This window comes from Mucilaginibacter sp. UR6-1 (genome assembly GCF_020880975.1).
Taxonomy (GTDB): domain Bacteria; phylum Bacteroidota; class Bacteroidia; order Sphingobacteriales; family Sphingobacteriaceae; genus Mucilaginibacter.
The window spans coordinates 519,045-576,715 of sequence record NZ_JAJIWP010000001.1; the positions used below are offsets into that span (position 1 = coordinate 519,045).

Consider the following 57,671-nt stretch of genomic DNA (forward strand, 5'->3'; position numbering starts at 1 on the left):
CGCTTTTTGCAAAACTGATGACACTTTCCGCAAGCATCCTGAAGGCACCCGTCCCGATCAGCCGGTTAGGTATGTGGGTATATATCAAATTGATGGTATCCATATTTTCCTGATATTCTACAAAGACATGCTGTTCGCTGACTTCCATTTCAAAATGCCTTTCCGGAATATTGTTGTTTAAGGTGCTTTCCATTTTCGTTATCTTATCTGTTCCTATTGATATCCAAAATTACAGGTAAGGAACCGCCCGGATTTTGACCTGTCTTAAAAAATCATCTTGATAAATGTCAAGAAAGAACGCTGGCTGCAGGGGGAAAGCCGGGTTCGGCGGTTACAGCCGGCTATTTGGAAATCGCAGAAATTCCTAACTTTACCCTATGATTGTCCGCTTGCCTGACCTGCGGTGGCCAGGCAGGGACGGCATCAGTAAATCGTACTTTCGGTATACCTGTTCAAAGCGTACCGGAAGAACTGTTAAAATATGACCTGAATAATGGAGCACCTCTTTAGATATGCCGAAAAACTTTCTGACATGACTTTGTCTGAAAAAGAGAAGGAAATGATCAGCAGCGCGTTCAAACCGAAGAAACTCAGAAAGAGACAGTATTTTCTTCAGGAGGGCGATGTTTGTAAGTTTGTAGGATTTATCATAAAAGGAGCTACACGGATGTATTCCGTAGATCAGAAAGGCAATGAACATATTCTCCGGTTTTCCATTGAAGAATGGTGGGTAGGCGATTCCGAGAGTTACACGGACCTGGTACCGTCAAAGTATAATATCGACGCTGTAGAAGATACGGAAATGCTCGTGACCACCTTTGCGCTGATGCAGCCGCTGATGGCTGAGATACCTGCCATAGCTAAAATGATCCGGACAATGGACCAGCGTTCCTACATCGCCAGCCAGCGAAGAATGCACGCTTCTATTACGATGACCGCGGAAGAACGGTATGATGATTTCTACGGTAGCTATCCGCAGCTTCTGCAAAGGTTTCCCCAGGGCATGATCGCCTCTTATTTAGGGATCTCGCCGGAGACACTCAGCCGGATTCGAAAGAATGCGGGCGTGAAGCCTTAGCCTGTTTTCTTGATATTTATCAACAGCATTATTTAATTTACATCAAATTCCTTTCCGGGTATTCTCACCACTATTGTAAAACAGACAATAATCGTGATGAATAAACAAATGCTGCACCGCTATGGCGGTAAAAATGCCGGTGTCGGAGAATTGCTGGTAAACCGTTTGCTGCCCGGTCTGGAAGCCCTGTCAGCCGGCCCTTTCTTCTTACTCGACCACCTGTATCCGACTGCCTTCAGCGCGTGTGAACCGCAATGCTATAACGGAAGACAGGCACATCCGCACCGGGGTATCGCCACTTTCAGCTATGTGCTGAGCGGTGCACTGGAGCACGTGGACAGCGCGGGTAATTACGGTATAATCGGGGCAGGGGAGGCGCAATGGTTAAATGCCGGTAACGGTATTCTGCATAATGAAAGCCCGGCACCGGACTTCCGGCGCTCAGGCGGCTTACTTCATTGCCTGCAGTTCTGGATCAACCTCCCCGCGGCCGCAAAGTCAGGCCAGCCGGAATATCACCTGCTCAGGGCATCAGCTATTCCGGAGGCAGAACTTCCTGAGCTGGCCGGAAGCATCCGCATATTGATCGGGAGCTGTGGTTCACTGGATTCACCGGTCAGGACATTCCATGGTGAATTTATCTATCACCTGAAGCTGAACCCCAAATCCGGCTATTCATTAAATACAAAATCCGGCATTGAATATGCCCTGTTCGTGCCTTCGGCCGAAGTGAGGATCAACGGCGAACCTGCAGGGAACAGCGAACTGCTTATACCTGCATCCGGGACTGCAGCTATTGTTTTTGATAACCCGGGGATCATGCCGGCTGACGTGATCATATTTGGCGGTAAGCCTTATGATGAACCAATTTTTGCGCAAGGGCCATTTGTGATGAATTCTCCGGAAGAAGTTGCCGAAGCCTACAAAGATTTTTTCGAAGGGGTTTACGGCGAGATCAGCGTCAGCAAATGAACTGACCCGCTCAGCCGGTGGCTTTTGACCGTTGTATGTATGTTCGAAGGAAAAAGTTGGTTGGACACTTGATTATCCGTCTACTATAAAAAGCTTATCGCTGCTTCAGGGGATGACCTGCAGGTCAGTATAACAACCTGTCGCCGGCGGTTCTCGGTTATAGCCCGGAATTCACAGCAACCTGCTGTTGACGAAATGCGGGGTCCATACCTGTACAGCCGGACGGGCTGACCCCGAAACCTATAGATCTTTACCGGAACCCCGGCATATTCCGTCCTCGTTTGTGACTATCGCCCCACCCATCACCGGCATTCGCAAATCTTATGATGATGGTATCATCAATGTAGCCGGTATTGTCGATGTAACCTGCGCGGTAAGCCATTGCTCCGGGTGTTATCTTGGTCTGTGAAATAATATACTAGCAGTAAAAACTGCCTGATTTACAGGAAATCCAACCGGTCAGACTGGAAAACAACCATAAATGTATATGGATAATGAATTTGAGGATTGTTCTCATACGAACGAAATGGTGCAGGAAACACTTAATGTGATCGGCGGAAAATGGAAAACGGTACTGATCACCATCTTACTGCTGAGAGGCAGCCGGCAGTTCCGGCAGCTGTCGAGGGAAAGCGGTATTTCCCCCGTATCTTGTCAAAGGAACTCAGCGAACTGAAGGCGAATAAACTGGTATCCCGTAAAGTCAGAGATACACGTCCGGTTACAGTAGAATATGCAGCAACTGCTTATTGTGAATCGCTCAGGGAGGTAATTGTCGTGATCAGTAACTGGGGTCTGCTGCACCGGGAGGTTATCGCAGGCCGCCTTCGCGCCGGTGACAGCGAACAGGCACTTTAAACCGGTACCCTAATAAGCATAGAGGTGATGAATAAAAAAAAGGTTGTGGTATGCGGAGGGACCGGGCATCAGGGAGGTGCGGTAGTCAATGCGCTGATTAATCAGGGCACCTATGAGGTATCTGTTGTATCAAGAGACCCGGGCGGTTCAGCATCTGCCGCCCTGGAAAATTCAGGGGCAAGGGTTTTACAGGGAGATTTCCATCATTTAGGCTCCCTGCAGGCCGCGTTCCGGGGAGCGTTTGCTGTTTTCGGGGTCACGCAGCCCTGGTCAGGCAATACATTAAGTTATGATGCCGATAAGGAGATCATACAGGGCAAAAACATCATTTGGGCATGTAAAACCGAAAAAGTAAGCCACCTCGTATTCAGCAGTTTCTTTCGTTACAATGAAAAAGAATCGGGTGTCAGTTTTATTGACAGCAAGTTCGTCCTGGAAGCCATTATTGGGCGGGAGCAGGTCCCATATACCATCCTGAGGCCGGGACTTTATTTTGATCAGCTTGAAGCGCAGTTCCGCCCCGGCCATGCGAATTTATTATGCGGAAATTACCAGGCCGATACCCTGGTGCCGTATGTTGCGCTGTCTGATATCGGCCGGTATTGTGCGTCGGTCATTGCTGACCCTGGCCGTTACAGCAGTATGACCATCCCGCTGGTAAGCGAATTTATCCCGGGTAAGGATATTGCCGGATCGATGACAGCTGCCTTCGAAAAGGAGGTCAGCTACCGTTCAAAAAACAAAATTTTACTCCGGCTATTTCAACCCGAAATCTATAACCTGCGCCGGTATTTTGAAAGGATGAACAGCGAAATATCACCCGCTTCGCTGTTGGCTCTTACCCGGGATGAAAAGCACCCGTTCCTGCTTCAGACGCTCGCTGATTTCTTAAAGTCCAGGGTGCCCGTTCGCATCGCCGACCTGATGTCAGCCCACTTAACCCAGCAGCGCATTTAACCTGTTTCAAACCAGAAATCATTATACGATATGTCTATAACAACAAAAAAGGTGGCCCTGGTTACCGGGGCAGCAACCGGGATCGGCCGCGCCATTGCCATCCGCCTGGCAAAAGACGGTATTGCAGTAGCCGTTAATTATATCGGCAGTCCCGAACAGGCTAACGGGGTGGTTGATCTAATCAATCAATCCGGCGGGACAGCTAAAGCTTTTTTAGCCGACGTCGGATCCGTCCCCGGGATCATAGGGCTTTATAACGAGGTGATCGGGGAATTCGGAGGCATTGATATTGTCGTCGCAAATGCAGGAATCGCCAAAATGGGTATACCTCTTGCAGAAGTTACCGAAGAAGACTTCGACCGGATCAACGCCGTCAATTACAAAGGAACCTATTTCGTTTTGCAGCAGGCGGCAAAGCATGTCAGGAACGGCGGGCGCATTATCCAGATCTCTTCATCCAGTTCACTTTATCCCGCTGCCGGCCTGGGTATTTACGCGCCGAGCAAAGCAGCCGGTAAAGTGCTTACCGAAATCCTTGCACAGGAACTGGGTCCGCGGCAGATTTCGGTGAACAGCGTTTTTCCTGGTCCGACGAAGACCCCTTTGATGGAAAAGGAAGCTTCAGCGGAGGAAATGTCAAGAATAGCGCAAAACATGAATCTGGGAAGAATGGGCGAGCCGGAGGACATTGCAGGTGTGGTTGCGTTCCTGGCAGGACCGGAAGGCGCATGGATAAATGGTCAGCAGATAATCGCCAACGGCGGCGGGCGCATCTGATGCGCAAAACGGAAATGTTAAATGAAATCAAAGTCTTATATGGAAATCGGCGTAGACAGTTTTGCAGGAAGTAACCAAAGCGCGCTGAAGGGGGCCGTGGTGCTGGAAGAACTCCTGGCGAGGATCGAGCTCGCAGACCAGGCCGGCCTGGCAACGTTCGGGATCGGAGAACACCGCCGGCGGGAATTCTTCGATGCCGCGCCTGCAGTGATCCTCGCGGCGGCGGCCCGGACGTGCTTGACCTGTTACACGAAGACGCGGAAATTTATTTCCCGAAGTTCGGATTCGTTTACGGCAGGGGATCGCTTTTCGAAATGGTAAAAGGTTCTGAAGGTACACTTGAATTATAAAACACGATTACGATAACCTGAATATGATGCCTTCCGGCGATTATGTGATCGTGGAAGGAACCTCTAAGGGAACACTCGCCGGCAAAACCCGGGAAGGTGGCAAAATGCCCGGCGGACGTTTATGCAATGTATTCAGGTTCAGGGACGACCTGATCGCAAGCGTTCATATCTATCTCGATCCGGATTATACCGGGGAGATGAAGCGCGTTTCCGCTGGTAAAAACCGGGCCTGGTAATCAGTATCTTCCCGCAAGCCGGACATTCAGATGACCATTTTTATTGATAAATGTCAATGTTTTTTCTTGCGCTACCTCATCGTCGCAGGGTCCGGGTTTGCCGCAACTTTGCTATATCAAAAGACAAATATCAATTCTTAAAAAAATGAGCAATAACAATCAAAACATCCCGGCAACTCAGTTATTACGTAAAAGTTTGGACACCTTTCTGGCTAAAGATATGAAAGGCTGGTCAGAGCTTTGTGCGGCGGATGTCGTTGCAGAATTTCCTTTTGCGCCGGAAGGTTCACAATCGAGGTTTGAAGGCCGTGAAGCACTGTATGCCTACCTGAAGGATTACCCGAGTTACATCGATGTAAAATCACTCCCGACCCTGAAAATATATGGCACTGATGATGAAAATGTTGCCATTGCGGAATGGAGCGCGTCCGGAGTTGTGATCGGCAGCGGTAACCCATACGAGATGAGCTATGCTACTTTCGTGACCTTCCGCGACGGGCAGATCGTTAATTACCGGGAATACTGGAACCCGCAGGCTTTCCAGAAAGCAATGGGCGGAGGTAGTTTCTAAGAAACTGAAGCACCGCAGAAAGAGCCGCTGACAGCGGTCAGCGGCTCTTTGTAGCAAAGATGAGCGTAGTGCTTTCCCTGAACCTGTATGAAAGCATCGGAGATAAGGCGATTGAAGTTGAGTTTGAACTGTAAATGGCTTAATAGCTTTAAATCAGAATTTTAGCTATAGTACGCGACCAACTCCTCAGGCCATTTTATAAAACCACGCCATAACAGGGACGCAGAAACCATCAAAATAATCAAGCATGAAAAAGCAAATCAATTTTTCCACGGAAGGCAGCCTGACCAGCGTCGGCCCGCTGACGATCAGCAGGGTGCTGCCTAACAGGTATGCAGAGAAAGTCGGCCCTTTTGTTTTCCTTGACTATGTTGCACCGGCCCTGAAGCCGCATATAGACAAAAGGGGAATGGGGGCGCACCCGCACCGGGGAATTGCGACCTTAACCTATATCCTGCAGGGCGAAGTAGAACATTTCGACAGCCGGGGCCATCGCGCCAAGATCCATTCAGGCGGGGCACAATGGATGAAAGCCGGTAACGGCATCGTACATGATGAAAATTTCAATTATGACAGAGAGATGGACAGTAGATATATCCAGGGTTTCCAGTTTTGGATAAACCTGCCGGCAAAAAACAAAGCGGAAGAACCGGCCCACGTGGCGGTACAGGCTGAGGAAGTACCCAGGAAAACCCTGCAGTCTGAGCGCGGCTGGATTAAAGTAGTGGTAGGGCAGTATGAGGGACTCAGCTCCAAAATCCCCGATTATGCTGAACAGTTCCTTTATCATATCCACCTGGAAGCGGGTAAATATTTTTCCCTCAGCCTGGCGGAAGGGATGGAAGTTGCCGCATTTTTAACGGAAGGAACTGTAAACCTGAACGGAGCTGATGCCAAAGCCGGGGAACTGGTGGTGTTTGACCGGCATGCGGGCGATATCGATATCAGCAACACCTCCGGTACGGCTATCGATCTGTTATTGTTCGGCGGGGAGGAATACAAAGAACCTGTGGTCGCCCGGGGACCTTTCGTGCTGAATTCAGCAAAGGAAATTGATCTGGCCTACCAGGATTATCATTCCGGTAAATACGGCAGTATTGAACAGGGGTCATATAATTATTAAAACCAAAAAAAATCAGCGCATGAAAATATTAGCATTTGCGGGCAGCAACAGCGCTGCTTCTATTAACAAAAAACTGGTCACTTACGTCGCGTCATTCTTTCGTGAACACACCATAGAGGTCCTTGATCTGAATGATTACGAGATGCCCTTATTCGGCGTCGATAAAATCGCAAAGACGGGCATTCCGCAGCAGGCGCTGGACTTCGCGGAAAAAATCGACGAAAGTCATCTGCTGCTGATTTCGCTTGCCGAGAATAACGGCGCATACACGACCGCATTTAAAAATATTTTTGACTGGATCTCGGTAATCCCGGAACGCAAAGCTTTCTGGGGTGATAAGCCGACTTTTGTCATGGCCACCTCGCCGGGGCCGAGGGGCGGGGCTTCCGTGCTGAACATCGCAAGCACCACACTGCCTTATTACGGTGCAAAAATTATCGATACCTTTTCACTTCCCGGTTTCCACGAGAATTTCGACAGCGAAAAAGGCATTACACACGCGGGGGCGGCAGCTGAACTTCAAAGTAAGATTGAAAAAATAAAAGCCGATTTCCTGGTATAGCGCACACTTAGGCATACCTTGGAAAAAGTCTATCTTTCATTATAGGACCGGCAGCGGATTGAGCTCTGGAGTTGCCATTAAGGTAGGCAAAGAGGGGCATTAGGCCCGGATGGTCAATGCATTCGGAACATTAACGAGACGTCTGGTCATGGACCTGTTTAAGGATCTCAGTGCTGGGGATGACTTTGATCGCTGCCGTCCGGTCTGATAGGCCAAATTTGGTAAAATCGCAAAATATTTTGAAGTGATGATCTATCAGAAGCCCGATCCTACGGGAAAGGCTTCTTCACGGCGATATCTCACTTAAGCTGCGCACGCGGCCATCTGATGTCTTCCTGCCGATCCTGATCTGTTCATTCTATGTTATTGCATACAGCCATCTGCCGGCAACTTCCCTGAATCAGCATTTTCCCTGGTCGTACTGATACGCAGCTGCGGCACGTGGACGGTCGTTTCGGTAAATGGCTCATTGCTTTATGCATGCTGCACCAGGCCACTTGGTTCTGCCGCCATCCAACCTGTTGCCTCAATACTGAACAATGTGCTGAATAGAATTATGAGGTTATTTCATTGCATAAGTTGATCAGTGCCGATCATACTTACGTATTGATGGGGTCAGCTCATCGATAGTGCGGCAAAGATCAAAGCCATGATAATTGTAATACTTAAAATCTTGAAAAATGTACTCTCAAGATGGCGATCCCGCTTGGCCAGCGCCTCTTGTGTATCTTTGCGGCGGCTCAGGACGGCTAAACCAACTGAGATTGCCAAGAGCGAACAGATCAGCCAACTGAACTCTCCGCTAGCGTCCTGAAAGATTCCCTTGATGGATTGAACGGACAAGGTCCGGAGCCGATCGCGCGCGGTTATTCCGGCGCTCCATGCGGCTATCCCGGTTATGATCAGGCCACACCGGGATAATTTATGCATGGGGGTACTTCTCCGTTTTAACAGATCTGCATCCGGTGTCTCCTCCACACCAGCTGGGTAATTTGTTGCAGCCGATAACGGCTCGGTAAGTAAACACATAGATAAGGTCATGCATAGGAACAGGCATAACCCGTTTTGAACGATCGTTCTGATCTCTACGTAAATCATTTTTTCAAGGCTTTGATCTATACCGGACTTCCAACAGAGTTTTCAAAAATGTCGTTGCCCGAATTTCGTATGAGGTGAGCTTTGCCGGTCCGAATCTTATTTCAACACCTTTCTGGTCACTTTTGTAAACAATTGAAACCTGCGGCTGATCGGCATTTACGGATGTCCTGAAGATCAAATCTTCACCTTTAGCAATGCTGCATTGATCGCGACAACAACCGTACTCACCGTCATTAATACAGCCCCTGCGGCAGGACTTAATACAATACCCTGATCATAAAGCACACCGGCAGCCAGCGGCAAGGCAACGACATTGTAGCCGGTTGCCCAGACCAGGTTCTGGATCATCTTCCGATAAGTTGCTTTTCCGAATAAAATTAAGGCAACGACATCTTTCGGATTGCTGTTGACCAAAACAATGCCCGCGGTTTCTGCGGCGATATCGCTGCCCGACCCGACGGCAATTCCGATATCCGCCTGTGCCAATGCCGGTGCATCGTTTACACCATCCCCGGTCATAGCTACGAATTCGCCTTTATTTTGCAAAGCTCTTATCTCTTTCAATTTTTGGTCAGGCAACACTTCGGCAATAAAACTGTCCATGCCCAAAGTTTTGCTTACACTTGCCGCTACTTTACGATTGGCTCCTGTAAGCAATATGGACTTGATCTTTTGCTGATTTAAAATACTGATCGCCGCTGCCGACTCAGGCCGTATTCTGTCAGACAAGGCAATATATCCGGCTATTTTTGCATCAATGATGACAAATACAACAGTTTCGGTATCATCAGCCTTAAAGCCCTCAGGAATGGTTAGGTTATTTTCCTTCAAATAGCCGGGGCTGACGACCATTATTTTTTTCCCTTCGACCGTTGCTTGCACACCTTTTGCTGTTATGGAAATAAAATTTTCAGTTGCCGGTATTTTGATAGCCAGGTCTTTTACTTTCTGGAGGATGCCTGTCGCGATCGGGTGTTCTGATTTTTGTTCCAGCGCGGATGCTAACCGAAGGATCTCATTTTCTTTTAGCTCTCTGTTGAGGGAAATTATTTTAGTAACCTCGAACTTTCCTACAGTTAATGTGCCCGTCTTATCAAACACAACCGTGGTTATCTTTCTTGAATTCTCAAATGCATTCCTGTTTTTGATCAGTAATCCATTCTTTGCCGACAGGGCTGTTGATTTGGCAACTACCAAAGGGACGGCCAGACCCAAAGCGTGAGGGCAGCAGATCACGATCACCGTAACCATTCTTTCCATAGCGAAGGCCAAGGTTTGCCCGGTCAGATACCAATATGAAAATGTGGCGATGCCACTGCACAAAGCAATAATGGTCAACCATCTGGCGGCTTTATCTGCCAGCAATTGTGTTTTTGATCTTGATCTTTGTGCATCATCGACCAGCTTCACCACCTGCGAGAGGTAGGAATCTTTCGCCGCGTGGGATACCTTAACTTGAAAAGAGCCGCTTCCATTAAGAGAACCGGCGATAACTTTGTCCCCTTTTATTTTCCTTACTGGTTTTGACTCTCCGGTAAGCATACTTTCGTTCAGATAACTTTCCCCTTCGAGTATCATCCCATCTGCAGCAACCTTTTCTCCCGGTTTGACCAGGATAATATCATCTTCTTTTAATGTGTCAGTTTTGACATCGTGGACCACATCGGCCATAACCAGGTGGGCCTCTGAGGGCATCAATAGTACCAGTAACTCCAGTTCTTTCGACGCCCCTGCAATAGATCTCATTTCAATCCAGTGCCCTAATAACATGATCCCGATCAGTGTTGTCAGTTCCCAAAAGAAATTCATACCCTTTAACCCCAATACGATGGCCACGCTGTAGATATAGGCAACCGTTATAGCGAAGCCGATCAGGAACATCATCCCCGGATTACGCGCTTTTATCTCGTTGCGCCATCCCGTTAAAAAAGGCCAGCCGCCGTAAAAAAACACTACCGTTGACAGTGCAAATAATAGATAGGAAGATCCGGCAAATTGCCAGTTTAAACCGATGATCTGCTGTATCATGGCCGATAGCAGCATGATCGGTAATGTTAGGGCCAGAACCACTAAGAACCGCTTCCTGAAGTCGGCGATCATCATCGCGTGATCATGCCCCGCCATCCCCATGGATGGATCGGGGTCATGATGCCTGGTGTTATGGTCTGTTTTTGAGTGAGCCGTTACCGGCGTTTCAATGTGATGTTGATGTTTCATTTTCACGTTCTCTAATTTATGTAAATTGCCCAACGGTCATTTTTTAAACCTTTCTTAAACAGTGCCACTTCAAAGCATGCTTTGAAGTGGCACATCATCATAAAAGCTGCATCATTAAATGATCCTGCAAGCTGCTTTTTTTCGAAAGGGTTGACACCTTCATTTCCCTGATCGATGCGCGTTCAATAGTTTATTCGGTCATTGTGAGCCCTATAAATGTCCATCAAACCTCATCTTATATTATCAATAGGTCAGGGTCAATCCGGCACCAAGCCCCATGTCGCTGTCATAATGAGATGATATCGAGAAGTATTTAGCCACGATATACCGAAGACCTGCTGCATACTCCTTATCGGTATTGACCATCACGGTAAACCGCAAACGCCGGGTAAGCGGCATATCCTCGCGGCCCAGCTGGAAACGCAGCTTACCATTACCATCGATACGCGCATCAGCAATAAACAGCATTGGCAGTGTATAGGCAATACCGGCAACGACGGTTTTCCGGTCCTCTTTATTACTGACCTGCCCGAACATGTTTTTAGCATCACTGCCAAAGATATTTTTCTCATCCGGGTTGAACTTCTTGTAGTGATAGTCAAAGCCGATATAGGGATAGAGCCACTGGTTCCGCCCGATATACCGGCCGATCATGGTTTCGCTTTCATAACCCATTTTCGCGTCCGTACCCAAATGCCACAGGGTGCTGGCTTTCCAGCGCGTGCTGCCCAGCATAATCAGCCCGTCGCTCCCGTTGCTTTCCAGGCCGATCTTGCCCATCAGGTGGGGCATCCGGTCATCGCGGTACAATTGACGCTGTGCCAGTTCAGGGTCCGGCACGTCAGGGTTCGGCGGGGAGTTTTCATAAGAAAATACCCTGCCCATCCCGCTCATCATGTGGTATAAGATATGGCAGTGAAAGAACCAGTCACCGCCCGGCTCGGTCGCCGCAAACTCGATGGTATCCCTTTCCATCGGCATGATGTCGATCACATTCTTCATCGGGGCGTTGTCGCCTTGTCCGTTGAGCACGCGGAAGTCGTGGCCATGCAGGTGCATCGGATGCCGCATCATGCTGTTATTGTACAGGATGATGCGCAGGTTTTCACCCTTTTTGATCAGGATCTTATCCGATTCGGAAACGGTTTTATTGTCCAGCGTCCAGACATAGCGGTTCATGTTCCCGGTCAGGTCAAATTTCAGTTCCCTGATCGGACCTTTGGGCAGGGTAGTCCGGTTCGGGTCACGGAGCATCGTGTAATTAAGGGTAACGATATCACTGCCACCGGGGGGCATGCTCATTCCGGCCATACCAGGATTGCCCGAACCCTGCATCCCCGGCATACTATTTTTTTTATCGCCTGCTTTTGGCTTTTCCTCACCGGTGATCTCCGGATACATCACCGTGTTCATGTCCATGACCTGGTTTTGCATGTTCATGCCCTCCATTTGAACCAGGTTGCCGTTCATGTCCATCATGTCGTTCATCATCTTCATGCCTGCGAAATATTTTAGTTTAGGCATTTTACCGGCCGGTACCGCAGGGCCGCTCCCCAGCCACAGGGATGCCGACCGGGTACGGTCTTCCGGTGTTACCAGGAATTCGTAGCGCTTGTTCTCCGGAATGGTCACTACCACATCGTAAGTTTCTGAAACGGCGATGATGAGGCGGTCGACCTCTACGGGTTCTACATCATTGCCGTCAGTGGCCACAACCGTCATTTTACCACCGGCATACTTCAGCCAGAAATAGGAAGATGCACCGCCGTTGGCGATCCTTAAACGCACTTTATCCCCGGCTTTGAACTGCGGCTGCTCAGCCTGGTTTTGGCCATTGATCAAAAAACTGTCATAGTAAACATCACTCACGTCCATGGCGTTCATGCGTTTCCATTCATTGACCACTTTCGTTTTAAAGTGCCCTGACCGGATAGCCTCCAGGTAACTTTGCGTCGACCCTTTCCTGAGGGCAAACCAGTCCGAGGCCGCATGAAGGCTGCGTTGTACCTCTTCCGGTTTCATATTTGTCCAGTCACTCAAAACCACGGGCAAGGTAGGTATGTCCCATTCCTGCCTTTTGTTGATAATAAATGACCCGTACATACCGATCTGCTCCTGCAGTCCTGAATGGCTGTGGTACCAATGCGTGCCGTGCTGCCTGATCGGGAACTTATACAGATGGGTCGCGCCCGGCTTGATCGGCATTTGCGTCATATTGGGTACACCATCATAGCGGTTAGGCAGGAAAAGTCCATGCCAGTGCAGGGAGCTTTCTTCTTTCAGGTTGTTGTGCACATAGATCTCTGCGGTATCGCCTTCAGTAAAGGTTAAGGTCGGCATAGGGATGCTCCCGTTCACCGCAATGGCGCGTTTGGGTTTTCCGCCAAAACTGACGACGGTATCCGCCAGGTAAAGGTCATAGCGGACGGTACGGGGCGGGGTATGGTTGGCCAGGGTTTTTACCGGCCCCAGTTTTGCCCTCGCATTTTGATAGGGATTATCCGCAGCGGGCTTGTCCGCCATCGTCATACCGCTCATATTGTCCGTTTTTGCTGCGGAATCTTTCGCCGGTATGCCGCTTCCCATTTTTGGGGAAATGCTTTTCGGTTTTTCGCTGACCAGTTTCATCCCGCACCGCGGACAGTTACCAGGCCCGGAGGCGTGAATATCCGGATGCATAGGGCACGTATAGGTAACAGGCGTTTGCTGTTGCGTCGCTGTCTTGTCGCCTTGGGCAAAAGCCGGCAGCCAGAGGCAGAGCATCAGGGCCATGATCATATGTTTTTTCATTTTTGTTGTTTTAATAAAAGGCGTTCCGCCGATCGTTTGACCCAGTTTTGCAACAGGGCTTTTTCCTTTACTGAAAGGATGGCGTTCCGGTGTATCAGCGTATAAGATGCTAAAGGCATCGTGCCTTCATCCAGGCTTTCCGCGATCGCCCTTAGTTTACTGTTTTGCTTCCTGGCGCTGTAAGTCGCGAAATCGTTGAAATTCAAGTTTTTTTTACCTTCCGCTACATGCCTGTCCAGCATCATCCGCACCGGCTGGATCATGGCATATGCGGGATAACGGGTATTATTGCTGTGGCAATCATAGCAGGCGGTCTTTAAGACCACCTGCACATTACCCGGTACATCCAGCACCCCATTGATATCATTTGCCGGTACTATCCTGCCTTCGTTGTGTGCGCGGGGCAGGAATTGGATCACGACAAGAATGACAGCCGCCATGGACAATATCATTTTAACTGCGCTGTTCATGGGATATATTTCAGTTCCTCTTTCACAGCGCCGCAGGTTGGCATCGCAGATCCCAGGTAGGGGTTTTTGATCGCTTTGGTTTCGCTCAACCAAAGCGCGCCTTTCTGATCGTTGTACATCGGGCAACGGTCGATATACAGGTTCCGCGTTGTGCCGAAAGCTTTGACCAGATCGATCATGTCCTTGCTCAGCATATCAAAATGCTCGCGCTGATGCGGTAGCTTCCCGGCGCTTTTACCGATGTGTTCAGCCATTTCCTCAGCATCACCGGCGATATCGTCGAAGTACCTTTTTTGGCTAGCTGATAAAGGTGACCGGTCAAATTTGGCGAATCCCTCCGCCAGTATGGTCCCGGCGGCCGCGGCTTCATTACTGTTGTCCGCTGCCAGCCCATCCTTTATTTTCAGGTAGTTAACGAGCAGTCCGCTGAGGGGTGTGGGTACTTTCCCATCAACACCGGGTTTGGCAGCTGTATGCTTTACATGGCTTGCCTTGTGGGCTGAGTCTTTTGCTGCGTTTGACTTTTTAGGGTGCTTACAGGCACCAAGGAAAAGTGAAGCTACTGCTAAAGCAGTAACATATACTAAGGTTTTCATGATAATGGATTGATAATGATATCCATCATGAGCGGGATGACCGCTCAAGATGGATGACTTCTGTTAAAAACTTATGCGTTATTTTTTCAGGGTTTCAGCAATCTTGCCGCAGGTCAGCATCTGATTTCCGAAATAGGGATTCCGGATCGCCGCGTCAGCGGAAAGCCAGTAAATCTTTTTCATCGGGCAGTAATCATAGTAAACCGTTTGCCCGGCCAGGTTAACCGCCTTGGCTAATTTGAAGAAATTGGCAGAAAAATTTGCGAAGTGTTCCCGTTGATGAGCGATGTCCTTGCTTTCTGATATATGCCTTGCGTCAAATGCTAATTTTTCGTGGATTGAATTAAAAGCATTTCTGTCAGCTTCAGATAGGGATTTTATATCCAGGTCATTGGCCGCTTTTAGAAAATTACCTGCTTTTAAGGCAGTGGCCGCCGCATCACCGTTGACCAGCGCATCTTTGATGCTATAATAAAAAGGTAACAGGGAGGCGGGTGTGGAAGATTTGGTTTCCTGTGCAAATAGAAGTTGCGTAAACATAGTTGCGATGAGCGCAACCAATAGAAATATCTTTTTCATGATTTGAATGAATTAATGTGACGGAAAAAATTAAACATGGCAAGCCCATGTAGTTCTAATTACCTGTCAATTCATCAAATCTGAAAACTCTGTATAGTAATGCGGATGGGGTGATTGGGGGGCCTTCGCCGTTTATTCAGCGCTACTGACCATCGTTGCCGTACATCCCAAACTGGGTTTAAAAAGAACAGATAAAATGCGGCGACGAAAAATAAAGGAGAAAGTAAGTCAAAGTGATGAGACAGCGGAGGAACCTTGGCTAAGGTGTTGAAACTGTTGACTAGTCCCTGGCAGCAGGAATCATCCTTAGCGGTGATGCCTGGTTGGCCGGGATGATGCTGCGCGCTGAGAGGGTGGACCCTCTTTTGCCCGTCGTGATGATGTACAGCAGCTTCAGCGACATTATGGTGATGGCCGGCTTCATGATGGCTGGCAGTTTCTTCCTGTCCGTGACCGGACATCAATAAAGCGCAGGCAAATCCGGTAGCCGAATTCAGCAGGAATATAAACAATAATAAAAGCGCTTTATTTCTCATCCTCAGGTACAAATCTAATCATTAAACAGATAAGTTGTTTACTGTCAGGTGATACTCTGCTTAACTTTTTTACCTTTTGGGGTGAAATTTTTGTCCCTTACCTGATTTTATGATGTTTCCCCTTTGTTTTCTGATCCCATAGTTTTGCTGAAAATCTATTTCGATCTGCGTGGTTCAGGCATGCCGTTTACCGGGAGGATGAATAAAAACGTTGATTCGCGCTCAATTTGAGGGTTTATCGGGCGCCTCGACTTTATTTTCCGGGTAGTTCAGCAGGATTTGGGTTTCTGACACTTCTCCGGTTTTTAAAGGCCTCACTGTTGAATAGATGGTATACAAGTGGATACCGGTAACCACTTGTATACCATAGGATTTCGGGCATCAGCAATCAGCTAAATCAGCCAAACCAGGTTACTGCCATTCATTCTGAAAACGTGGTAACAAGAGGGGAGGTCAGAAATCGGGTTGAAGTTACGTACTGGCTATACCTGATCTGCCCGGATTAATCAATCAACATCAATAGGAGCAATACTTTAAATATAACAGTCTTACTGACAGGCGGAAGCCGCTGTTCGGGCAGAAATTCCGCAATTCGACTGGCCAAAAGCGGGTTTGATGGGATCATCACCTATCAAACCAATAGGGCGGATGTCGGTAGGGTCGTAACCGAAATCGAATCCTCAGGCAGTAAACCTGCAGGCCTGCAACAGGATCTTCAAAAATCAGTTCCTTCGATGCACTGTGGCCGCCCTGGAAGAAAAACCGGAAAAGGATTTTGGAAGAACATCAATCGATGCGCTGATCAATAATGCCGGAGCAGGCTGTTATGCCGCCATCGCTGAAACTGCTCAAGAGGCTTTCCATGCGATCAACCATTCATTTAAAAGCGCCCGTCTCCCTTACCCAAAAACATTTGCCGCTGATGGACGAGGGCGGACGTATTATCAATACATCCTCCGGTTTGGCCTGTTTCAGCTTACCTGATCATGGCGCCGGTGCTGTATGGAAGCGGGATGGATGCGTTGACCCGTTACCAAGTGTTGAATGGATAGACTATCAATTTAACCCCGGAGGATCAAGTGGCCGCTGATGATGATAAGGTGGTAGTTACGGAACTGATGCTGCGCGTTTTGGCCTGATGAAATCGATCTTTCGTTGAAATAATTTGTCCCATCAGGCATAGTAAGCTGAGTGGCGTTGCAACAGGGCAATTATTGACCCCTGGCATCAGATTCTGCCGGTCTTGCTTAGGTCCGGCAAGGGGAATTTGCCGGTTTCCTGAATCCACCAGGGGCGTCAGATTTGATTTTTACCGGATGGCGCAGTAAAACGGCAGATTCGTAATCATCCACCGGGCGGCGACGTTAAATTATTCCTGGTCACCCACTGCGGATAGACGGACATAAAATATTGTTCCTTCCAGCTCCCGGCTTTCTAACCATATCTTTCCCTCGTGGCTTTCTATGATTTGCCGGGTGATGTACATGCCAAGTCCCGTGGAGCTTTCGCCATCGGTTCCGGTTCGCCTGAAAGCTGTAAATTTGTGGTAAATGCCGGATTGCTTTTCCGCTGGGATGCCTATACCGTTGTCTTTGAATATCACGAGCAGATGACCATCATCTTTTTGCAACGTGACAGTGACCTCACCTCCGGATGGCGTAAATTTGATCGCATTGGAAAGCAGGTTGCTAAAAGCACGTTTGATCTTGATCTGGTCTGCCTGAATGTAACTGGCTTCAGGTGGCAAATATTCCTTGAGCTTTATCTTTTTCTGCTGGACAGCCGTTTTGAAAGAGGCTATGCATTCCCGGATCAGTTCATTTAAATTCAAACGCCTCGCTTTTAACAGGTTTTGACTTTCCGCAACTAACATATCATTAATGATCTCGGTCGCATAACGGCAGGATTCCTGAGCAATCGTAATGAGTTCACTGTTCTCTTCATTTTTCCCGGCATGTTCTAATAAATAGGTAACGCTTAGTACGTTTGATATCGGGTTTTTGAGATCATGGGCAATGCTTTGGATGAGGTTTTGCTGTTCCTCTATAAAGTTGCACAAGTGGTCGATGATGTCCTGCTTGTTGATGACCCCTAAAAGCGTTTCTCCCTCATATACCATCAGGATATCCGAATGCGTGTCGCGCATAACAGATAGGGCATCGGATATCGTGTAATCAGGTGACAGTACCGGCTTTTCGGTCAGGCAGTCTACGATAAGGTTGTGCTGCTTTTTAAACAGATCATACGCCGTAATCACCCCTAGTATTTCGGAACCATCAACTGTCACCAGCGCACCTGCGTATCCCGAAACAATGGGCTTAACCTGTTTGACTCCCTGATAGGCATCCACCTTCGGATAGTTATTTTTGATCAGTGAGGAAATAGTCATTCGTTTTCTAATTCTATGTTGGTTATGGAGATCTTGACGTTGAAATCAACTTTGATTAACTCGCCTTCCGAGATAAAAGGAAAAACATTAGTCCTTAGGATTCCTATCACCTTCTCGGCGGACACTTTATGTAAAATTGCCTTTTGCACAAAAACCGCCTCGATTAAGTCATCTTCTACGTCGATCAATGTAAATCCATTGGGAATCAACAATTCAAAAGATTTACTCAGGCCGATCTTACCCTGGGGAGAGTTTTTGGCCAGGATCAGAATATCTTCAAACGGAGGTAATTTGATCTGCTCGAAATTAATGTTGATGGAATACTTCACGATTTAGGCGTACACGTTATTTTTTTTAATAGAGTTCGTCGGATATGTGTCCGAAATCAGTCATCTTACTTGTTGAGCATGGCATTGATAGCAAATTTCAATTCTTTGGTATCCCCGCCCTTGACTTTGAAAAGGTCGGCTCCGGAAAACAAAATTTCTGCAATGGTACGCTGGTCGTCCATGGAGGAATGTCCGAGAATTTTAGTTTCAGGCCACGCTGCTTTCAGCTGCTTCGCAGTTTCAAACCCGTTCATCACGGGCATTTCGATGTCCAGGATAATCAGATCCGGTACCATTTTGGCTTCTTTCATTCGTGTGATGCACTCCTGTCCGTCACCTGCCTCAAAAGCAAGTCTGTAATCACCACTTCGCAGTATCTTTCGCAAGATCCAACGGTAAACAATGTCGTCATCAACTATTGCGATCAGCGCATTTTTGGAATTTATCATGGCCTTGTTTTAAAGATTATGAATATAAGCTCGTGCGTGTCCGGTTATGTTACCGGAACCGGAACCAAGGATGGAATAGCGGCATACATAACCACCTGAATGTCTGCTCCGGTGTCCCGCAATCCCGTCTGTTTAGTCGACACGAACATCCGTGTCGCCTTCAGGTTACCTAAGTAGAAGCTTCATGGCATTGCCGGCATATTGCTTTCGCAGCGCATTTTCAGCACCGGTTGAAATAAATTCAATTTTGAACAAACGATTTCCAGCCATCCCCGGAAAACTGCCTTTTCTTTTGCCAAGGGTTAAAGTCCCGTTCCGGTCATCCCAATGAATCGGAATAACAGAATAGGCCCCTTTTTCATAATGGTATGATTCCCCGTCGTCCTCGTATAAATTGAAATCAGCGTCCGCACCGGGATATATGCGCAGGGTGATCACCGGGTTTTTTACCTGCTGGGTATATTGCTGATCCGGGCCAAACGGTATGATTGAACCCGCCTTGACAAATAGCGGAATCGTAGATACGTCCGCAGCCGCGTTGACACGGGTTTTGGAATTTAACCTGCGGCCTGTCCAGAAATCGAACCACCCGCCTGCGTTCTCCGGCAAATATACCTTACGAGTGGTAACAGACGGCTGCATCACGGGGGCGACCAGCAGCGAAGGCCCGAACATATACTGATCCTCTGCTTCGAGAGCCTGCTGATCTTCCGGGAAATCCATGACTAAGGGTCTCATCAACGTTCCGCCCTTAAAGCTTACCGCCGCGTTCTGTGTATAGATGTACGGGAGCAGGCGGTAGCGCAGCCGGAGATACTTCAAAGACTGCTGTACAACTTCGGGGCCATAGTTCCAGAATTCAGTATTGGTCTGATAGCCGTGCACACGCTGGAGCGGGCTGAAGGTGGCGAGCTGCATCCACCTGGCAAACCGTTCATGATATCTGGGATCGGTATACTGATCTGCCGGTCTGAAAAAGCCGCCCGCATCAAATGTCCACCAGGGCATCCCTGATGCCATATAATTCAGTCCGGCCGCTAATTGCCTGCGTAATGTTTCCCAATCATTGCCGACATCGCCGGACCAGACGGAGACCCCATAACGCTGAATCCCGCTGAATCCGCTTCTGGATAAAATTAGCACCCGTTTATCTGATGTCTCCGCGCGCGAACCCTCGTATACCGTCTTACTGACCAAAAGCGGAAATATATTCCTGACCCGTTCCCCGCTCACCGTTCCGTTATTTACTTTACGGTCCAGCAGATCGTCATTTTCAGGCTCTGTTGCGTCCTGCCACCAGGCATCGATGCCAAGCTTGTACATCCGTTCCCGGTAGTATTTCCAATATAGTGAAGCGGCCTCCGGATTGAAGAAGTCAACCCAGTCTGTTCCGGAAACATAAAAATTACGATCGGAAAAATCTTTGCCGATCTCTGACTTTTTATCAATTCGGGACCATACCGATACCATTAGCCTGGTATTCATGGCATGCAGGCTGTCAACCATTTTTTTTGGATCAGGATAATCGGTTTCATCAAACCGCATTGCATTCCATCCGTATTTTCCCCAATATTCCCAATCCTGGACGATGAGATCCATCGGTATATTTCTTTTCCGGAACTCCGAGGCCACACCAAGGATTTCCTGTTGAGAATGAAAACGTTCGCGGCAATGGATATAACCCAAGGCCCAAACGGGCATTAATGGCGCGTTGCCCGAAAGCCGCCTGAACTCACCGATAGCGGCATCAGCCTTGCCGGCAAAAAATACATAATCTACCGCTTCGGCCACCGGCGAACGGAACACCGTTTCATCTTGATATTTCCGGTAATATAACCTCGGCTTGTCACCTTCAGACGCTATGACCTTAAAGGTATGAACACCGGGGGACAGGGTTTGAAACCAGCTTGTAGTAGGGGGGAGCCAGTGGTTCTTGAAATCCACCGCTCTTTTGCCGTCAATTTCCACATAGTACCCTCCGGCCATCTTGACCCCCGAATCATACAAAAACGAATAGCGGTCACCATTCGTTATGGTGAGCGTACCGCTGTAGCTTTTGTCCCTGCGTGTTTCCTTATGTGATCCGTTGGTAGTCGTAACGTCGACAGTTTGCGCTTTTGATGGATTTGCTGAGGTTACGGGCTGCAGTGTAATTTCGGAATCGGCAGGATTGAAATCTGTCAGCCCGTAGTTATGCCAGAGTAAAGAGTATCCTTTGCTGGATGTGATAAACGGGATGGAGATTTGCGTGTTTACCTGTGTTTGTCTCCTTGGCAAATTCTTGATATTCAATATGCCGTCCTGGAACTGCCCCATCCCGTACAGGTATTCATCCTTAGGTGAAATGAATTTTTGTTCAGCGATCATACAGTCCTCACCCTGTACCTTTCCGGCAGTATATTTCCGAGCCCCGGGCATTTCCCGCAGCATAATCTTTCCCTTTAAGTCGGTGAAGGTGATTGCGCCGTCCTTTCGGCTGACGTTGATAACCAGTTTCGATGTTTTGATCGTCAGCGCACCGGAAGATGACGTTAAGGAATAAGCGACTTTTACTGCTTTTGCAGGAAATATCATGCTTGCCGGCGTCATCGCTGAATTTTTGGTAAAGCGGATTCTCACTGCAGAAGGCGACATGGGTGCAACAACCAGATAACCGCCATTTACGGCGATAGTGACTTGATGGGTTCCTTTTGACCAGGACCGGATTTGCTGCGCGCTGCCTAAGGAGCTGGTAAGGGCCAGGAACAGGATAGAAAACATATAACTACGTAACATCTGATGGTATTTAATTTTGAATGGTGAATCTGTTGTCAATAACCGCTTCCGGATCATTTTCAGGCCGGATGGATTCTCCGGTACGTGTTTTTATTCCCCTTTATTTCAGTTTGTTCAAAACCGGAACATTGGCTGATAAGCGATATATTTTCCCTTTAACAGTCGGGAAGGTGGTGATATAATAGCTGCTCTCCCTGACCGATTTTACCCCGAAAAGGGATACCGGTGAACCCGTGCGCACCCTGCAGCGTGCCCCGGTCAGCGATCTGATGCTGGCCGCCTGCAAATGCCCGCTTTTCCACCGCAGACTGACCTCAAAGCCGCCGCGCCCTTTCAATCCGGTGATCTCACCATCCGGCCAGGCATCGGGTAATGCAGGCAGCAGGTGAACTTCACCGTCGCTGCTTTGTAAAAGCATTTCCGCTATTCCGGCCGTCGCACCGAAATTGCCGTCAATCTGAAAAGGCGGGTGTCCGCAAAATAAGTTCGGATAGGTGCCACCGCCATCCGACATATTGACACGGTAATTCGTGGTTGGATTCAGCAGGCGTTGCAGCAGCGAATAGGCGCGGTTCCCGTCTTCCAGCCGTGACCAGAAACTTATTTTCCAGGCCAGTGACCAGCCTGTGCCCGCATCCGTACGCGCCTCCAGCGTCTTTCGCGCCGCTAAAGCCAGATCAGGCGTATTTTGAGGACTGATCTGTGTCCCCGGATACAAGGCAAAAAGATGGGAAACATGACGGTGCGCAGGTTCTGTCTCTTTGAAATCTTCAGGCCATTCCATTAATCTGCCGTCAGGCGCAATTTTGGGCCTGGCAAGTTCAGACAAGGCTTGTTTAATCCGTTTCTGTAAATCGGAGTTGTCGTTCAGTAACCTGCCGGCCTGTATAACTGCTGTAAACAGCCCGCTGATAATTTCCTGGTCGTGTGAAGGTCCCATCGTCACCGAGGCTACTGAACCATCCGGTGCATGGAATGAGTTTTCGGGGGAAGTAGATGGCCCGGACACCAGCTCACCTGTTGCAGGATTTTTAACCAGCCAGGAGAGATAAAATTCGGCCGAACCCAGCAAAATAGGGTAGATACGTTTCAAATAGGCCGGGTCTTTGGTAAAGGTATAATGGTCCCAAAGCTGCTGCGCTATCCAGCCGCCACCGGCCGTGTACATTCCCCAGCTGGTTCCCTCACCGGGCGACGTAAAACCCCAGACGTTTGTAATGGTCTGACTGCACCAGCCATTTGCACCGTATTGAATGCGTGCTGTTTGTTTCCCCGGTTTCACGAGCGATTCCACCAGATCCGTAAAAGGACTGAAGCAATCGGAAAGATTTGCCACATCAGCCGACCAGTAGTTCATTTGCAGGTTGATATTGGTATGGTAGTCGCAATTCCAGGGGTTCTTAATTTTATTGCTCCACATTCCCTGAAGATTGGCAGGCAGGGTGCCATTCCGCGAGGATGCGATCAGCAGGTACCTGCCGAACTGGAAGTAAGTCTGCTGCAGTCTCAGGTCGTTCCTGTTTTCCAGACGCACATCGGTAGGGATGGTATCCCTTCCTCCAATGGCGAGATTAAACTGAACACGCCCGAAAAGCGCTTGGTAATCCTGCGTGTGCCTTTGATAAAGCTTGTCGTATCCCTTTGCCGCAGCGCTTTGCAGCTGGCTTAACGAGGTTAACAAAGGATTCCCCTTTTTGTAGACCGGATAATCCAGGGCATAATCTGTGGCAGCGGTGAGGATGAGTGTTACGGCATCCCCATGCTGCACCATGATCGCATTGTCAGTTAAGCTGATCTTCCCGCTTCCGGCAACAGCTTTCAGCCGTGCGGCATAAGCCATTCCGATGCCACCCTTACCGTCATCGAGCGTGCCGCTCATGAGCAGGTGGCCGTTTGCTGCCCGGGTGTTGAAGCGTTCAGGGCGGGTCATGCTTACTTTGAAATTTATGGCTGAATGCCTGTCAGCGGTAAAACGGATTACAATCGCGCGGTCGGGGTAACTGGCAAAGATCTCCCGCTTAAAACGTATGCCCGCCTGTAAATAGGAAATGATCACCTTGCCGTTATCTAAATCGAGTTCCTTCCGGTAATCGGTGTACGGCGCATCAGTCTGAAAGTCAAACAGGAGATCACCAAGTGTTTGATAACTGCCATATTGTTTGCCTGATGATCCCGGACCCTTACAAACCTGCGTTTTTTCGGTCAGCGCGCTCGCCTCCCTATATTTCCCCTGGAACAATAATTCACGAATTTTTTCGAGGGATAAGGCTGCAGCCGGATTATTGCTGTCCTGGTAGCTGCCCGACCAAAGTGATTTTTCGTTGAGCTGAATACGTTCCCTGTTCACGTCGCCATATATCATTGCTCCCAGATAACCGTTGCCGACGGGCAGTGCTTTCAGCCATTCCGGGTCGCTCTCAAAAACATTGTCAACATCCCGCGTTCCGGAATTGGCAGGCTTATCATACCAGAGCTTAAGCTGGGGAAATTTTTTTTCAGCGGTTTGTGCGCTGCAACAGGGTCCGGTCAGGAACAGGAGCAGCACTGGCAGCATGAGGTATTTCTGGAAGGCTTTATTCATCGTTTGCGTATCTCTTTATCAGGGAGACACACGATTCACAGGATTTTACTCACTTGGCGAAGTTATTTATGGTAAACGGTCAAAATTTGTCGATAACATTTCTTAATGTCTCAAATTTACATCATTTGATGTCACACTTACTTTAGCGTAACATAACCAGTATGCTGCCCTGATCGCGTTAGCACGTAGTTTAGGCGGCAGGCGTCTCATCTCCAAACGCTCATCTTTAAAGCGTTCGATGGGTAAGCCGTTCATCCCGTAAACCTGACCAGCAAAGCATCTGATCTTTTGCACGGAGTATTTTGCAGTGATCATCAGGCTGGAAACATGGTGCAGCAGCCGGAAGTAAGATTCGGTGTAAGCCATCTGGGCATGGAATCCATGATCAATAATATCATAAAGTGGCTGTTGCAGTTTAACAAAGGCGGGCGGCTTTGAACTTAGGTGCCAGCAGCGCTTGTTTTTCGATCATTTCAGCGGTGTATTTGATCTCGACCAGCAGCGGTTTGCGTTTGATTTCCGACAGGTAGTAACCGCTGCATCGGGCGTATATGTTGCAGGCTTATTTCCGTTAAGGTCATGGATGGTAACCGGCTGCGCCGTGTAAGATTCGTCGCTGGTATCATATTCCAGCAGGGTCAGGTAATTGCGTTCGAGCGCAGACTCGAAGTGCTGGCTCTTGTTATTTTTCAGGCTCGACCGCTTTCCGTTAATGGAACGGTTGCTCTGCCTGATCTTTCAGACAGGTGTAAAGACATGTAGTAACAGGTAGAAATGGTGCCGCGAAGTTGTTAAGCCGCGACCGATTCCCATACCGATATTTTTAACATCGTGTTAACAAATATGCCCCTATAAGGGAGTAAAGGTTCATTTTGCATTAATAAGCTTTGCGGAGTCTATCGGCCAATTCATCGGGCAAGTCGCTGTTTTCTATCGCCTCGGCAGCTTTTTCGATATCGTATTCGAAGCGAATAAACTCGGGCTGTATTTCGCCGCTGTCTCCAATATTAATGACGACATAGCAACCCTGCGGATTGCCATCCTTAGGTTTGCCGACCGAGCCAATATTTATTACATGCTTAGTGCCGATAACACGGTGATATGGCAAATGCGAGTGGCCGACACAAAGCACATCGGCTTTGGCTTCTGCCATCATTTCCGACATATAGTTTTCGTCGGTATCTTCCAGCACATATTCGTTGATGCTACGGGTGCTGCCGTGCGCCAGTACAATATTTAAGTGGTCATGGTTAAGCTGGTATTCCAGTTTAATATGTGCCGGTAAGGTGTTCAGATAGGCCCGATTATCAGTAGTTACCAGTTCATAGGCATAGCCCTTGGTTTTTTGATCATGGTTGCCGGCCAGTGTACCTATACCACGTTTGCGTATTTCAGCGATGACCTCATTGGGCCAGATATTATAACCGATCATATCGCCTAAGCAATAAACGGCATCTATCTTGCGGCTGTCCAAGTCAGCTAAGAATGCTTCGAATGCCGGTAAGTTGGCATGTATATCAGAAAAAAGTGCGATCTTCATTATTCCACGGCGGTTAAAGATTTAGCGGTATAATATTTCTTACGGAAGTAAAAGGCCAGGTTTACCAAAGCGATCAAGGCGGGCACTTCCACCAGCGGGCCGATCACCCCGGCAAAAGCTTCACCGGAGTTGATACCGAAAACACCGATGGCGACCGCGATGGCCAGTTCAAAGTTATTGCCGCTTGCTGTAAAGGCAATGGAAGTTGACCTCGAATAATCGGCACCAAAGGATTTGCCGACAAAGAAGCTGAGCACAAACATGATGGTAAAGTAGATCACCAGCGGGATCGCGATACGCAGCACATCGAAAGGTATCTGCACGATCAGGTTGCCTTTTAGACTGAACATCACCACTATGGTAAAGAGTAAAGCGATCAAAGTGATCGGTGAGATGAACGGCACATATTTAGTCTGGAACCATTCTTCACCCTTTAATTTTATTAAAGCATAACGGCTGACGACACCGGCAGCGAATGGAATACCCAGGTAGATACCTACGCTTTTGGCGATCTCGCCAATGGTGATATTTACCGCCAAACCCTTCATTCCGAATAAGGGCGGGAGTACGGTAATGAACAGGTAAGCGTAAACGCTGTAAAGTAACACCTGGAAGATACTGTTTAGGGCAATTAATCCTGCTGCATATTCGCGGTTGCCTTCCGCCAGTTCATTCCAAACCACCACCATAGCGATACAACGTGCCAGCCCGATCAGGATCAAACCAACCATGTAAGCGGGATGGTCGCGCAGAAAGATTATAGCCAAAATGAACATCAGCACCGGCCCCATGATCCAATTCAGGATAAGCGAAGCGCTCAATACTTTGGTATCTTTAAATACCTCGCCCATATTCTCGTATTTTACTTTGGCCAGCGGCGGGTACATCATCAAGATCAAGCCGATAGCCATTGGAATATTGGTCGTACCGCTGGAAAAGGAATTGATAAAGGCAGCCGATGATGGTATAAAGTACCCGGTTCCCACACCAATAGCCATCGCCAGGAATATCCAAAGCGTAAGGTAACGGTCTATAAATCCTAATCTTCTTCTATTTGCTGCCGGGGCACAGTCATTTGCGCTCATGTGTCTAATTTCTTTTTTGGTTTTGAACTGTATACTAATTCTTCCAGTAATGTTTTATTGCGATTTTGCGATTGATTTGTTAAAAAAAAGGCTTAACCCTTTACGTGCTCATTCACGAAGTCAGCTGCGTAGACTTTAATCATATCCCGCACCCGTCTGAACTCATCCATTATTTCTTCGGGCGTACCCGTGGCTTTGGCCGGATCAGGAAAGTTCTCATGAAGACGCTCTACCTTCCCCGGAAAGAAAGGACAAGCTTCGTTAGCATTATCACAAACGGTAATGACGATATCGAAAGGGATACCTATATATTCATCTACATGGTTGGACGTATGTTTGCTCATGTCGATATGATCTTCAGCCATTACCGCGATGGCTTTGGGGTTTACCCCATGCGTTTCAATGCCTGCGCTATAAAAATTGGCTTGATCACCCGCGAAGTGGCGCAGGTACCCTTCGGCGATCTGGCTGCGGCAACTGTTGCCGGTACACAGGACTAGTATATTTTTTTGGCTCATAATTTCTTTTTCATGACAATAGCTGATACCGGGCAAACATGGCTGAACTTCGATGACTGTTGTACTTCAGCAGGCACTTCTTCCCTGGTTATTTGATCATAATGATGCCGCTCAAAATAAGCCGGTGCGGTTTCGGTCAGCAAATACAATTCTGATAAGCCTTTCAGCCTGCTCATATTCGTCAAGCGTGCCAGCAGTTTACCGGCGATACCCACACTGCGGTGTGCCGGATGTACAGCCAAAGAGCGAAGCAAACCGTATCGGCCGTAAACTTCAACTCCGGCTACACCGACAACCGCACCATCTTGAATGGCAACGATAAAGTTATCCAGCGTTTCCGGCAGATCGGCCACCGGCAGCTTTTCAGCCACCAGCAGCTCATGCAACGCATCTTTATAGGGTTGGGCCTGGTCGATGATCATTTTTGTAATATTTAGCAGCAACCACCGCCAGGTGTGCAGCAGGCTTCAGCGGGTGCAGCAGCCAGGTTCACTAATTGTACTTTTGGTTTTTCTGCCACAGCTGGTGTGCAGCATTCCTCGCCTTTATCGTTAGTACCGCAGCTACCGCCACGGCCTATGGCTTTACATTGTACTGCATCAGGGCGCAGGTCAACTGTTAAAGCGCCATCACTTACGATCATTTCATTCGGGAACATCTGGCGGGTATCAAATTCGGAATTGCCAAACTCGATCTTCACCGTACTTTTCGGGTTCAACGGCAGCATTTTTTCTACGATGTCCACGATAGATAAAGCTTTACCTACTTTCATTGAACGTTCCTGATTTTCGCCTTCAGGTACCCAAAGCTGCACGATGATCTCTGTCCAGGCATTCATCACGCCGCCGCAATCCACCGAAGTTATCGGCGCTTGTTTGATCTCGGTGATATGGTAAGCCGCATCTACCATTTTGCCTTCCGCATATTGGAATTGCAGGTCAAGGTCGGGATGCTGTAACAAGGTATCCTTAAAGGTTTTCCAGTTGATCGCTTCTACTTTATTCATGGCTATTTATTTTATATTTATTGTAATATTGCGATTGATTTGATCAAAAAATTTTAACAGCAGTTATCCTTCTTTTCTTTGTAAGAACCGAACAGCACATTCAATTCCAGTTGCAGCGCTTTCCAGGCTTCCGGCTCAATGCAATAACAAACGCTCACACCTTCAATGGTGCCCTGGATCAAGCCCGCATTTTTTAGTTCTTTCAAATGCTGGGAAATGGTCGCCTGTGCCAAGCCCAATTCTTCTACCAAATCGCCGCAAATACAGGCATTGGCCTTGATGATTTGTTGCAGGATAGCGATACGAGCCGGGTGTGCTATTGCTTTCAGTTGCACTGCCAGCTTATTTTGCTGCTCGTTGAAGATATCTGTTTTAGTTAAGCCCATAAGTATATTGCAATATTACGATTAATATTTTAATCCTTCCAAAAGAAAAGGAAATAATCTTCTTGCCTTGTAAGTGTGACATCATAAGATGTTATTGACAAGATTTTTACGCCTGCATCATTGATATCAGACGGGGCAGCCTGATTTACAGGCCATAACCCGGCTTTACTGAGAAACGCTGGATTAATTAATCATCATAAAGGGTAAAATCCGGGGCAACAGCTGTCTATATAATGAATACATCCATACAACGCTTTGACGCGTTGTTATAACACGCTTATTACTTTTGATATGACTAAAAAACTCCTAATTTATTTATTCCTGATTTTTTGGATACCGGTATTTGCCCAGTCACCCCGTCAGCATATCAATTTTAACAGGGAATGGAAATTTAAGCTTGGTGACCATCAGGGTGCGGATGCTGTCAGGTACGATGACAGCAGCTGGGAGGCTGTAGGACTTCCGCATTCGTTCAGCATGCCTTATTTTTTATCGAGTGAATTTTACGTAGGATTTGGCTGGTACCGTAAACAATTCAGCATGCCATTTTCCAAAACAGGTAAAAGAATCAGCCTGGACTTTGAAGGTGCTTTTCAATATACCGAGGTTTTTGTGAACGGTCATAGAGCAGGTGAACACCAGGGCGGCTACACCGGGTTTTCCATCGATATTACCCGTTTCGTTAGAGCCGGAAACAACACCTTTGCGGTACGGGTAAATAATCACTGGAACGCCCGCCTTGCTCCAAGGGCAGGGGAGCATGTGTTTTCCGGCGGCATTTACCGCGACGTCAACCTGGTCATCACCGATGAAGTACATATGGGCTGGTACGGCACTCATATTACCACACCGGAGGTTAGTGAAACATCGGCCATCGTGCAAATTAAATCGGAATTGCATAATGACGGATCGCGGGCGGTGAAGTCATTATTAACAACCCGGATTTTTGATCCGGCCGGCAAACTGGTTGCCCGCTTATCCTCAACCCAAATTATGCCGGCAAAATCTGCTTTAATTATCAGCCAGAAATCCGGCCATCTGGTCGATCCCCGGCTTTGGGGTCCCGGCCATCCTGATATGTACCGGGCCGTTTCCACCATCAGTACAGGCGGAAAGATCAAAGACATCTATACCACAAACTTTGGGATACGTTCGATCCGCTGGACAGCAGATCAGGGTTTTTTTCTGAACGGCAAGCATATTTATTTAAGGGGGGCGAATGTTCACCAGGATCATGCCGGCTGGGGTGATGCAGTCACCAATGCCGGGTTTTACAGGGACATTAGAATGATCAGTGATGCCGGATTTAATTTCATCAGAGGGTCTCATTACCCGCACGATCCGTCGTTTGCCGAAAGCTGCGATCAACAGGGAATGCTGTTCTGGTCTGAAAATGCTTTTTGGGGCATTGGGGGAAGCGAAAATAATCCGGAAGGTAACTGGAATACCAATGCATACCCGGTTTTAGAGGCGGATAGAAAAGCTTTTGACGCCAGTGTGTTACAACAGCTGAAAGACATGATCCGGATAAACCGTAATCACCCTTCCATTATTGCCTGGAGCATGTCTAACGAACCTTTCTTTACAAAACCGGCTACTATCGCACCGATGAGAAAGTTACTGGAAAAAGAAGTGGCGCTCTCCAGGCTGCTCGATCCGGGCAGGCCTGCAGCGATCGGGGGAGCACAGCGCCCGCTCGATGAATCCCGTATTGATCAATTAGGGGATGTTGCAGGTTACAACGGAGATGGCAGTACGATCCCGGAATTTCAGCATCCCGGATTCCCGACAATCGTTTCGGAGTACGGTAGCACAACTGCCGACCGGCCCGGAAACTATGAGCCCGGCTGGGGGGATCTTACCGGCGACAAAGGCCTGGAAACCTACGCGTGGAGAAGCGGGCAGGCCATTTGGTGCGGCTTTGACCATGGCAGTATTGCCGGGTCCCGATTGGGTAAAATGGGTATTGTAGATTACTTCAGGATTCCGAAGCGCGCTTGGTACTGGTATCGTAATGAGTACGTACATATTGCCCCGCCGGTTTGGCCCATGCAGGGCAAGCCTGCAAAACTTGTACTCCAGGCATCACAAACTTCGGGGATAAAAACGGATGGAACCGACGATGTGTATCTGTTGATTAAAGTAACGGATGAAACAGGGAGGGCTATCTCTAATTCGCCCCCGGTCACATTTACAGTTATTTCCGGGCCTGGGGAGTTTCCTACAGGCAGGTCCATTAATTTTGAAGAAGCCAGCGACATCAGGATAATGGACGGGCAGGCGGCAATAGAGTTCCGCTCTTACTATTCGGGTAAGACGCTTATTCGTGCCACGTCACCAGGTTTACAGCCGTCGGAGGTGCTCCTTGATTTTACCGGCCCTGTATCCTACGTGAACGGTAAGTCTCCCCAAGTAACCAGCCGGCCATACGTTCGCTTCAGGAGCGTTAGCCATAAAAATACGCCGCAGCAATTTGGCCGTAACAATCCGACCTTTGCGAGTACATCCGGGCAGAACCACTCCGCCGGGCTGGCTGCCGACGGGGATTTATCGACCTTTTGGCAGGCATTGAGCAGCGACCGTGATCCGTCATGGGTTTTGGATATGGAACGTGGTGTAACGGTATCGGATGTGAAGATAATTTTTCCGTACGCAGGTCTTTATCATTATCGCATTGAATTATCGGATGACCGGGTGAACTGGAAAACGATTGCAGACCTTTTACACAATACACTCAACGAACAATCCAGGCATTTAGTGATCGAAAAAAAGATGGCCGGCCGGTATTTGAGAATCCGGTTCGAAGATCAAAAGGATGCAAGGCTTAGCGAAGTTGTCGTTACGGGTATTCAGGATGCCCGTTAGCACACCGACCGGCATGCGGGCAATTTGGACCAGGTGCTTCAGCTTCCTGTACGCACTGGAGTAGCTGCACTTTGCGGGACTGCTGAGCGTTATTTTTAACCTAACATGAAATATTGGCCAGGCCTGCCTATGTCTCCGATTTCTAACCTGAGTTTAACTGTTGCACGATACAAATGGTTCGCTATCGATTGGTAGGAAATGCCGGTCCGGGCTTCAATCTCGTTGTGGCTGTAGCCCTTGTGGAATCTCATATACAATACCTGCCGCTGCCGTTCAGGTAAGTTTAACAGCGCAGTCCGGAAATTTTTACAGTGCAGCAAATCGGTTTCTTTTTCTATCAGGATGATTTCCGGCGAGGGGTCGCTCAGTGTGGTTAAATTCTCACAGAATGAAATTGATGACACAGACTTTTTCCTCAAATGATTAATAACGATTGATCTTGCGGATACTAAAAAATATTGTGTTATACATGCTATCCGGCCGATCTTATAGCGTTTGATCCACAGCCTGACAAATAGATCCTGAACAAGGTCGCAGGCCGAATCTTCGTCCTTTACAGATTTGAGTACGGATTTATAGACGAGCGGGTAAAGTTCTTTGTACAGGATTGCAAAAGCTTTGGTGTCGCCGCGCAGCGTATGGTTCCATAATTCGGATAATTCAGATTTTGTTTTCAATAATATAGCTGGTTTGTGGATATTTCTTGTTGTCAGGGCAGGCAGGCCCAACTTTTACAAGGGCTAAAATCAGGGCAATTTATCTGAATCATGCGGTCCTTATAGACCTATTGTCGTACAGTCACAGACCAAAAAAGGGGGTAAGAGGGATCAATTGCTGGATTTTAACAGCCCAGACCTGTAAAGGCCGGATTCGGAGTTGTGTCTTCCCTCAACAGGTACGACGTGTATAAATATGGGGAGCGGACGCATCACAAGGAATCCGTCCGGAAAAAACCTGCGCCAAAGCTGGATTTGATGTCCGCGAGATCCGGAAGTCCTGATGCATTTTCATTGTTCAGGATAGCAAAGGCCGCTACTGTTCGAATACCAGTTTAATGGATAATGCGGTCACCTTTTTTGAAAACCGGCCGGTTACGCCGTTTAAAGTCCGAAGGGGTACTCCCGAATAACAGGGCAAACTGCGTCCTGAAATACCGCATACTGTTAAAGCCGCATATTGTAGCGACCTCATTGACGTTCGATTCCGTGTTGATCAGCAGTTCTGCGGCTTTTCTTAAACGAATATATCTTATAAAGTGACTGATGCTGTAGCCAGACATTGATTTAACCTTCCTGAAAAGATTGGAATGGCTCATGCCCATCTTTCCGCAAAGGCTTTTAGTACCGAAATCAGGATCGATCATGCTGTTTTCAACGATCTTGATACATTTCGCCAAAAAATCGCGATATTCTGAGGAAACAATGATGTCATTTTTCTGAAGCGTTATTTCATTATAGAAATAGCTCCTGAGATTATTTCTGATCGTAAGTAAATTAGCCACCCGGGCCATGAACACCTGGTTGTCAAAAGGTTTACTCAGGTAGTCATCCGCACCTCCGTGCAACCCTTTCAGCCTGCTTTCATCGGACGAAGAACCGGTCAGCAGAATGACAGGTATGTGGCTCAAAACAGGGTCGCGTTTTAGCCATGAACACCATTCGATGCCGTTCATGCCAGGCATCATGACATCGCAAATCACCAGGTCGGGTTGTTTATCCTTCACAATGAGCATAGCCGTTTCACCATCGGACGACTCGATAACCGCATAATGATGAGCCAGCATGCTTTTCAGATAGTTTCGAATTTCAATATCGTCATCAACCAGCAAGATCAGTTTCTTATCAACGAAAATATTCTCCGCTTTGAAATGTCCGGTATCCTCTGTCAACGTTTCTTCAGGCAGGCCATCTTCCTTCAGTTCCTGTAGCAACACAGACTCAAATGAATCGTCTGCGCTAATAATTTCGTTTGGAAAATGCAAATGGCCTTTCAGCAGGTTTAAAGTAAATACGGTTCCCTTTTCCTGCTCCGTATGGCAGTTAATGGTGCCATGATGGGCCAGCGCGAATTGTTTAACAAGGTACAAGCCTATCCCGAAACCTGCTTTAACCGGCTTACCTGCAGACTTTGACTGATAGAATTTTTCGAATAATTTTTCTTTGGCATTTTCCTCAATACCACATCCGGTGTCACTTACAATAATTTCAAAGCTGCTTGGAAGATCTTTAATGTTAATGTTGACCGCGCCACCCGGAGGGGTGAACTTAATGGCATTAGATATAAGGTTGAAAAGTATGATTTCCAGCTTCTCCCGGTCAGCAAAGATGGTTTGACCCTTGTTTTCTGCCATGAAATTATATTGAATTCCGGCCGATTTAGCTTGCTGGGTAAAACACAGGTAAACTTCCAGGCATAAGCTATACAGGTCAAGACGAGATACTCTCATGCTCGAGATGCCTGATTCAGCCTTTCTGAATAAAAGAAGCTGGTCTACGAGGCTCAGCAGGCGCCGCGCATTCCGATAAATGATATTCAGGTCATTACTTTCGCCTACCGGGCGCATCAGGAGATCTTTAATAGGATTAATGATCAGGGTAAGCGGTGTACGGAATTCATGAGAAATACCGGTAAAAAACTGCAATCTCTTTTCATGTATTTCCCTTTCTTTTTCCGCCTCGGTTTTAGCCAGTTTGACCTCGTAAATCAACCGTTCCTGTTTGAATTTATATTTAAGATATATAGATATCAAAGTTATCGTAAACGCAATATATACGAGGTAAGCCCACCAGGTGCGATACCACGGTGGTAAAATAGTAATATGGACGATTACCTGCTTATTTATCCATGTGCCATTGGAATTGGTACAGTTTACCCGGAATGTGTAAGATCCGGGGGAGAAGTTGGTATATATGGCAGTACGGGAAGCACCCGGGTAATTCCAGCCCTTGTCCATGCCGTCCATCCTGAACCGGTAACGGATCCTGTTCGCAGAAGGGTATTCAATCGCTGTATAATCGAAGGCGAATATAGCCTGTGCTAAAGGCACTCTTAATTCCAGGATTTGCTGGTCAGCGCCCTTTTTAACAAATTCAGGAACCAGGTCAGCAGCTTTATTATTTATGCGAATCCCGGTCAGTACAATTTCAGGGGCCTTTTTTTCATTATTTAAACTTTCCGGAAAGAAAATATTCAATCCTTTGATCCCCCCAAATGCAAGCTCCCCGGAGCTAAGCCTTAGTCCGGCATTAAAATTGAACTCATTACTTTGCAGGCCGTCAGCCTGAGAATAAGTTTTAAAGATCCCCGTGCTTATCTGCATTCTGGATAAGCCATTGTAGGTGCTGATCCATAAATTTCCCTGAAAGTCTTCCTGAATGGCAAAAACCTGGTCGTTGGCTAATCCTTGTGCCGTGTGAAATACCTTTTTTATTTTCTTTTTAGCCCGGTCATACAAAATCAATCCATTGTCGGTACCCAACCAGAAGTTTTTATAGCGGTCTTCTAAAATTGATCTGACCCAGCTTTTTACGGAATAGTTAATGACCTTGTGCCGTTGTTTGTCTATAGCTACTAACCCTGATCCGCCGCCGCCCCATAAACGGCCTTCGGCGTCTTCCGATAAAACCGAGATATTACTGATTGATTCCCATAATTCAAAAATATCCTTTTCGCGGTTGTAACGATACAACCCGCTTTCAACTGAGCTTGCCCAAAGGTTATGATCGCTGTCTTCATAAAGCGTCCAGAACTTCGTCACCGGCACTTTGCCAGGTCCTTTTGAAATGTTATAGCGTTTGAAATCATGCGAAAATTCCTGAAAGCGGTCAATGCCGCCGTCGTAAGAACTTACCCAGATTGAACCTTTGAAATCTCTTTCGATTGATGTGATGAAGTGGCCTGAAAGGGAATTAGAATAACTGGTCTGATGTTTGAAATTCTCAAACTTTCCTGACGATCGGTCGAGAATACTTAAGCCGCCGCCATCTGTCCCGATCCAGAGCTTATTGCCCGGCACTTCTTTTAATGACAGGACAAAGTTATTGATGAGGCTGTTGGGATTGCCCGGCTCTCGTTCAAACGTTGTAAACCTGGCTTTGTACGGGTCGAGCACGTTGACTCCTCCCCGCAAAGTACCGATCCAGATGCGTGATTCCTGATCCCGGTACAATGAAAAAACGGCTTCGCTTGATAAGGAGAACTTTCCGAAACCGGTCGCGATCGATCTTATCGCGCCGGTGGCCTTCGTGTAAACAAAGATCCCTTCTCCGTCCGTAGCTATCCAAACTTCGCCCGGAAAGTTCATCAGATCTTTAACGGGCAGTTGTGCAAATTTATTTTTCAGTGTACCGGTGCGCAAAACATTTTTCAATGATTCAACGCTGATCTGCGCCAGGCCATCAGGGCCTGCTGTCCATAAGGTGTTTCCGTCAGCCACCATTGATGTGGCATCTGCCAAACCGGAATTCTTTACGAGAAGCAAATTAGAATTGTTAACCTGACATAGACCAATACCCTGAACAAGCACCCAGTTTGTTTGAGGACTGCATAAAATATCGTTGACGTTTAAGTCGGTTAATTCCGTGCCCCGATATATTAGTCGGGCTACTTCACCGTTGTCATAAGTTCCTTTCCGGAAACGGATAAGCCCGTAACCGGTGACAGACGCAAAAACATCACCGTTCGCGGCGATCTGGATGTCTTTAACAAAACCACCGACGGGTTGCAAAGATTTTTTGACGCGGTCACGGAAATAAACCCTTGTGAAGTTGCCGGTTTGCGGATCGTATATATTTATACCTGAACGTGTTCCTATCCACAATTTTCCGGAACGGTCTTCCGCGATCGAATTGACCCAGTTATCCAAAAGACTATTCGCGTTGCCGGCATTTCTGGTAAATATTTTAAATGCGCTTCCGTCGAACCTGTTCAATCCGTCATGGGTACCTATCCAGATGAATCCGAGCCGATCCTGACAAATGCTTCGTACGGCGCTGTTTGATAATCCGTTCTCAATTCCGATATGATCTATGGGCAGATGTGACTGCCCCATGGCATGTTGCAAAACAAAAAAGGACAAAAAGCATACAAAGAGCCGGCATAACGTGGGAAATGCCCTGTGTAGACGATTGATTTCGGAAAGCTTATTTATCGGGATGATTTGCATCTGTGCTGCCGGTTCTTCAGTGAAGCTAATATATGCTTATATAAGAAGAAAATTCAATATTAAATCGGGGATATGTGCCAGGTTGAACCACAAATGTCAATCATAGTTGACGTAAGGGTCGCGTTGAGATACGACTATTTATTGCTGTTTCGCTTCATTTCGTCACGGCAGATTATGCTGAAGGATTTTTGGTCCGGCTCTATCTTCGCCTAGATGATTGCAGCGCTTCTCCGACAATAAGGTTTCAGGCTTTTTATACTTTCTCTCTATTTTTTTCATAGCCGATGTTATCCTACAGGAAGATACAAGGCAGTCCTTATCCAAAGAACTTCTTAAGCCGGATCACGGTGGAAATTGGTTTAATTACGCCCTCTTTTTGACCGATGCGTGTATTTAATGGTCTGCTTATTCCCTTCATATTAGCCCTACAGAATAAACCAATTTGTAATAAGCCGCAGCACAGCCTGTAAAATTATTATGCAATGTAAAAGCCTTTGAAGCAGTCAGCCGGGCCCGGAAAAATGAACTGACCTTGATCGATCAGGATATCAATAACCTGAATCATGGATATGGTTAACGTGTGTTTTTTCCGGTGAAGTTGACGTTTCCGTTGGCCCACACATGGACAACGTGCACTGACAGGTTTTTGACGGTACGGTTTACCGTCAACATGAAATCGGTGTAGACCTGTGAATAAATCGAATATACACTAAATAGAAAAATTATGAAAAGAAGCACACGAATCAGGGGGAAACCGGATACCAAAATTCCTCATCCAAGTTTTGATACTATATGCATACCAAATTATAATAACCAAGTACTATGAAGAAAAATTACCAAAAACATGGCGGATGCCGTCTCTTTTCCATGCAAAAGAGAAAAATTTTCCTGCCGGCCTTATTAGTCGCTATTTTCAACATTGTTGCGCACGGCGAAGTGTTCGCGGCCAAGGAATCGATAATTCATGATGATGTGATGTCAGAGCTCTTAAGTCGCATTACAGAACAGCCGAAAATGACCGTCACGGGCACGGTGAAAGACGCAAAAGGCGACGTCCTGGCTGGTGTGACCATACAGGTTAAAGGGCAAACTGCCGCAACCTCAACTGATGCAAACGGTAAGTTCACCATCAGTGTTGCTGATGACGCGATCCTCGTTTTCAGTTTTTTAGGTTATACCTCACAGGAGATTCCGGTTGCGGGTAAAACAGTTATCAATGTAACGATGCAGCCGTCCAACTCGGCCCTGCAGGAAGTAGTTGTAGTTGGCTATGGCACACAATCAAAGGCTAAAGTTACCGGCTCTATTAACACCGTACCGACAAAGCTGTTGACCGACCGCCCCGTGATTTCATTAAATAATGCCCTGCAGGGTACAACACCGGGCCTGACTGTCATATCTCGTCCGGGCGATGTCGGCAGCGATATCGGCGGCATTACTGTACGTGGCCGTGGCAACCTGGGCGCACCGGAACCTTTATATGTTGTTGACGGGGTAATTTTGGACGGTGCGTTTTTTTCGCGCATTAATCCCCGCGATGTAGAGAGTATATCCGTGTTAAAAGATGCGGCATCCGCATCGATCTACGGTTCGCGCGCGGCTAACGGCGTCATCCTGGTAACCACAAAAAAAGGCACCGGGGGCAAAGCCGTTATCGCGTACAACGGCACTTACGGTTGGCAAAAGGCAGCTTATTTACCTAAGGTACTCGGTTCGTATGATTATGCCGTATTAAAGAACGAAGCGCTAACCAATGCCGGCAGAACGCCGCAATACACACCCGAGGTCATCCAGAAGATCACCGGGCAGACCGATCCGGATTTGTATCCAAATAATAACTGGTACGACCTGACCCTCCGGAGCAATGCGCCGTTGCAGGAACACGAAATAAATGTTACCGGTGGGGGCAAAACCCGTTATTATGCAAGCGGTTCCTATTTAAATCAGGCATCCCTTTTCCCCGGTAAACAATTGCAGCGCTATTCGCTTCGTTCGAACAGCCAAACCCAGGTTAATGATAAACTGACCATTGGAACCAATATTTCATTCATCAGGGACGCCATAAACAACTCAAAAGGTTCACTGGATCTGTCTACCCTTGCCAGGATGACCCCATTATTTGTCAATAAACAAAGCGATGGTAACTGGGGATCGGTCAATGGGGGCAGCATCGATGTTACTCTCGCTAATAACAACCCGCTTTTTATACTCGAAAACGGTGGAAGATCTAATAGTTATGCGAACAGACTGACCACAGCCCTTGATGCCTCGTTCAAGCCGGTAGCCGGCTTATCAGTAGATGGCAATGCTTCCTATTATACGCAATCAGAGGTATTTTCCACATTTACAGCGACAAGGCCTGCGATCATCGATTTTTTTACCAAGCAGCCCATCGCCGGCACAGGTGTGAATACCAATAATCTAAACGAGAACTGGTATACAAATTCAAGGTTGCTAACCCAAGCCACTGTTTCGTACACAAAAACTTTTGGTGAACATGATTTTAAAGTACTAGGTGGTTCATCTTATGAATATTACAATGAGCGCGCCATTGGTGTTTCCAGGAATAAATTTCCCAGTCAAAATTTAGATGCGATCAATGCAGGTTCAACAGATCCGGCCAATACTTCGGCTAACGGTTCGATCAATACCCGGACATTCATTTCTTATTTCAGCCGCTTAAATTACTCCTTTAGGAACCGTTATCTGCTCGAAGGAAACCTGAGGCATGATGAATCGTCGCAATTTGCGCCAGGACACCGCGGCGGTACTTATCCATCCGCATCGGTTGGCTGGAGAATCTCCCAGGAAAGTTTCCTGCAAAAAGCGAAATGGGTGAATGAGTTAAAGCTGCGCGGTTCCTGGGGCTTGCTGGGTAATGTCGGCAATGTTGGCTTTTACGATTATTTCGGCGGTATATCGACAGGCAGGGGTGCATTCCTGAACGGCACGTTCGTGGATGGTGCATGGCCGGGCCGTTTACCGAGCCCATTCCTGACCTGGGAAAAGAAGGAAATGAAAAATATAGGCGTAGATGCCACCTTGTTCAACAGAAGCCTGTCGATACAGGTAGATGCCTATGACGCATTGACTAAGAATATCCTGCTGAGCAATGCAAATTCAGTCCCTCAGGAAGCCGGTGTAACTTCAATTCCCAGTATAAATGCAGGCTCTGTAAGAAATAAGGGGATAGAGTTAACCCTAAATTACAGTAATAAGATTGGTGAGGTCAACTATTCCGTAGGCGGAAACTTCACAAGGATATGGAATAAGATCGAAGATTTGAACGGCTTAAAGGAATTACCGCCTTCCGGCTTTTACATTAACCGGGTAGGCGAAGCGATCGGATCCTATTACATGTATCAGGCCAACGGGCTTTTCAGGAATGCGGCAGAAGTGGCTGCTTCGCCATTCCAGGCCAACGGAACAGGGGCAGGCGACATTAGGTTTGTGGACCAGAACTGGGACGGAGTGATCAACGATAAGGATCGGGTAGTGGTAGGCAATGACGTGCCTTATAAGTACTATGGTGTAAACCTGTCTTTGAGTTACAAGGGTTTTGACCTCGCTGTTATCGGCCAGGGCGTTTTAGGGTTAAAAACCTATCTGGAAGGAGAGGCGTCTAATGCTTTCTTCAACGGCTCCGGTATAAGAGCCTATCACCAGGGAAGATGGACACCGGCTAATCCGGATGCGAACGCCGTTTACCCGCGCCTGTTGCTGTCAGAAAACAATACCCAAAATACGGTGACCAATAGTTTCTGGTTATATGATGCCTCCTATTTTCGTGTTAAGGCATTGACCGTGGGCTATAATTTCCCGGAGAAGATCTCAAAAAGGATCGGTGCCAGCAACATCAAGGTTTACTTCACATCAAATAACCTGTTCACCATTCGCGGTGATAAGCGCATGAAGGATTTTGATCCGGAGGCACCATCTGGCAGGCCATCTTATCCCCAGTTGAAGACGAGCTCATTGGGACTAAATGTTACTTTCTGATCAATTTAAAATATACTGAAATGAAAAAATTTAAACTAAGATATATTGGCTATGGTGTCCTGTTCACCGCTTTTTTTGCAGCGGGGTGCAAGAAGAACCTGGAACAGTTTCCGAACGATATTATAGCTGCCGAAACCTTCTTTAAAACTCCGAACGATGCCTTACTGGCTTTAAACGGCTGTTACGGATACCTTGATGGCAGTCAGAATGATATTTATTTTGACGCGATGACAGACGATGCTTACGCGCAGTATCCCTGGGAAAGTAATGCGACTGCTGTGGGCGCGGGAAATGTCACTGTAAACCTCGACATGGGCTATGGTGGCCGTTACAATGGCATACGCCGTTTTAACTTTTTCCTCTCCAGGGTCGGTAATGTTCCCATGGACGAAAGCTTAAGGAAGCGCTATATTGCCGAGGTCAGGGCACTAAGGGCTTTTTCTTACTTCAATCTGGCTGCTATTTTTGGCCCTGTACCTTTGATCACAAGCGACGTTGTAAACCCGGAAGATGCCAAAATAGCGCCATCGCCCCAGGCTGCAGTGCTTGATTTTGTGTTAGCGGAGCTAAAAGCAGCGGCACCCGACCTGCCAGCAGCTTATGCGAATGGCGGAGGTGACGAATATGGCCGGATTACCAAAGGGGCCGCACTTGCCCTGCGTGCGCGCGCCGCATTATTTTATAAAAAATACGACGAGGCGGCAGCAGACGCAAAGGCGGTGATGGACTTGGGGGTTTATAAACTATTTACCAAAGACCCTTCTTCCAGCGACCTGAGCGAGGATTACAGCCAGCTGGTCGACTTTCAGGACAATGCGGATAAGGCAAAGTTCTACAAGGGCCTCGTTAGCTATAGCCAGCAGTTTTGGTCGGTTAATGAAAGGAACAGCGAAGTAATTCTTAGCAGCCAATATGCTGAAAATATCAACCCGACGAGGGTAACAACTTTCCTGTTTCCAGGCTCATTCAACGGGTGGAGCTCAGTTACGCCAACCCAAGACCTGGTTAACAGCTATGGTAACCGTAATGGTGATCCGGTGACAACGCTGCCTACAGCCGCCCAGCGTGCTGCCAACTACAATGGCGGAAATTATGGTGCGCCGTACCTGGCGGAGTTTAAAAACCGGGATACCAGGCTTTATGCCTCTATCTTATTCCCGGGTAACAAAATGTTTATTAATGGTTCAGTAGCAACATTCGTATGGGGCAAGGGCGGGAATAATAATTCAAAAACCGGTTATAATTTCAGAAAGGTCGCCGACCCGAATTACATACAGGAACAGAATGGCAACAATGACTACCAGCTTATTCGCTATGCGGAAGTGTTGTTAACCTACGCCGAAGCACAAAACGAAATAACCGGGCCGAATGCAGCGATCTATGCAGCGCTCGATCAAGTCAGAAACCGTGCGGGTATGCCAAACGTCGATCAGGCGAAGTATAACAGCAAAGATAACCTGCGCACGCTTATTCTGAATGAACGCCATATCGAACTGGCCGTTGAGGGCAGAAGGTTTTTGGATATTCGCCGGCTAAGAATAGGAGCGGCCGTAATCAAGGATGTTCGCGATATCACTAATGACCTGAGTCAGGTCAGAAAATGGGAAGATAAATTCTATTTATTCCCGTATCCGTTGACCGCTACGGACAGAAACCCGAACCTGCAGAGTGCGCAGCAGGCAAAAGGTTACTAAATCGTAAAGAGACTGTTCCAGCTGGACACGTTCACGATTAGCTCAAACTATCAGAGCGCATGATAAATGGGCAGTCTCTTTATTTCTTTGGTCTTCAAATTTTTGAAGCATTTGCTCTATATGTTCTACTTTTTCGAATAACTGACGTATAATTTCGGGAAGTTTATCAAATCCAAATGGCTCCATGAGTTAGTAGACTAAATATGCAAAGTGGAAAGATATTTTCAAAAATTCACATTGAAATTTTTGAATACTTTCAGGTTAATGAATTATTCAATTTAATTAATTTTCGAAAATTGATACTTTTTGATTAAATTTATTCTTGAATTAACAGCTATAAAATAATAGTGTGACAATCGTGGTGACACGAAATTGAAAAGTGTTTAAATAATAGATAATCAAACAAATAGGAGAGTGGGTTCAAATCCCTCCCTCACCGCTGATAACCATGTTAAAACATTTTAAAAGCCTTTAAATCGTTGATTTAAAGGCTTTTTTCATTTCAGAAAGTACTCATTTTATGTGCGGTTTCGCATAGTTTAGTGTGACATTCAGTGTGACATTTTTTCTTAGGAAAGAACGAGGTCATCGACTTCCCGGTTTACCGTCACATCGGCCTGCTAAGCGAGCTGAACCTGCTTTGTCTTCAGAGTAAGAAACGCGAGCCCGAAGAAGCCGAGATCAATGATCTGATCAATGGCACAGATAAGATCATCAAGGCCGTTTTTTAAACACCGGGTGCCCTTACTGTTAAACGGTTCAACGTATGGTTTGCCTTTTGATCCTGCTTAAGGTTTCTTTAGTGATTCCCAAATAAGACGCAATGTAGTGCTGGGGAAAACGCTGAACAAAGTGCGGGTACTTGTTAGCGAATTCCAGATAGCGCTCTTCAGCGGTGCCGCAGATCATGGAGTTCAGCCTCTTGTGCAAAGCGATCGCATGCCTGTCATCCATGACACGTAACATCTGCGCCAAAGCGGGGACCTGTTCCGCAAGGTCGTAAATGGCTTTAGGCGTGATAATGAGCATTTCCGTGTCTTCCCAGGCATCGATATTGTAAACGGAGGGCTCCGGCGATGTCAGACTCTCACGGTCGTCCGCCCAATATTCTTCCACATAAAGCTGAGTGACCTTCTCATTGCCTTTATCGTCTATACAATACTGGCGCATTGCGCCCTGTGTGATAAATGCCGTATACTTTGACACTTCTCCCGCCTTCAGCAGGAACTGTCTTTTACGTAGCGTCTTCGGCTGGAAAGCAACTTTGATCGCCGCTATTTCCGAGTAATTTAGTTGTAAACCTGAATATCTTTCAATGTAATTGATCAGTCTCTGATACATTTATTATAACCCCAATCTCATCGTAATTTACGAATAAATATCCTTCTGTTAAAATATTGTTTCCTTCTACAGTGATCATGACAGATTATACCTCTGAAGATCAGGATACCGACAATTGTCACTATTATTTTTTATCATACCTCATCGTTTACTGACCGCTTACATAGGCACTTTTACATTATTTACTTTCAAAGAAATTATCAATTATGAAAATCGGATTTATCGGTGCAGGCCATATCGGTAAGGCACTGGCAAAAAAATTTGTAAAAGCAGGTTACCCTGTTATCATCTCCAATTCAAGAGGCCCTGATTCATTGCAGGCCCTGATCAGAGAACTCGGCGAACTGGCCTCAGCAGGCACCAGTGAAGAAGCGGCTAATGCTGACCTGGTCGTTCTCGCCGTGATGTGGGACCAGGCTCCGGAGGCCTTAGGCAAAGTCAAAGATCAACTCGCCGGGAAGATCGTTATCGACGCCACGAACAATATGAATAGTGCCGCGACGGACAAGCCTACGAGTGTTGTGATCTCTGAACAGATACCAGGAGCCAAAGTGGTTAAAGCCTTCAATACCCTGATGGCCGCAACGCTGGATGCGGACCCGCAGACAGGCAGCGGGAATCGCGTGATTTTCTTTTCAGGTGATCACCCTGACGCTAAAGATACGGTCGGAAAGATCATCACAGAATTTGGCTTTGCCGGAATTGATCTCGGCGACCTTCAGCAGGCATCTCCGTTAACTGAATTTGCCAAAGCGCTATCTGTTCAGAACCTTGTCAGCTACCCTAACTAAGCCGGAGCGGGTTTCGGACAAGTGCGTTAAGTTCTGATCAGCAGGGAAATTTCCGGTAAGCCGGTAATGCGTCAGTTAACGATCGGGGGCCGGTGTTGACCAGCCCCCAATCATTGTCAGATCATGTTGACTACCTCAAACATATTCTTAAAGCCTTATTTTTTTCCAAACTGGTAGCCACCAAAATATTTTACAGGCGACCAGGAAGGAATGACATCAGCGATCTTTGGCGAAAGATCACTGTACTTACCGGATCCGTAAACCACTCTGCCGCCTACGACCGTCAGCACCGAAGACAGGTCTTTGATCTGCTCGTCCGGAATAGAGAACAGATCGTCGCTTAACAGCACGAAGTCTGCAAGATTGCCCGGTGTGATGCGCCCTTTCTCATTTTCATGATTCTCGAATCAAGCGGCTCCGATCGTATACAGTCTCAGTGCTTCTTCACGGGTGAAACGGTTATCCTCGGCCAGCAGCACGTTACCCGAAACGGCTTTGCCGGCGTGATAAACGATCAGGTCAGCGCCTGTTGATGCCTGGCCGGTCTGGGCATGTGTTCCTGAACCGATCAGGACCGTTGTAATCAGGGTAATGATTTTTTTCATACGTAAAGTTTTTGAATTACCAATAATGAGCCCTCCTGAAGAAGTTACTGACCGGTTTAAACGTTGATTCCGCTTAGTCACGCCGACAGATATTCAGTGACCCCATGACGTAAAACTGGTAACGGACGCTTTCTTGAGACGATGAGAATTGATAAGAAATGACGGCGACATTTGTCGTTCGGCAATTATTGATTCCGAAGGCCTGCAAACGGCCGGATCCGGCTTTCGCCGGTTGCCGGTCTGAATGAGTTCCTGCATCCGGAAACTTCCGGGTCGGTGGATTTCCTGTCTGACAAAGGATAAGTTCTAACCCCGTTGTCCAAGGCGACCGATACAAAAAATAAGGGCCGAGATCGATCGGCTCTTATGATTGTTATGAATAGGTAGAAGTGATTTTTAATATCCGGATCCAATGGTCTGTATAGTAGGATAGCACTGAAGTAAAGTGTCCGGCCTGTCGGAAATGGCCTGATCTTAATTATCCCCAAAGTGATAACCACCGAAGTATCTGATCGGTGACCACGACGGCAGTACTTCCCGGAGCTGGGGAGAAAGGTCGCTATATTTACCCGAGCCATATACTACTCTTCCGCCAACCACGGTCAGCACCGATTGCAGATCTTTGATCTTATCGTCCGGGATGGTAAAATAGTCCTCACTCAGCAATACAAAATCGGCAAGGTTTCCCGGTGCGATACGGCCTTTCTCAAGTTCCTCATTTTCGAACCAGGCTGCCCCGATGGTGTATAACTGGAGCGCTTCCTGGCGGGTGAGGCGGTTATCTTCAGCCAGTATCACTTTACCTGATACAGATCTTCCGGTCACTGCCCAGCTGATACCCGTCCAAGGGTTAGCGGGAGATACGCGGAAGGCATCTGTGGTCAGTGATAAGGGAATGCCGCTTTTTTTCAGCGCACCGAACCTTGGGGTATACATCGCTTTTTCGATACCATAGGTCTTCGCAAAGCCCTCACCATGCAACGCCATTTTGTTGTCAAGCGCGATACCGCCGCCTAACTTTTTTATCCTGGCGATATTTTCATCGCTGATGGTCTCTGCATGTTCAACAGCCCAGCGCATACCATCCAGCGGTGTTGTCTTGACCACTTCTTCGAACGCATCCAGGAATGGCGTCAGGTTCTCATTATAGGTCATGTGTACGCGGAACGGGATCCTGTTTTTGATCAGTTTACTCACATATTCTTCAGCATACTTTTTCATCTTGTCTGCAGGAATGATGATCGCAGGCTTGTCAAAATTCTCGTGGTCATGCACCTCCGGACTTAATACCTCCCCGGTACCTTCATATTCATGGCCGTGTTCCATATCCGGGTTCAGGTTTTGCCCCGGGCTTATCGGCGAGATCTTCGTCACCCGTTCTATTTCGGTGTCTACCCAGCTTTTGTTGGGATCGTAGGTAAACCCAAGGTCAACGAAAGGAAAACGGATATTCATCCTTTTTTCTTTGATCAGGGTTTCGATCGGTGCGTGGCCCTGAGGGTAGGGGACTACGCTGGAATTCTCAATGACCGTGGTGAGCCCGAAACGGTTCAGGTCCCTGATCAGGTATTCCAGCGAACTCACTTCCTCTGCCGGTGACGCTGTTGGCAGCATGGCATCCAAGGCAACGAACACGAATGTGTTGGCGTCGATTACGCCCGTGAAATTACCTTTCTTGTCTTTGTGAAGAACGGTACCGGGCTCGGCCTTGAATTTTGGTGTGCCGATGCCATAAAACTTCATGGCAGCCTTGTTAAGCCATAGCCTGTTGTAAGCATACTGGATCCAAAGCGGTTTATCAGGCACTGCTTTATTCAGCTCTTCAATGGTAGGCTCGCGGTTTTCCTTGAACTGGTACGGAGACCATGCCCCGGTCACTTTTACCCAATGTCCTTCGGGGGTTCTGGCCGCCTGTTCCGTCAGCATTTCCAGCGCACGTTTGAGTGTCGGCACACCATCCCATTTTACCTTATGGGTAAAATTCCTTTCGTTCAGCGGGTGCATGTGGGAATCTTCGAGTCCCGGTATCAAACGTCGCCCGTCCGCGTCGATCAGCTTGGTGTGGCCATCTTTCAGGCTTAAAATTTTCTCATCAGAACCGACGGCGTATATCCTTCCTGCCTTAACGGCCAGTGCCGACGCTTCCGGCTGGGCGGCTGTCTGGGTCGTGATCTTCGCGTGATAAACGATCAGGTCGGCACCTGCCGGTGCTGGTCCCGTCTGTGCCAGTGATCCGAAACCGGTCAGGACCGCTGTAAGTAGTGTAAGCGTTTTTTTCATATGTAAGTTTTTAGTGATCGGCAATAACCCTTGCTAAAGTCCTGCTGAGCTTTTCGGCTTAAGGCCTTCATTTTGCCAGCAATACTTTGTTGAGTTTTTACACTGTAAATTTGGTACTGACAGATGTCTCAAGACGATGAGAATTGATATAAAATGTAGGCGACATTTGTCATTAAGAATTTCCCCAAAAATGATCGCTTTGTGGTAATAACTTCCTGCTATCATTTGGGTACATGAACCTGTTAAACACAAAAGCCTGATGTTCCCACCGGAAAATCAGGCTTTTACGGTCATCATATGGATCAGGTCGTCGAACTCATTTGCTGTAACCCGAATAAACGTTTTCGACCCTCGTGGTGACGGTCTTGCCCAGAAACGCGGCTTCCATATCCAAAATATCACTTAAAGGAAAATAACGCCTGGATTGTTTATCATAGGAATATGTTGTTACTATTTCAAATTTTTTGGCGGTTAGCGGACCGATCTTCACCGGCTTTTCATTGACCAATTGCAGTGTTAGCAACTGCTTTGTCCGCAGGTCGACCGTCAGTACGGCCCGGCAATCCCTGAGGAATACCGCATCCTTCGGTATTGATGCCGCGTCAATTTTATAGCTGACCACCAACCGCTCTGCTGTTTCGGTGTCTATTTTGTAGGTAGCCTCGTCCGGTTTGTCAACCGGCGGTTTTTCCCGGGTATTACGGAACGTGTTGGTCTCATAAAGCGATGGTGCTTTGCCGTTTACCGAGATTACTTTCCACTGCTCCCTGCCGGTAGCTGATGGATCGAACCTGGCCTCAAGTACTTTAGTTTTGCCGGCAGTGATCGTAGATTCCTTCAGGCTGAAAGCACAGTCAACCGGTGTTCTCAGGTTTGCAGGATCCAGAAAAGACGGATCGACGCCATGTTTTGAAAGCGCTGCGGCGATCAGAGACCGTTGCGCTGAAACCTGCGTTGCGCAGAGTGACAATAAGATAAAGGTAAACAGGCTACAAATATTTTTGAATGTACTGGATATAAGCGTGTTGTTTTTCATTGCTGGTTGTTTTAAGTTGTCCGGGCATAGCAAGGCTATAACGCCTTACGAAAAGGCTGTCGGTGTGCCTGTGCCTGAAATTGTATATTACCTAAGTATTGTATTAATTGACCGTATGATCAGGGGGCGAGGAGAGCATCTTGGTGTTTATAAAATCAAAGAAATCCTTGCGGTAAGCATCGCCGATGGAGATCGGTTGCTCCTCATTCAATATCCTCACCATATTACCTTCTACCGCCGTAAGATGACTGAGCGAAATAATGAATGACTTATGTATACGGACAAACCCCCTCGAAGACAGATGTTCTGAAAGCTCTTTCAGCTTTAGATAGGTGATAATTTTTTTCTGGTCGTCCATATGAATGACCGCATAATTGCTCAGCCCTTCAATATAAGTGATCCGGCGGGAGTCGATCTTCAGGAGTTTGCCTTTTTGCTCTGTTTTGACAAAGACGTAGTGATCCTGCCCGGCAAGGGGTTTGACACTGGTGTGCGTCGTCCATAAACGGTTCACCGCTTTCAGAAAGCGGAGGAACGGTACGGGTTTCAGCAGGTAGTCCACTACAGCATGTTCAAATCCTTCCAAAGCATATTCTTTGTAAGCCGTGGTCATGATGATGTGGCTGTCCTTACTGATGAGTTTCAGTATCTCTATACCGGTAAGGTGCGGCATCTGCACGTCCAGGAAAACCAGCCCCGGTCTCAGATCAGTGATCATCTGCAGTCCCTTTACCGCGTTGGTAGCCGTACCGGCCACGCGCAGAAAATGTACCTGGCTGATGTGCTGGAGCAGCAGGTCTATTGCATGTTGTTCGTCATCTATTATCACACAGTCTATCATACCTAAAATGTTATGTTTAAGTCTACCCTGAAATGTTCGCCGGTATCTTCGATCTGGAATGAACAGCGGCTGCCATACGTCAGCTTCAGTTGCTGCCTGATGTTTTGCAGCCCGACACCATTGGAAAGCTCTTTGATCCCGTTGCCTTTTCTATTTTCAATGCGAAAGCTAAGTTCATTCACCCGGGTATGCGTCAGTATCTGCAGCGGTTGATCCGGATCATGCAGGTCGCCATGTTTAAATGCGTTCTCCACCAGCGTGATCAGTACCAGAGGCAATATGCTGATGGACTGGTCTTCGACCTGCTCCTCATACCGGATATTCAGGGTATGGTTATGGCGACGCTGATTGATCTCGATCACATTTCTGAGGTGCTCCAGTTCATCCATGATATTCACCTTGCCATCCACATTTTCACCGGTCCCTAACGAGTACCGCATGATATTGGCCAGCATCAGTACCGAATCGGCCGTTTCCCTGTCCGTTCTCATCAATTTCCCATAGATAAAGCTCAGTGAGTTGAATAAAAAATGTGGATTGATCTGGTGCTTTAATGCCACCAGTTCTGCTTCGGTCTTTTGCTTTTCCAGCATCATCCGCTCTTTGCTTTTGTTCACCCATTCCACCAGTAAGGCTACCGAAAGACTGCTGACCATGGTAAACACATAAGAGATCACCAGTATCCAACCCAGCGAGCGCTCAGATAACTTCGTTACGGCCGCAGTGCGATGACCGCTTTCGTAAAGGTAGGTACAGTAATTGACCGCGAATTTCAACAGGAACAGGATCACCGTGATCCCCAATGCATTCAGACGGCTGCGTTGCCCGTGCATGGCAGGCAGTATCACGACGAAGATCAGTACATAATGGGTGATGATCGATTCTGCGACAAAGCTTAATATCCCCATCGCAAGCCCATCCTGTCCGGCAAAGTTCTGAAGTGTCTTTTCGGGTGTGACCAGGTAAGAAAGCATAAAGAACGAGCCGTAAATAAACAGCGAGAACACGGTCAGTAACAGCAGGCGCCTGCTGTTGGTCTTTATAAAATTTACGGGCATTGCATACATATCGATCGGTTCTGGCTGTTCCTTTTTCTGGGCTGTACCTTATTCGTATTTAATAAATGTAGCGGTTATTTTTTTCGATTTAACGTCCATCGTAGTTGAGCTGGACGTACCGGTAACGTTTTTTTTCTTGTTTTGTGTCACAACCCCTGTTCCAGTCTGCTGCGTGCTGATCACTTCTTCTGTCAGGCTCATGATCACACCATCCGCGCCCTTAGCTTTCCCTAATTCTATTACTTTTTGCTGAGCTGACTCCAGTGAGCTGAAGCCTTTTCCTACCTTGGTAGTACCCATTGTAGTAAACGGCTTTTTCACATCCGCCTTGTCCAGGTAAACATCAACATTCTGCGTCGGGGAATAGGTTTTGCCAAAGTACGAAGGAGTAGAACATGCCGCTAACAAACCCATAACCAGGAATGTAACGAGGAAAATTGTTGTTGTCTTTTTCATTTTCGATTTTTTTTATGATTAATAGATAGATGTTCATTGGGTTAAGGTGTGTGCCGAAGATCATAATAGTTTAATTATTCCCTTCGGCCACTTATCATCGAAACCGGGATCAAAAGTATACCTGGCCTTATCATTACGAAATTCTATTATGTGAACGGGCTTTTTGTATATGCCAATCCGATAAAATCGGATCCCGGCAAGCTAACCTTTTCAAAAGTTTGACGTTTGATATCAAAAGTTCAATATTATGAAAAGAACCATGTTAATGGCATTATTTACCGCGATAGCCGGTTGCTCGCAAAGTGACAGCAATGATGCCGTGCAGGCTGATACGATCAGTTTTCAGGTTCAACAAAATAATAAAGCTGATACCAATTCGACCAAAGGGATTATTAAAACAGGTGAAAAGCTGATCTATCAAGGCGCAACATTCAGTTCATTTACAGAAGAAACACAGCGCGGCGATGGCGTTATTTCCATCAGGCTGGATATTAATGACAGGCTGGATATCTGGGACATGGATGGCGCTAAGTTTGGGGAGATCGTTTTGAACGAAGATCAGACCTTCTTCACGCTGAACATGCCTAAAAAAGTGATCGCCAGGAATGTTGTGCCCGAGTTTGATTTTGCCGCTTTTGATTTTGATGCGGAAGATCCTGCCAGCGACCCAAGGTATTTACTGATATATGTAAATCACGAAAAGCGGAAAGTTGAAAAGCAGGGTTTAAAATATGATTTTCGTACCCATCAGCAATACCGCGATGACGATGACGGAACGGACAGGGATTGATCTTGTCATGTTTATTGATTGCAACGAAAAGGCCACCGGATAAGCAGGCGGCCTTTGTTTGTGAACTTATCGCGCTACCGGAAAATTCCCACCGTCTATCGCGTAATTTGCCCCGGTAATGTATGATGCGCGTGGTGAAACCAGGAATTGCACTAACGCTGCTGTTTCTTCCGGTTCTGCCATTCGCCCCAGCGGTACACCGCCAACCCGTTGAAAAAGCTGCTGCGTAATATCTTCTATCGTGCTGCCGGCATTTTTTGCAAGTTCATCCAAAAAACCGGCCATGGCTTCTGTTTTGGTCAGCCCGGGAGATACCGTGATTACCCTGATGCCCTGAGGAGCGACCTGGTCTGACAATGATTTGCTGTAAGTGTTCAGCGCTGATTTGGCTGCACTGTAAGCCATAGTAGACTCCCAGATAGGGAAAGGGCCACTGGTAGAAGATACGTGGATGATCACGCCACTTTTGCGTTCCAGCATTTTGGGCAGCAATGCCCGGTCCAGCCGTACCGAGGCAAGCAAATTGATCTGCAGGGCCTGGTCCCAATGCTCATCTGTCAGGGTACCGAAACCGCCACCGGGAAAGGTGTTAGCGCCCATGTTATTGATCAGGATATCCGCCGCACCGTACAGGTGGCCAATCTCGTATGCCACCCTGGTCACTTCTTCTGTAAGGGACAGATCCGCGCGTATAAAGTGGTAGCTGTTAACCTTCTCATCCGGTTGGTTCCGTGCCACAACTATTACCCTTGCACCGGCCTCAGCTAATTTCTCGGCAATTGCTTTGCCAATGCCTTTGGTGCCACCGGTCACCACGGCTATCTTTCCTTCAAGTTCTCTGCTGCTATCGTTCATGATATGATTTTTATTTACTTTTGTTTCGCAAAGTTACTAAAGCACTTAATGTCTTTTCTTGTATAGCCGGATAATTGGTAGTTACAAGGTGGTAACTAAAGTAAAATATTGGTAACACGGAGGTAACTAATGAGAAAAATGCTGCAAAACCCTGAGAACTGCGCAGTAGTTCGCACGGTTGGCTTTATCGGGAATAAATGGAAACCAATCATCCTCGTGAGGTTGCTTAACGGGGGGCAGGTACGCTTTGGTAAACTTTGCGTGCAAATGCCTGATATCTCCCGCAAAATACTGAGCCAGCAATTGAAAGAGCTGGAGGAGGATGGCCTTATCATTCGCCATAGCTATATGGAAAAGCCGCCACGTGTGGAGTACGAACTAAGCGAACGCGGAAAGACCCTTATCCCGGTATTAAAAGCGATGTATGACTGGGGCGTACAGATAGACGACCCTGGAGCTACAGGAACATGGGACCCCTTAGTTAAATGATATCATTAAGTGTTTCAAAGAACATCACGATGACCGTATCATCCCTGTACGTCAGGTATGGGAGTTTAATTACCTTTCCCTGACCGGCAAACCATTGAAGTTCCGCTTCAGGTACATCCTTCAGAGCTTCAATGGCCCTGAGCCATTCCGTTGTTACGCTTGTTTCAAATATTTTATTTCCGGGTAAGTCTGTGCTGAGTAGTATCTGTACATTATAATAACTGAACAATTACTTTACCTGTCCTCTTTGTTTCTCATAGTCGATCTTGCCGTATTCACCATTGTAGAAATCCCGGTAAGCAATGGCTGTGTCTACTTTGGAATTCATTACAAATGGTCCCTCTGCAAAGATCGGTTCCTGGTAAGGCCCTCCGCCGAACAGCAGCATATCGGTGGCTTTTTTTTCATTGTTCTTCAGCTCTACGGTTCCTTCTTTCCTGTCAAATTCTATAAAGTCGCCCGCATTGAACCTTTCCCCATTAATAATGCCCGGCATCTCCGGCAGGTATGCAGCCGCTTCCAGTTCAGCGGCAAGGGCGATCTCAAAAACCGCACCCGCCTCCAGATGGATATGGTAAAGGAACTGCTCCGAATAATCAGGTATCACTGAACGCAGGTCCTCGAACTTTCCCGCGATCACTTTGATCCAGCCTTTTCCTTCCGGTAGGTCTTTGCGTGGCACATCACTTCCCTGGATCGCCAGGTAAGCCGGTTTTTCAGCTTTGATGTCTGATGGCAGGTTGATCCAGAACTGCAATGCATGGACGACCTTGGAATCTGTTTGAGAATCATAATTCAATGTTTCGTCATGAATAATGCCTTTGCCGGAATTCATCCATTGCACGCCGCCTGAATGTACCATGGCATAATTCCCGGCACTGTCAAAGTGCTCGTCCTCTCCATTCAGGATATAGGTCAGCGTGGCGATGCCCCGGTGCGGGTGGGCACCGGTACCTTCTTTATTAATCCTGGTCTGTATGGTCGGCACGATGTGATCAAGGAACACGAACGGGCCCACTGCGTCGGCATACCGGTTGGGTAACATCCTGTATATTTCCAGTTCGCCGATATCTGCTCTTTGTCCCTGGGTTGAAAAGCTGCTTTTTTTCTGCATAATTTAGTATTGGTCGTAAATGGTTGAGTTTAGATGCACGGCTACGGGTTGACTTTTTCCACATCCTGATTGACCAGCGGGATCACCTTGCTGCCGATGATGCCTATGGATCGTAATAATTGCTGGTGCGTAAGGCCTGCAATATCCATCTGGAAGGTGAACAGGTCAACACCGCCCAGCGCTTCGCTATGCCTTTTCAGCTTTTCGGCTACCGTTTCCGGTCCGCCAACCACCAGGACACCTTTTGGCGATACGCCCGCATCAAATTGTGCTTTGGTGACCGGCGGCCAGCCCCGTTCCCGGCCTACCTTGGTCCAGTTCTCGATGTAACCCGGATAATAATCCGCGATAGCTGATTCATCAGTATCGCCTACGTAGCCTGGCGAATGCAGTCCCACCTTCAGATCCTCCGGTTTAAAACCTGCTTCAGCACCGGACTTCCGGTACAGATCAACCAGTGGCCTGAAACGCTCTGTTTCGCCACCTATAATAGCCACCATCAGCGGAAGCCCCAGCATTCCGGCACGTACAAATGATTGTGGCGTACCACCTACACCAACCCAGACCGGTAACTTTTCCTGCACCGGGCGGGGATATACCGGCTGGTTATGTAAAGCAGGCCTGAACTTGCCCGACCAGGTAACAAATTCCTCGTCCCTGAGCTGGATCAGCAGCTTCAGTTTCTCCTTGAACAAAGCGTCATAATCATTCAGGTCGTAACCAAACAGCGGGAATGCTTCTGTGGCGGAGCCTCGTCCGGCAATGATCTCTGCCCGGCCTTTTGAAATGATGTCCAGCGTTGCGAACTGCTGGAATACCCGTACCGGGTCTGACGTACTTAACACCGTTACCGCGCTCATCAGCCGTATCCTTTTGGTGCGGGCTGCCGCTGCCGCCAGGATCACGGCAGGTACCGAGTCCAGGTATTCCTTTTTGTGGTGCTCGCCAATGCCGAAAACATCCAGCCCGGCTTCATCCGCTGCGACGATCCTGTCCAGCAATTGCTCCATGGCATCAACATTACTCAACTCCTTGTTTCCGTACATCGCCGATGCAAAACTGTCTATGCCTATTTCCATGATGGGTGTCCTTATTTTTAGATTTTAATATGATCGTATAGTTTTTTTTTTCCGATGCCTGGGCCGCCGTTCAGGACAAAGTGTTCGGCGGCGGGCCGCCGGCCGGTCTGGAGTGGCTCTCAGGCAGGGGAATGAAAGCTTCGTTATCCGTAGGCGGTAGCAGGATCCTTCCCTGCATCCAGTCCTCTTTTGCCTGTTCGATCCTTTCCCTGCGGCTTGATACGAAGTTCCACCAGATGTAACGGTCGCCCAGGTGTTCACCTCCCAGCATCATTAAGGTGGCGGGTGCTTCGGCAACGATCACGGGATCAACACCGGTACTGAAGACCAGCAGTTGCCCGGCCTGGTAGCGCGTACCGTTTACTGTTACACTGCCGTGAACGATGTAAACGCCTCTTTCGCTATGGCCTGCCGGTATACCGAAACGGGCGCCTGCCTCAAGTACCACATGCAGGTAAAACAGGGGCGACGTGGTTTTTACCCCGCTTTTAAGCCCGAAAGCTTCTCCGGCGATCAGGCGCAGCCAAACGCCTGTATCCGTAAATACCGGTAACTGATCGGGTTTGTAGTTGTGAAAAGTAGGTTCCGCTTCTTCATCTTTTTCGGGTAGTGCCACCCAGGTCTGTATCATTTCGAGACTTCCGCCTGCTCTTATTGCCGGATCTTCGAAACGTTCACTATGCGCGATACCTTTACCGGCCGTCATCCAGTTGACCTCGCCCGGTTTGATGGCCTGTTCAACGCCAAGCGAATCCCGGTGCATGATCTCCCCGCTGAACAGGTAACTGACGGTGGAAAGACCGATGTGGGGGTGCGGCAACACATCAAGGTCACTGTGTAGTGTTGCCGGGATGCTGACCGGCCCGCCATGATCCATAAAAATAAATGGCCCGATCATGCGCCTGAGCTGGTAAGGCAAAAGGCGCTTGACAACGAAGCCCGGAATGATCTCCGCCTGACGAGATGAAATGACAATATCCAGCATATTCTGATCCTGACTTTAATTGAAAATGTGTTGTTTGATATGATTAAGACCGACTGATCCTGACACCCGGAAACAGGGCAACGATCTACCCGTACTTCCGGGAAAAACGGGTCCTTCCCGGCCGGTCAGGGATTTTTTATGATGGTCATCATAGCCGGCCATAATTAGCGGCAGACAGGTTCCTGTTCTCATAATATCGTGTTTGATGCAGACAGAACAATTTTAAGGATACTTACAGGGAGGGAAGATGATATATGTCTCATAAACTCATCGACATTTGTCGATGATAAATATGAAAACCACCGGTGAAGAGGTATTCTTTTTTATTGTAATTATCTTTAAATCAGTTTTTTAAATTTTTTTCTTAATGACGTGATTGTTTAAAAAAATCATTTAATCATATCTTTACACGACAATTAATCAGTGTTGAGATACTAAAAAAATACCCGGACCTGCCTATGTACAATGCCTTTTTTGACTATCTGAAAAAATTCAGCCCGGTACCGCTTACAGGTGATGAAAAGGCACTGATCAGACGGAACTTCAGGCCGCTGAATCTGCGCCGGAAAGAATATTTCCTGCAGGCCGGTGATATCTGCATGAATTACGGGTTTATTGTAAAAGGTGCCATGCGCATGTACTCCGTGGACGAAAAAAAAGAGGAGCATATCATCCGGCTGGGCCTGGAGGAATGGTGGATGGGCGACCGTGAAAGCTTCTTTAACCGTGTCCCGAGCCGTTACCACATCGATGCGCTGGAGCCCTGTGAACTGCTTTGCGTCAACAGGGAGGACGATCATGAACTGTATCTGAACGTGCCGGCCTATGTGGAGATGAAGGTCAAGCTCGACCATGGAATGGAAATAGCCCACAACCGCCGGCTCACTTCCGCGCTGACCGATACTGCAGGCAAGCGTTATGTGGATCTCCTGGAGCGTTATCCCGCCTTTGCCGAACGTTTTCCGCAACATATCCTGGCGTCCTATCTCGGGATCAATAAAGATACGCTAAGCCGTGTCAAACGGAAGCTGGACCTGAAATAATTCCTATCCCGGTCGCTTTTCCACCGGCCGGACAGTAGACCTTTGTCTACTACATTTCTTTACAAATGTCATCTTCCTGAACGGTCGCCGTTGCAGAGATTTGTCTGTCTGCTGCTGCGGCGGCATGGGTGCGCATTCCCGCCGTCCCGTGTCTGTCCATCCGGTCAGCATGAGATATACCGTAAGCACTTATGGAAACACACGAATATCCCAACGGGGAGGTTACCATCCTCTGGAAACCGGAATTATGCATTCACTCGGCCGTTTGCGTGCGTACACTGCCGGCTGTGTACGACCCGAAGGCACGTCCCTGGATCCGGCCGGAAAACGCTGCCGGGGGAGAGCTGATCGCCCAGGT

General features: G+C 47.6%; 54 protein-coding genes and 2 pseudogenes (2 of these 56 cut by a window edge). 20 read left to right on the plus strand and 36 right to left on the minus strand.

Translation table 11 applies throughout. The annotated features are described in order from the left end of the window. Nucleotides 1–193 carry the 5' portion of an N-acetyltransferase gene (locus tag LJ707_RS02365; RefSeq protein ID WP_228949128.1) on the minus strand. Its footprint begins 110 nt before the window's first position, so 193 of the gene's 303 nt are visible here — the first part of the coding sequence; the start codon lies at nt 191–193; its stop codon lies beyond the left edge, outside the window. Nucleotides 194–493: 300 nt separating this feature from the next. Here LJ707_RS02365 and LJ707_RS02370 point away from each other — a divergent pair, with 300 nt between their 5' ends. Further along, on the plus strand, nt 494–1,078 hold the full coding sequence (locus LJ707_RS02370) for a Crp/Fnr family transcriptional regulator (protein WP_228949129.1): 585 nt from the start codon (nt 494–496) through the stop codon (nt 1,076–1,078). A 96-nt stretch (nt 1,079–1,174) separates the two neighbouring features. Beyond that, nucleotides 1,175–2,050, plus strand: a complete 876-nt coding sequence (locus LJ707_RS02375) for a pirin family protein (protein ID WP_228949755.1) — start codon at nt 1,175–1,177, stop codon at nt 2,048–2,050. A gap of 250 nt (nt 2,051–2,300) precedes the next feature. Here LJ707_RS02375 and LJ707_RS20275 read toward each other — a convergent pair whose 3' ends face one another. Further along, a complete protein-coding gene (locus tag LJ707_RS20275) occupies nt 2,301–2,432 on the minus strand; it encodes a hypothetical protein (RefSeq protein ID WP_255678690.1) in 132 nt (43 codons plus the stop codon). A gap of 179 nt (nt 2,433–2,611) precedes the next feature. On the opposite strand from LJ707_RS20275, the gene LJ707_RS02380 reads away from it, so the two are divergent. The 8 genes from LJ707_RS02380 to LJ707_RS02415 all read left to right on the plus strand — a co-directional run bounded on the left by LJ707_RS02380 (nt 2,612) and on the right by LJ707_RS02415 (nt 7,484). Beyond that, nucleotides 2,612–2,908 carry a helix-turn-helix domain-containing protein gene (locus LJ707_RS02380; RefSeq protein WP_228949130.1) on the plus strand — a complete coding sequence of 99 codons (297 nt, stop codon included), beginning with the start codon at nt 2,612–2,614 and terminating at the stop codon, nt 2,906–2,908. A 27-nt stretch (nt 2,909–2,935) separates the two neighbouring features. After that, on the plus strand, nt 2,936–3,865 hold the full coding sequence (locus LJ707_RS02385) for an NmrA family NAD(P)-binding protein (RefSeq protein WP_228949131.1): 930 nt from the start codon (nt 2,936–2,938) through the stop codon (nt 3,863–3,865). Between the two features lie 30 nt (nt 3,866–3,895). After that, nucleotides 3,896–4,642, plus strand: a complete 747-nt coding sequence (locus LJ707_RS02390) for an SDR family oxidoreductase (RefSeq protein WP_228949132.1) — start codon at nt 3,896–3,898, stop codon at nt 4,640–4,642. 21 nt (nt 4,643–4,663) lie between these two features. Continuing rightward, nucleotides 4,664–4,963: a hypothetical protein gene (locus LJ707_RS02395; protein WP_228949133.1), complete on the plus strand. Its 300-nt coding sequence runs from the start codon at nt 4,664–4,666 to the stop codon at nt 4,961–4,963. A 79-nt stretch (nt 4,964–5,042) separates the two neighbouring features. Then, nucleotides 5,043–5,228 carry a hypothetical protein gene (locus tag LJ707_RS02400; protein WP_228949134.1) on the plus strand — a complete coding sequence of 62 codons (186 nt, stop codon included), beginning with the start codon at nt 5,043–5,045 and terminating at the stop codon, nt 5,226–5,228. A 145-nt stretch (nt 5,229–5,373) separates the two neighbouring features. After that, complete coding sequence (locus tag LJ707_RS02405; protein ID WP_228949135.1) at nt 5,374–5,799, plus strand: nuclear transport factor 2 family protein; 426 nt, start codon at nt 5,374–5,376, stop codon at nt 5,797–5,799. A 247-nt stretch (nt 5,800–6,046) separates the two neighbouring features. Next, nucleotides 6,047–6,922 (plus strand): pirin family protein, encoded by an 876-nt coding sequence (locus tag LJ707_RS02410; protein WP_228949136.1) that lies wholly within the window; start codon nt 6,047–6,049, stop codon nt 6,920–6,922. A gap of 19 nt (nt 6,923–6,941) precedes the next feature. Further along, nucleotides 6,942–7,484 (plus strand): NADPH-dependent FMN reductase, encoded by a 543-nt coding sequence (locus LJ707_RS02415; RefSeq protein WP_228949137.1) that lies wholly within the window; start codon nt 6,942–6,944, stop codon nt 7,482–7,484. A 615-nt stretch (nt 7,485–8,099) separates the two neighbouring features. On the opposite strand, the gene LJ707_RS02420 is transcribed toward LJ707_RS02415, so the two are convergent. The 7 genes from LJ707_RS02420 to LJ707_RS02450 all read right to left on the minus strand — a co-directional run bounded on the left by LJ707_RS02420 (nt 8,100) and on the right by LJ707_RS02450 (nt 15,770). Next, nucleotides 8,100–8,414: a hypothetical protein gene (locus tag LJ707_RS02420; RefSeq protein ID WP_228949138.1), complete on the minus strand. Its 315-nt coding sequence runs from the start codon at nt 8,412–8,414 to the stop codon at nt 8,100–8,102. Nucleotides 8,415–8,756: 342 nt separating this feature from the next. Beyond that, the gene (locus tag LJ707_RS02425; protein WP_228949139.1) at nt 8,757–10,799 is read right to left on the minus strand and encodes a copper-translocating P-type ATPase; all 2,043 of its coding nucleotides are present in this window, start codon (nt 10,797–10,799) and stop codon (nt 8,757–8,759) included. Nucleotides 10,800–11,042: 243 nt separating this feature from the next. Next, nucleotides 11,043–13,589, minus strand: a complete 2,547-nt coding sequence (locus tag LJ707_RS02430) for a multicopper oxidase domain-containing protein (RefSeq protein ID WP_228949140.1) — start codon at nt 13,587–13,589, stop codon at nt 11,043–11,045. Further along, nucleotides 13,586–14,059, minus strand: coding sequence for a heme-binding domain-containing protein (locus LJ707_RS02435; protein WP_228949141.1), 474 nt, complete (start codon nt 14,057–14,059; stop codon nt 13,586–13,588). Before LJ707_RS02435 ends, LJ707_RS02430 begins: the two co-directional genes overlap by 4 nt. Then, nucleotides 14,056–14,655: a DUF3347 domain-containing protein gene (locus LJ707_RS02440; protein WP_228949142.1), complete on the minus strand. Its 600-nt coding sequence runs from the start codon at nt 14,653–14,655 to the stop codon at nt 14,056–14,058. Before LJ707_RS02440 ends, LJ707_RS02435 begins: the two co-directional genes overlap by 4 nt. A gap of 78 nt (nt 14,656–14,733) precedes the next feature. After that, on the minus strand, nt 14,734–15,234 hold the full coding sequence (locus LJ707_RS02445) for a DUF3347 domain-containing protein (RefSeq protein ID WP_228949143.1): 501 nt from the start codon (nt 15,232–15,234) through the stop codon (nt 14,734–14,736). A 74-nt stretch (nt 15,235–15,308) separates the two neighbouring features. Continuing rightward, entirely contained in the window at nt 15,309–15,770 is a 462-nt protein-coding gene (locus tag LJ707_RS02450; RefSeq protein ID WP_228949144.1) for a hypothetical protein, read from the minus strand. 808 nt (nt 15,771–16,578) lie between these two features. On the opposite strand from LJ707_RS02450, the gene LJ707_RS02455 reads away from it, so the two are divergent. Next, on the plus strand, nt 16,579–16,860 hold the full coding sequence (locus LJ707_RS02455; protein ID WP_228949145.1) for a hypothetical protein: 282 nt from the start codon (nt 16,579–16,581) through the stop codon (nt 16,858–16,860). Nucleotides 16,861–17,139: 279 nt separating this feature from the next. On the opposite strand, the gene LJ707_RS02460 is transcribed toward LJ707_RS02455, so the two are convergent. The 6 genes from LJ707_RS02460 to LJ707_RS02485 form a co-directional block, all read right to left on the minus strand. Beyond that, nucleotides 17,140–18,159 (minus strand): HAMP domain-containing sensor histidine kinase, encoded by a 1,020-nt coding sequence (locus LJ707_RS02460; RefSeq protein ID WP_228949146.1) that lies wholly within the window; start codon nt 18,157–18,159, stop codon nt 17,140–17,142. Beyond that, on the minus strand, nt 18,156–18,488 hold the full coding sequence (locus LJ707_RS02465; RefSeq protein WP_228949147.1) for a hypothetical protein: 333 nt from the start codon (nt 18,486–18,488) through the stop codon (nt 18,156–18,158). Before LJ707_RS02465 ends, LJ707_RS02460 begins: the two co-directional genes overlap by 4 nt. Nucleotides 18,489–18,553: 65 nt before the next feature. Then, complete coding sequence (locus tag LJ707_RS02470; protein WP_228949148.1) at nt 18,554–18,937, minus strand: PleD family two-component system response regulator; 384 nt, start codon at nt 18,935–18,937, stop codon at nt 18,554–18,556. A 165-nt stretch (nt 18,938–19,102) separates the two neighbouring features. Continuing rightward, nucleotides 19,103–21,697 (minus strand): glycoside hydrolase family 31 protein, encoded by a 2,595-nt coding sequence (locus tag LJ707_RS02475; RefSeq protein ID WP_228949149.1) that lies wholly within the window; start codon nt 21,695–21,697, stop codon nt 19,103–19,105. Between the two features lie 115 nt (nt 21,698–21,812). Further along, a complete protein-coding gene (locus LJ707_RS02480; protein ID WP_228949150.1) occupies nt 21,813–24,293 on the minus strand; it encodes a glycoside hydrolase N-terminal domain-containing protein in 2,481 nt (826 codons plus the stop codon). A gap of 102 nt (nt 24,294–24,395) precedes the next feature. Beyond that, nucleotides 24,396–24,659, minus strand: a complete 264-nt coding sequence (locus LJ707_RS02485) for a hypothetical protein (protein WP_228949151.1) — start codon at nt 24,657–24,659, stop codon at nt 24,396–24,398. 91 nt (nt 24,660–24,750) lie between these two features. On the opposite strand from LJ707_RS02485, the gene LJ707_RS02490 reads away from it, so the two are divergent. Beyond that, nucleotides 24,751–24,900, plus strand: a complete 150-nt coding sequence (locus tag LJ707_RS02490; protein WP_228949152.1) for a hypothetical protein — start codon at nt 24,751–24,753, stop codon at nt 24,898–24,900. A gap of 270 nt (nt 24,901–25,170) precedes the next feature. Here the strand turns inward: LJ707_RS02490 and LJ707_RS02495 are convergent, their stop codons facing one another. From LJ707_RS02495 to LJ707_RS02520, 6 genes are all read right to left on the minus strand, one after another. Next, nucleotides 25,171–25,833 (minus strand): metallophosphoesterase, encoded by a 663-nt coding sequence (locus LJ707_RS02495; protein ID WP_228949153.1) that lies wholly within the window; start codon nt 25,831–25,833, stop codon nt 25,171–25,173. After that, on the minus strand, nt 25,833–26,918 hold the full coding sequence (gene arsB / locus LJ707_RS02500) for an ACR3 family arsenite efflux transporter (protein ID WP_228949154.1): 1,086 nt from the start codon (nt 26,916–26,918) through the stop codon (nt 25,833–25,835). The genes LJ707_RS02495 and arsB overlap by 1 nt, the downstream gene beginning before the upstream one ends. A 92-nt stretch (nt 26,919–27,010) precedes the next feature. Continuing rightward, nucleotides 27,011–27,436 (minus strand): arsenate reductase ArsC, encoded by a 426-nt coding sequence (locus LJ707_RS02505; RefSeq protein WP_228949155.1) that lies wholly within the window; start codon nt 27,434–27,436, stop codon nt 27,011–27,013. Next, nucleotides 27,433–27,858, minus strand: a complete 426-nt coding sequence (arsN2, locus tag LJ707_RS02510; protein ID WP_228949156.1) for an arsenic resistance N-acetyltransferase ArsN2 — start codon at nt 27,856–27,858, stop codon at nt 27,433–27,435. Before arsN2 ends, LJ707_RS02505 begins: the two co-directional genes overlap by 4 nt. Nucleotides 27,859–27,869: 11 nt before the next feature. Next, nucleotides 27,870–28,442 carry a DUF6428 family protein gene (locus LJ707_RS02515; RefSeq protein ID WP_228949157.1) on the minus strand — a complete coding sequence of 191 codons (573 nt, stop codon included), beginning with the start codon at nt 28,440–28,442 and terminating at the stop codon, nt 27,870–27,872. Nucleotides 28,443–28,495: 53 nt separating this feature from the next. Then, nucleotides 28,496–28,828 carry a helix-turn-helix transcriptional regulator gene (locus tag LJ707_RS02520; protein WP_228949158.1) on the minus strand — a complete coding sequence of 111 codons (333 nt, stop codon included), beginning with the start codon at nt 28,826–28,828 and terminating at the stop codon, nt 28,496–28,498. 291 nt (nt 28,829–29,119) lie between these two features. On the opposite strand from LJ707_RS02520, the gene LJ707_RS02525 reads away from it, so the two are divergent. Continuing rightward, the gene (locus LJ707_RS02525) at nt 29,120–31,693 is read left to right on the plus strand and encodes a glycoside hydrolase family 2 TIM barrel-domain containing protein (RefSeq protein WP_228949159.1); all 2,574 of its coding nucleotides are present in this window, start codon (nt 29,120–29,122) and stop codon (nt 31,691–31,693) included. A gap of 95 nt (nt 31,694–31,788) precedes the next feature. Here the strand turns inward: LJ707_RS02525 and LJ707_RS02530 are convergent, their stop codons facing one another. Together LJ707_RS02530 and LJ707_RS02535 are read right to left on the minus strand one after the other, a co-directional pair. Then, complete coding sequence (locus LJ707_RS02530) at nt 31,789–32,370, minus strand: RNA polymerase sigma factor (protein ID WP_228949160.1); 582 nt, start codon at nt 32,368–32,370, stop codon at nt 31,789–31,791. A gap of 374 nt (nt 32,371–32,744) precedes the next feature. Then, entirely contained in the window at nt 32,745–36,857 is a 4,113-nt protein-coding gene (locus LJ707_RS02535) for a two-component regulator propeller domain-containing protein (RefSeq protein ID WP_228949161.1), read from the minus strand. Between the two features lie 867 nt (nt 36,858–37,724). Here LJ707_RS02535 and LJ707_RS02540 point away from each other — a divergent pair. Beyond that, nucleotides 37,725–40,856: a TonB-dependent receptor gene (locus LJ707_RS02540; protein WP_228949162.1), complete on the plus strand. Its 3,132-nt coding sequence runs from the start codon at nt 37,725–37,727 to the stop codon at nt 40,854–40,856. Between the two features lie 20 nt (nt 40,857–40,876). Continuing rightward, complete coding sequence (locus LJ707_RS02545; protein ID WP_228949163.1) at nt 40,877–42,550, plus strand: RagB/SusD family nutrient uptake outer membrane protein; 1,674 nt, start codon at nt 40,877–40,879, stop codon at nt 42,548–42,550. A 759-nt stretch (nt 42,551–43,309) separates the two neighbouring features. Here LJ707_RS02545 and LJ707_RS02550 read toward each other — a convergent pair. Further along, nucleotides 43,310–43,891, minus strand: coding sequence for a Crp/Fnr family transcriptional regulator (locus LJ707_RS02550; protein ID WP_228949164.1), 582 nt, complete (start codon nt 43,889–43,891; stop codon nt 43,310–43,312). 197 nt (nt 43,892–44,088) lie between these two features. Here LJ707_RS02550 and LJ707_RS02555 point away from each other — a divergent pair. Then, a pseudogene (locus LJ707_RS02555) lies at nt 44,089–44,682 on the plus strand (NADPH-dependent F420 reductase); the annotation flags it as partial. A 155-nt stretch (nt 44,683–44,837) separates the two neighbouring features. On the opposite strand, the pseudogene LJ707_RS02560 reads toward LJ707_RS02555, so the two are convergent. From LJ707_RS02560 to LJ707_RS02590, 7 genes and pseudogenes are all read right to left on the minus strand, one after another. Beyond that, nucleotides 44,838–45,065 (minus strand): annotated as a pseudogene (locus LJ707_RS02560) (amidohydrolase family protein); the annotation flags it as partial. A 24-nt stretch (nt 45,066–45,089) separates the two neighbouring features. Beyond that, nucleotides 45,090–45,287 carry a hypothetical protein gene (locus LJ707_RS02565; protein ID WP_228949167.1) on the minus strand — a complete coding sequence of 66 codons (198 nt, stop codon included), beginning with the start codon at nt 45,285–45,287 and terminating at the stop codon, nt 45,090–45,092. 474 nt (nt 45,288–45,761) lie between these two features. Next, entirely contained in the window at nt 45,762–47,567 is a 1,806-nt protein-coding gene (locus tag LJ707_RS02570; RefSeq protein ID WP_228949168.1) for an amidohydrolase, read from the minus strand. A gap of 316 nt (nt 47,568–47,883) precedes the next feature. Continuing rightward, nucleotides 47,884–48,603: a hypothetical protein gene (locus LJ707_RS02575; protein WP_228949169.1), complete on the minus strand. Its 720-nt coding sequence runs from the start codon at nt 48,601–48,603 to the stop codon at nt 47,884–47,886. Between the two features lie 103 nt (nt 48,604–48,706). Next, nucleotides 48,707–49,444: a LytTR family DNA-binding domain-containing protein gene (locus LJ707_RS02580; protein ID WP_228949170.1), complete on the minus strand. Its 738-nt coding sequence runs from the start codon at nt 49,442–49,444 to the stop codon at nt 48,707–48,709. Between the two features lie 2 nt (nt 49,445–49,446). After that, nucleotides 49,447–50,502: a sensor histidine kinase gene (locus LJ707_RS02585; RefSeq protein WP_228949171.1), complete on the minus strand. Its 1,056-nt coding sequence runs from the start codon at nt 50,500–50,502 to the stop codon at nt 49,447–49,449. A 48-nt stretch (nt 50,503–50,550) separates the two neighbouring features. After that, nucleotides 50,551–50,958 (minus strand): DUF1471 domain-containing protein, encoded by a 408-nt coding sequence (locus tag LJ707_RS02590; protein ID WP_228949172.1) that lies wholly within the window; start codon nt 50,956–50,958, stop codon nt 50,551–50,553. Nucleotides 50,959–51,205: 247 nt separating this feature from the next. Here LJ707_RS02590 and LJ707_RS02595 point away from each other — a divergent pair, with 247 nt between their 5' ends. After that, on the plus strand, nt 51,206–51,748 hold the full coding sequence (locus LJ707_RS02595; protein WP_228949173.1) for a hypothetical protein: 543 nt from the start codon (nt 51,206–51,208) through the stop codon (nt 51,746–51,748). A 66-nt stretch (nt 51,749–51,814) separates the two neighbouring features. On the opposite strand, the gene LJ707_RS02600 is transcribed toward LJ707_RS02595, so the two are convergent. Then, nucleotides 51,815–52,603 (minus strand): SDR family oxidoreductase, encoded by a 789-nt coding sequence (locus tag LJ707_RS02600; protein ID WP_228949174.1) that lies wholly within the window; start codon nt 52,601–52,603, stop codon nt 51,815–51,817. Between the two features lie 129 nt (nt 52,604–52,732). Here LJ707_RS02600 and LJ707_RS02605 point away from each other — a divergent pair, with 129 nt between their 5' ends. Then, on the plus strand, nt 52,733–53,092 hold the full coding sequence (locus LJ707_RS02605) for a helix-turn-helix domain-containing protein (protein WP_228949175.1): 360 nt from the start codon (nt 52,733–52,735) through the stop codon (nt 53,090–53,092). Here the strand turns inward: LJ707_RS02605 and LJ707_RS02610 are convergent. The 4 genes from LJ707_RS02610 to LJ707_RS02625 all read right to left on the minus strand — a co-directional run bounded on the left by LJ707_RS02610 (nt 53,085) and on the right by LJ707_RS02625 (nt 56,270). Then, nucleotides 53,085–53,321, minus strand: coding sequence for a hypothetical protein (locus LJ707_RS02610; protein ID WP_228949176.1), 237 nt, complete (start codon nt 53,319–53,321; stop codon nt 53,085–53,087). The two genes, LJ707_RS02605 and LJ707_RS02610, sit on opposite strands and share 8 nt — an antisense overlap. Continuing rightward, nucleotides 53,322–54,206, minus strand: coding sequence for a pirin family protein (locus LJ707_RS02615; protein WP_228949177.1), 885 nt, complete (start codon nt 54,204–54,206; stop codon nt 53,322–53,324). Between the two features lie 41 nt (nt 54,207–54,247). Further along, nucleotides 54,248–55,285, minus strand: a complete 1,038-nt coding sequence (locus LJ707_RS02620; RefSeq protein WP_228949178.1) for an LLM class flavin-dependent oxidoreductase — start codon at nt 55,283–55,285, stop codon at nt 54,248–54,250. A gap of 70 nt (nt 55,286–55,355) precedes the next feature. Continuing rightward, nucleotides 55,356–56,270 (minus strand): pirin family protein, encoded by a 915-nt coding sequence (locus LJ707_RS02625; RefSeq protein ID WP_255678707.1) that lies wholly within the window; start codon nt 56,268–56,270, stop codon nt 55,356–55,358. A 458-nt stretch (nt 56,271–56,728) separates the two neighbouring features. On the opposite strand from LJ707_RS02625, the gene LJ707_RS02630 reads away from it, so the two are divergent. Continuing rightward, on the plus strand, nt 56,729–57,313 hold the full coding sequence (locus LJ707_RS02630; RefSeq protein WP_228949180.1) for a Crp/Fnr family transcriptional regulator: 585 nt from the start codon (nt 56,729–56,731) through the stop codon (nt 57,311–57,313). Nucleotides 57,314–57,504: 191 nt separating this feature from the next. After that, nucleotides 57,505–57,671 carry the 5' portion of a (4Fe-4S)-binding protein gene (locus LJ707_RS02635; RefSeq protein WP_228949181.1) on the plus strand. The gene runs 58 nt beyond the window's last position, so 167 of the gene's 225 nt are visible here — the first part of the coding sequence; it begins with the start codon at nt 57,505–57,507; its stop codon lies beyond the right edge, outside the window.

Coding starts and splice junctions, on each gene's coding strand:
- LJ707_RS02515 (WP_228949157.1), bottom strand. CDS start 28,442: ATGAATAAAGTAGAAGCGATCAACTGGAAAACCTTTAAGGATACCTTG.
- LJ707_RS02545 (WP_228949163.1), top strand. CDS start 40,877: ATGAAAAAATTTAAACTAAGATATATTGGCTATGGTGTCCTGTTCACC.
- LJ707_RS02385 (WP_228949131.1), top strand. CDS start 2,936: ATGAATAAAAAAAAGGTTGTGGTATGCGGAGGGACCGGGCATCAGGGA.
- LJ707_RS02520 (WP_228949158.1), bottom strand. CDS start 28,828: ATGGGCTTAACTAAAACAGATATCTTCAACGAGCAGCAAAATAAGCTG.
- LJ707_RS02620 (WP_228949178.1), bottom strand. CDS start 55,285: ATGGAAATAGGCATAGACAGTTTTGCATCGGCGATGTACGGAAACAAG.
- LJ707_RS02480 (WP_228949150.1), bottom strand. CDS start 24,293: ATGAATAAAGCCTTCCAGAAATACCTCATGCTGCCAGTGCTGCTCCTG.
- LJ707_RS02420 (WP_228949138.1), bottom strand. CDS start 8,414: ATGCATAAATTATCCCGGTGTGGCCTGATCATAACCGGGATAGCCGCA.
- LJ707_RS02575 (WP_228949169.1), bottom strand. CDS start 48,603: ATGAAAAACAACACGCTTATATCCAGTACATTCAAAAATATTTGTAGC.
- LJ707_RS02380 (WP_228949130.1), top strand. CDS start 2,612: ATGGAAAACGGTACTGATCACCATCTTACTGCTGAGAGGCAGCCGGCA.
- arsN2 (WP_228949156.1), bottom strand. CDS start 27,858: ATGATCATCGACCAGGCCCAACCCTATAAAGATGCGTTGCATGAGCTG.
- LJ707_RS02525 (WP_228949159.1), top strand. CDS start 29,120: ATGACTAAAAAACTCCTAATTTATTTATTCCTGATTTTTTGGATACCG.
- LJ707_RS02570 (WP_228949168.1), bottom strand. CDS start 47,567: ATGAAAAAAACGCTTACACTACTTACAGCGGTCCTGACCGGTTTCGGA.
- LJ707_RS02590 (WP_228949172.1), bottom strand. CDS start 50,958: ATGAAAAAGACAACAACAATTTTCCTCGTTACATTCCTGGTTATGGGT.
- LJ707_RS02565 (WP_228949167.1), bottom strand. CDS start 45,287: ATGAAAAAAATCATTACCCTGATTACAACGGTCCTGATCGGTTCAGGA.
- LJ707_RS02440 (WP_228949142.1), bottom strand. CDS start 14,655: ATGAAAACCTTAGTATATGTTACTGCTTTAGCAGTAGCTTCACTTTTC.
- LJ707_RS02625 (WP_255678707.1), bottom strand. CDS start 56,270: ATGCTGGATATTGTCATTTCATCTCGTCAGGCGGAGATCATTCCGGGC.
- LJ707_RS02455 (WP_228949145.1), top strand. CDS start 16,579: ATGCCGGAGCAGGCTGTTATGCCGCCATCGCTGAAACTGCTCAAGAGG.
- LJ707_RS02375 (WP_228949755.1), top strand. CDS start 1,175: ATGAATAAACAAATGCTGCACCGCTATGGCGGTAAAAATGCCGGTGTC.
- LJ707_RS02445 (WP_228949143.1), bottom strand. CDS start 15,234: ATGAAAAAGATATTTCTATTGGTTGCGCTCATCGCAACTATGTTTACG.
- LJ707_RS02595 (WP_228949173.1), top strand. CDS start 51,206: ATGAAAAGAACCATGTTAATGGCATTATTTACCGCGATAGCCGGTTGC.
- LJ707_RS02535 (WP_228949161.1), bottom strand. CDS start 36,857: ATGCAAATCATCCCGATAAATAAGCTTTCCGAAATCAATCGTCTACAC.
- LJ707_RS02430 (WP_228949140.1), bottom strand. CDS start 13,589: ATGAAAAAACATATGATCATGGCCCTGATGCTCTGCCTCTGGCTGCCG.
- LJ707_RS02450 (WP_228949144.1), bottom strand. CDS start 15,770: ATGAGAAATAAAGCGCTTTTATTATTGTTTATATTCCTGCTGAATTCG.
- LJ707_RS02415 (WP_228949137.1), top strand. CDS start 6,942: ATGAAAATATTAGCATTTGCGGGCAGCAACAGCGCTGCTTCTATTAAC.
- LJ707_RS02630 (WP_228949180.1), top strand. CDS start 56,729: ATGTACAATGCCTTTTTTGACTATCTGAAAAAATTCAGCCCGGTACCG.
- LJ707_RS02600 (WP_228949174.1), bottom strand. CDS start 52,603: ATGAACGATAGCAGCAGAGAACTTGAAGGAAAGATAGCCGTGGTGACC.
- LJ707_RS02495 (WP_228949153.1), bottom strand. CDS start 25,833: ATGAAGATCGCACTTTTTTCTGATATACATGCCAACTTACCGGCATTC.
- LJ707_RS02395 (WP_228949133.1), top strand. CDS start 4,664: ATGAAATCAAAGTCTTATATGGAAATCGGCGTAGACAGTTTTGCAGGA.
- LJ707_RS02370 (WP_228949129.1), top strand. CDS start 494: ATGGAGCACCTCTTTAGATATGCCGAAAAACTTTCTGACATGACTTTG.
- LJ707_RS02425 (WP_228949139.1), bottom strand. CDS start 10,799: ATGAAACATCAACATCACATTGAAACGCCGGTAACGGCTCACTCAAAA.
- LJ707_RS02410 (WP_228949136.1), top strand. CDS start 6,047: ATGAAAAAGCAAATCAATTTTTCCACGGAAGGCAGCCTGACCAGCGTC.
- LJ707_RS02540 (WP_228949162.1), top strand. CDS start 37,725: ATGCAAAAGAGAAAAATTTTCCTGCCGGCCTTATTAGTCGCTATTTTC.
- LJ707_RS02505 (WP_228949155.1), bottom strand. CDS start 27,436: ATGAGCCAAAAAAATATACTAGTCCTGTGTACCGGCAACAGTTGCCGC.
- LJ707_RS02615 (WP_228949177.1), bottom strand. CDS start 54,206: ATGCAGAAAAAAAGCAGCTTTTCAACCCAGGGACAAAGAGCAGATATC.
- LJ707_RS02485 (WP_228949151.1), bottom strand. CDS start 24,659: ATGGCTTACACCGAATCTTACTTCCGGCTGCTGCACCATGTTTCCAGC.
- LJ707_RS02585 (WP_228949171.1), bottom strand. CDS start 50,502: ATGCCCGTAAATTTTATAAAGACCAACAGCAGGCGCCTGCTGTTACTG.
- LJ707_RS02475 (WP_228949149.1), bottom strand. CDS start 21,697: ATGTTTTCTATCCTGTTCCTGGCCCTTACCAGCTCCTTAGGCAGCGCG.
- LJ707_RS02550 (WP_228949164.1), bottom strand. CDS start 43,891: ATGTATCAGAGACTGATCAATTACATTGAAAGATATTCAGGTTTACAA.
- LJ707_RS20275 (WP_255678690.1), bottom strand. CDS start 2,432: ATGGCTTACCGCGCAGGTTACATCGACAATACCGGCTACATTGATGAT.
- LJ707_RS02470 (WP_228949148.1), bottom strand. CDS start 18,937: ATGATAAATTCCAAAAATGCGCTGATCGCAATAGTTGATGACGACATT.
- arsB (WP_228949154.1), bottom strand. CDS start 26,918: ATGAGCGCAAATGACTGTGCCCCGGCAGCAAATAGAAGAAGATTAGGA.
- LJ707_RS02390 (WP_228949132.1), top strand. CDS start 3,896: ATGTCTATAACAACAAAAAAGGTGGCCCTGGTTACCGGGGCAGCAACC.
- LJ707_RS02580 (WP_228949170.1), bottom strand. CDS start 49,444: ATGATAGACTGTGTGATAATAGATGACGAACAACATGCAATAGACCTG.
- LJ707_RS02435 (WP_228949141.1), bottom strand. CDS start 14,059: ATGAACAGCGCAGTTAAAATGATATTGTCCATGGCGGCTGTCATTCTT.
- LJ707_RS02460 (WP_228949146.1), bottom strand. CDS start 18,159: ATGACTATTTCCTCACTGATCAAAAATAACTATCCGAAGGTGGATGCC.
- LJ707_RS02405 (WP_228949135.1), top strand. CDS start 5,374: ATGAGCAATAACAATCAAAACATCCCGGCAACTCAGTTATTACGTAAA.
- LJ707_RS02605 (WP_228949175.1), top strand. CDS start 52,733: ATGAGAAAAATGCTGCAAAACCCTGAGAACTGCGCAGTAGTTCGCACG.